The sequence below is a fragment of the Flavobacterium sp. NRK1 genome, assembly GCF_024054175.1.
Taxonomy (GTDB): domain Bacteria; phylum Bacteroidota; class Bacteroidia; order Flavobacteriales; family Flavobacteriaceae; genus Flavobacterium.
On sequence record NZ_JAMXLA010000001.1, the window covers coordinates 1,136,383 to 1,194,053 of the forward strand.

Annotated in this window: 62 protein-coding genes (2 of these 62 only partly in view); 38 read left to right on the forward strand and 24 right to left on the reverse strand. The window is 38.5% G+C overall.

Annotated features, from left to right (window positions below):
- Positions 1–576, forward strand: the 3' portion of a protein-coding gene (locus tag NHE85_RS05365; RefSeq protein ID WP_252810393.1) for a DsbA family protein. Its footprint begins 60 nt before the window's first position; only the last 576 of its 636 coding nucleotides appear in the window; the start codon falls outside the window, past its left edge; the stop codon is at positions 574–576.
- Between the two features lie 128 nt (positions 577–704).
- Here the strand turns inward: NHE85_RS05365 and NHE85_RS05370 are convergent, their stop codons facing one another.
- Positions 705–1,967 carry a hypothetical protein gene (locus NHE85_RS05370; protein WP_252810395.1) on the reverse strand — a complete coding sequence of 421 codons (1,263 nt, stop codon included), beginning with the start codon at positions 1,965–1,967 and terminating at the stop codon, positions 705–707.
- Positions 1,968–2,063: 96 nt separating this feature from the next.
- On the reverse strand, positions 2,064–2,798 hold the full coding sequence (locus tag NHE85_RS05375; RefSeq protein WP_252810397.1) for a helix-turn-helix transcriptional regulator: 735 nt from the start codon (positions 2,796–2,798) through the stop codon (positions 2,064–2,066).
- A gap of 126 nt (positions 2,799–2,924) precedes the next feature.
- On the opposite strand from NHE85_RS05375, the gene NHE85_RS05380 reads away from it, so the two are divergent.
- The 17 genes from NHE85_RS05380 to NHE85_RS05460 all read left to right on the forward strand — a co-directional run bounded on the left by NHE85_RS05380 (position 2,925) and on the right by NHE85_RS05460 (position 18,512).
- On the forward strand, positions 2,925–3,230 hold the full coding sequence (locus NHE85_RS05380) for a hypothetical protein (RefSeq protein ID WP_252810399.1): 306 nt from the start codon (positions 2,925–2,927) through the stop codon (positions 3,228–3,230).
- A 364-nt stretch (positions 3,231–3,594) separates the two neighbouring features.
- Positions 3,595–3,846 (forward strand): hypothetical protein, encoded by a 252-nt coding sequence (locus NHE85_RS05385; protein ID WP_252810400.1) that lies wholly within the window; start codon positions 3,595–3,597, stop codon positions 3,844–3,846.
- A gap of 92 nt (positions 3,847–3,938) precedes the next feature.
- On the forward strand, positions 3,939–4,199 hold the full coding sequence (locus NHE85_RS05390; RefSeq protein ID WP_252810401.1) for a hypothetical protein: 261 nt from the start codon (positions 3,939–3,941) through the stop codon (positions 4,197–4,199).
- Positions 4,200–4,300: 101 nt separating this feature from the next.
- Positions 4,301–4,549 (forward strand): hypothetical protein, encoded by a 249-nt coding sequence (locus NHE85_RS05395; protein WP_252810402.1) that lies wholly within the window; start codon positions 4,301–4,303, stop codon positions 4,547–4,549.
- Entirely contained in the window at positions 4,549–5,325 is a 777-nt protein-coding gene (locus NHE85_RS05400) for a DUF1376 domain-containing protein (protein WP_252810404.1), read from the forward strand. Before NHE85_RS05395 ends, NHE85_RS05400 begins: the two co-directional genes overlap by 1 nt.
- Entirely contained in the window at positions 5,300–5,785 is a 486-nt protein-coding gene (locus NHE85_RS05405) for a hypothetical protein (protein ID WP_252810407.1), read from the forward strand. The genes NHE85_RS05400 and NHE85_RS05405 overlap by 26 nt, the downstream gene beginning before the upstream one ends.
- Positions 5,786–6,174: 389 nt before the next feature.
- Entirely contained in the window at positions 6,175–6,555 is a 381-nt protein-coding gene (locus tag NHE85_RS05410; RefSeq protein ID WP_252810409.1) for a hypothetical protein, read from the forward strand.
- Positions 6,552–7,562, forward strand: coding sequence for a type II toxin-antitoxin system antitoxin SocA domain-containing protein (locus NHE85_RS05415; RefSeq protein WP_252810410.1), 1,011 nt, complete (start codon positions 6,552–6,554; stop codon positions 7,560–7,562). The genes NHE85_RS05410 and NHE85_RS05415 overlap by 4 nt, the downstream gene beginning before the upstream one ends.
- 265 nt (positions 7,563–7,827) lie before the next feature.
- Entirely contained in the window at positions 7,828–8,379 is a 552-nt protein-coding gene (locus NHE85_RS05420) for a hypothetical protein (protein ID WP_252810412.1), read from the forward strand.
- A complete protein-coding gene (locus tag NHE85_RS05425) occupies positions 8,363–9,691 on the forward strand; it encodes a phage terminase large subunit (RefSeq protein ID WP_252810413.1) in 1,329 nt (442 codons plus the stop codon). Before NHE85_RS05420 ends, NHE85_RS05425 begins: the two co-directional genes overlap by 17 nt.
- 290 nt (positions 9,692–9,981) lie before the next feature.
- Positions 9,982–10,521, forward strand: a complete 540-nt coding sequence (locus NHE85_RS05430; protein ID WP_252810414.1) for a hypothetical protein — start codon at positions 9,982–9,984, stop codon at positions 10,519–10,521.
- A gap of 419 nt (positions 10,522–10,940) precedes the next feature.
- Positions 10,941–11,390 carry a hypothetical protein gene (locus NHE85_RS05435; protein ID WP_252810416.1) on the forward strand — a complete coding sequence of 150 codons (450 nt, stop codon included), beginning with the start codon at positions 10,941–10,943 and terminating at the stop codon, positions 11,388–11,390.
- The gene (locus NHE85_RS05440) at positions 11,383–11,853 is read left to right on the forward strand and encodes a hypothetical protein (RefSeq protein WP_252810418.1); all 471 of its coding nucleotides are present in this window, start codon (positions 11,383–11,385) and stop codon (positions 11,851–11,853) included. Before NHE85_RS05435 ends, NHE85_RS05440 begins: the two co-directional genes overlap by 8 nt.
- The gene (locus tag NHE85_RS05445; RefSeq protein ID WP_252810421.1) at positions 11,850–13,028 is read left to right on the forward strand and encodes a hypothetical protein; all 1,179 of its coding nucleotides are present in this window, start codon (positions 11,850–11,852) and stop codon (positions 13,026–13,028) included. Before NHE85_RS05440 ends, NHE85_RS05445 begins: the two co-directional genes overlap by 4 nt.
- An 87-nt stretch (positions 13,029–13,115) precedes the next feature.
- Entirely contained in the window at positions 13,116–15,344 is a 2,229-nt protein-coding gene (locus tag NHE85_RS05450; RefSeq protein ID WP_252810423.1) for a hypothetical protein, read from the forward strand.
- A complete protein-coding gene (locus tag NHE85_RS05455) occupies positions 15,344–15,637 on the forward strand; it encodes a hypothetical protein (RefSeq protein WP_252810425.1) in 294 nt (97 codons plus the stop codon). The genes NHE85_RS05450 and NHE85_RS05455 overlap by 1 nt, the downstream gene beginning before the upstream one ends.
- 1 nt (position 15,638) lies before the next feature.
- Entirely contained in the window at positions 15,639–18,512 is a 2,874-nt protein-coding gene (locus NHE85_RS05460; protein WP_252810426.1) for a hypothetical protein, read from the forward strand.
- Positions 18,513–18,550: 38 nt separating this feature from the next.
- On the opposite strand, the gene NHE85_RS05465 is transcribed toward NHE85_RS05460, so the two are convergent.
- Positions 18,551–19,819, reverse strand: coding sequence for a hypothetical protein (locus NHE85_RS05465; RefSeq protein ID WP_252810428.1), 1,269 nt, complete (start codon positions 19,817–19,819; stop codon positions 18,551–18,553).
- Positions 19,820–19,919: 100 nt separating this feature from the next.
- On the opposite strand from NHE85_RS05465, the gene NHE85_RS05470 reads away from it, so the two are divergent.
- The 14 genes from NHE85_RS05470 to NHE85_RS05535 all read left to right on the forward strand — a co-directional run bounded on the left by NHE85_RS05470 (position 19,920) and on the right by NHE85_RS05535 (position 32,419).
- Positions 19,920–20,162 carry a hypothetical protein gene (locus NHE85_RS05470; RefSeq protein ID WP_252810430.1) on the forward strand — a complete coding sequence of 81 codons (243 nt, stop codon included), beginning with the start codon at positions 19,920–19,922 and terminating at the stop codon, positions 20,160–20,162.
- Complete coding sequence (locus NHE85_RS05475; protein WP_252810432.1) at positions 20,163–20,408, forward strand: hypothetical protein; 246 nt, start codon at positions 20,163–20,165, stop codon at positions 20,406–20,408.
- 176 nt (positions 20,409–20,584) lie between these two features.
- Positions 20,585–21,163: a Panacea domain-containing protein gene (locus NHE85_RS05480; protein WP_252810434.1), complete on the forward strand. Its 579-nt coding sequence runs from the start codon at positions 20,585–20,587 to the stop codon at positions 21,161–21,163.
- 8 nt (positions 21,164–21,171) lie between these two features.
- Complete coding sequence (locus NHE85_RS05485) at positions 21,172–21,609, forward strand: hypothetical protein (protein ID WP_252810436.1); 438 nt, start codon at positions 21,172–21,174, stop codon at positions 21,607–21,609.
- Positions 21,610–21,972: 363 nt separating this feature from the next.
- Complete coding sequence (locus NHE85_RS05490) at positions 21,973–23,004, forward strand: ATP-dependent Clp protease proteolytic subunit (protein ID WP_252810438.1); 1,032 nt, start codon at positions 21,973–21,975, stop codon at positions 23,002–23,004.
- Positions 23,004–24,062, forward strand: coding sequence for a hypothetical protein (locus tag NHE85_RS05495; RefSeq protein ID WP_252810441.1), 1,059 nt, complete (start codon positions 23,004–23,006; stop codon positions 24,060–24,062). Before NHE85_RS05490 ends, NHE85_RS05495 begins: the two co-directional genes overlap by 1 nt.
- A 198-nt stretch (positions 24,063–24,260) precedes the next feature.
- Complete coding sequence (locus NHE85_RS05500; RefSeq protein ID WP_252810442.1) at positions 24,261–24,860, forward strand: hypothetical protein; 600 nt, start codon at positions 24,261–24,263, stop codon at positions 24,858–24,860.
- A gap of 4 nt (positions 24,861–24,864) precedes the next feature.
- Entirely contained in the window at positions 24,865–25,299 is a 435-nt protein-coding gene (locus NHE85_RS05505; RefSeq protein WP_252810444.1) for a hypothetical protein, read from the forward strand.
- Positions 25,296–26,447, forward strand: a complete 1,152-nt coding sequence (locus NHE85_RS05510; protein ID WP_252810447.1) for a hypothetical protein — start codon at positions 25,296–25,298, stop codon at positions 26,445–26,447. Before NHE85_RS05505 ends, NHE85_RS05510 begins: the two co-directional genes overlap by 4 nt.
- Complete coding sequence (locus NHE85_RS05515; RefSeq protein ID WP_252810448.1) at positions 26,422–26,919, forward strand: hypothetical protein; 498 nt, start codon at positions 26,422–26,424, stop codon at positions 26,917–26,919. Before NHE85_RS05510 ends, NHE85_RS05515 begins: the two co-directional genes overlap by 26 nt.
- A gap of 1 nt (position 26,920) precedes the next feature.
- Positions 26,921–30,763 (forward strand): pyocin knob domain-containing protein, encoded by a 3,843-nt coding sequence (locus tag NHE85_RS05520; RefSeq protein ID WP_252810450.1) that lies wholly within the window; start codon positions 26,921–26,923, stop codon positions 30,761–30,763.
- Between the two features lie 28 nt (positions 30,764–30,791).
- Positions 30,792–31,349, forward strand: a complete 558-nt coding sequence (locus NHE85_RS05525; RefSeq protein ID WP_252810452.1) for a phage holin family protein — start codon at positions 30,792–30,794, stop codon at positions 31,347–31,349.
- On the forward strand, positions 31,321–31,785 hold the full coding sequence (locus NHE85_RS05530) for a M15 family metallopeptidase (protein WP_252810454.1): 465 nt from the start codon (positions 31,321–31,323) through the stop codon (positions 31,783–31,785). Before NHE85_RS05525 ends, NHE85_RS05530 begins: the two co-directional genes overlap by 29 nt.
- A 1-nt stretch (position 31,786) precedes the next feature.
- Entirely contained in the window at positions 31,787–32,419 is a 633-nt protein-coding gene (locus NHE85_RS05535; protein WP_252810456.1) for a DUF6549 family protein, read from the forward strand.
- Position 32,420: 1 nt separating this feature from the next.
- Here the strand turns inward: NHE85_RS05535 and recO are convergent, their stop codons facing one another.
- Both recO and NHE85_RS05545 read right to left on the reverse strand, forming a co-directional pair.
- Positions 32,421–33,134, reverse strand: coding sequence for a DNA repair protein RecO (recO, locus tag NHE85_RS05540; protein ID WP_252810458.1), 714 nt, complete (start codon positions 33,132–33,134; stop codon positions 32,421–32,423).
- A gap of 3 nt (positions 33,135–33,137) precedes the next feature.
- Positions 33,138–35,411 (reverse strand): two-component regulator propeller domain-containing protein, encoded by a 2,274-nt coding sequence (locus tag NHE85_RS05545; RefSeq protein WP_252810460.1) that lies wholly within the window; start codon positions 35,409–35,411, stop codon positions 33,138–33,140.
- A gap of 166 nt (positions 35,412–35,577) precedes the next feature.
- Here NHE85_RS05545 and NHE85_RS05550 point away from each other — a divergent pair, with 166 nt between their 5' ends.
- Genes NHE85_RS05550 through NHE85_RS05565 form a run of 4 tightly spaced genes read left to right on the forward strand, consistent with a single transcriptional unit; the run spans position 35,578 to position 38,087 of the window.
- Positions 35,578–36,189 (forward strand): DUF6705 family protein, encoded by a 612-nt coding sequence (locus NHE85_RS05550; protein ID WP_252810462.1) that lies wholly within the window; start codon positions 35,578–35,580, stop codon positions 36,187–36,189.
- A gap of 20 nt (positions 36,190–36,209) precedes the next feature.
- A complete protein-coding gene (locus tag NHE85_RS05555; RefSeq protein WP_252810464.1) occupies positions 36,210–36,821 on the forward strand; it encodes a DUF6705 family protein in 612 nt (203 codons plus the stop codon).
- Positions 36,822–36,842: 21 nt separating this feature from the next.
- Positions 36,843–37,454 carry a DUF6705 family protein gene (locus NHE85_RS05560; RefSeq protein WP_252810466.1) on the forward strand — a complete coding sequence of 204 codons (612 nt, stop codon included), beginning with the start codon at positions 36,843–36,845 and terminating at the stop codon, positions 37,452–37,454.
- Between the two features lie 21 nt (positions 37,455–37,475).
- Complete coding sequence (locus NHE85_RS05565) at positions 37,476–38,087, forward strand: DUF6705 family protein (protein ID WP_252810468.1); 612 nt, start codon at positions 37,476–37,478, stop codon at positions 38,085–38,087.
- A gap of 59 nt (positions 38,088–38,146) precedes the next feature.
- Here NHE85_RS05565 and gdhA read toward each other — a convergent pair whose 3' ends face one another.
- Both gdhA and NHE85_RS05575 read right to left on the reverse strand, forming a co-directional pair.
- Positions 38,147–39,487 carry an NADP-specific glutamate dehydrogenase gene (gene gdhA / locus NHE85_RS05570; protein ID WP_252810470.1) on the reverse strand — a complete coding sequence of 447 codons (1,341 nt, stop codon included), beginning with the start codon at positions 39,485–39,487 and terminating at the stop codon, positions 38,147–38,149.
- A gap of 318 nt (positions 39,488–39,805) precedes the next feature.
- Positions 39,806–40,213 (reverse strand): hypothetical protein, encoded by a 408-nt coding sequence (locus NHE85_RS05575; protein WP_252810471.1) that lies wholly within the window; start codon positions 40,211–40,213, stop codon positions 39,806–39,808.
- Positions 40,214–40,349: 136 nt separating this feature from the next.
- On the opposite strand from NHE85_RS05575, the gene NHE85_RS05580 reads away from it, so the two are divergent.
- Entirely contained in the window at positions 40,350–40,817 is a 468-nt protein-coding gene (locus NHE85_RS05580; RefSeq protein WP_252810474.1) for a copper resistance protein NlpE, read from the forward strand.
- Positions 40,818–40,848: 31 nt separating this feature from the next.
- On the opposite strand, the gene pheS is transcribed toward NHE85_RS05580, so the two are convergent.
- The 3 genes from pheS to NHE85_RS05595 form a co-directional block, all read right to left on the reverse strand.
- Positions 40,849–41,868, reverse strand: a complete 1,020-nt coding sequence (pheS, locus tag NHE85_RS05585; RefSeq protein ID WP_252810476.1) for a phenylalanine--tRNA ligase subunit alpha — start codon at positions 41,866–41,868, stop codon at positions 40,849–40,851.
- A 132-nt stretch (positions 41,869–42,000) separates the two neighbouring features.
- A complete protein-coding gene (locus NHE85_RS05590; RefSeq protein ID WP_252810478.1) occupies positions 42,001–42,516 on the reverse strand; it encodes a hypothetical protein in 516 nt (171 codons plus the stop codon).
- A gap of 141 nt (positions 42,517–42,657) precedes the next feature.
- Complete coding sequence (locus NHE85_RS05595) at positions 42,658–43,014, reverse strand: hypothetical protein (protein WP_252810480.1); 357 nt, start codon at positions 43,012–43,014, stop codon at positions 42,658–42,660.
- 91 nt (positions 43,015–43,105) lie between these two features.
- Between NHE85_RS05595 and NHE85_RS05600 the strand changes: the two genes are divergently transcribed.
- Positions 43,106–43,618 carry a CvpA family protein gene (locus NHE85_RS05600; RefSeq protein WP_252810482.1) on the forward strand — a complete coding sequence of 171 codons (513 nt, stop codon included), beginning with the start codon at positions 43,106–43,108 and terminating at the stop codon, positions 43,616–43,618.
- A 4-nt stretch (positions 43,619–43,622) separates the two neighbouring features.
- Here NHE85_RS05600 and NHE85_RS05605 read toward each other — a convergent pair whose 3' ends face one another.
- The 14 genes from NHE85_RS05605 to NHE85_RS05670 all read right to left on the reverse strand — a co-directional run.
- Positions 43,623–44,612: a TerC/Alx family metal homeostasis membrane protein gene (locus tag NHE85_RS05605; RefSeq protein WP_252810492.1), complete on the reverse strand. Its 990-nt coding sequence runs from the start codon at positions 44,610–44,612 to the stop codon at positions 43,623–43,625.
- 14 nt (positions 44,613–44,626) lie between these two features.
- Positions 44,627–45,622 carry an NAD(P)H-dependent glycerol-3-phosphate dehydrogenase gene (locus NHE85_RS05610; protein ID WP_252813278.1) on the reverse strand — a complete coding sequence of 332 codons (996 nt, stop codon included), beginning with the start codon at positions 45,620–45,622 and terminating at the stop codon, positions 44,627–44,629.
- Positions 45,623–45,901: 279 nt separating this feature from the next.
- Positions 45,902–47,062 (reverse strand): iron-containing alcohol dehydrogenase, encoded by a 1,161-nt coding sequence (locus NHE85_RS05615; RefSeq protein WP_252810494.1) that lies wholly within the window; start codon positions 47,060–47,062, stop codon positions 45,902–45,904.
- A gap of 137 nt (positions 47,063–47,199) precedes the next feature.
- Positions 47,200–47,781 carry a nicotinate (nicotinamide) nucleotide adenylyltransferase gene (nadD, locus tag NHE85_RS05620; protein WP_252810496.1) on the reverse strand — a complete coding sequence of 194 codons (582 nt, stop codon included), beginning with the start codon at positions 47,779–47,781 and terminating at the stop codon, positions 47,200–47,202.
- A gap of 3 nt (positions 47,782–47,784) precedes the next feature.
- Positions 47,785–48,354, reverse strand: a complete 570-nt coding sequence (locus NHE85_RS05625) for a DapH/DapD/GlmU-related protein (RefSeq protein WP_252810498.1) — start codon at positions 48,352–48,354, stop codon at positions 47,785–47,787.
- Positions 48,355–48,364: 10 nt separating this feature from the next.
- Positions 48,365–48,937 carry a guanylate kinase gene (gene gmk, locus NHE85_RS05630; protein ID WP_252810500.1) on the reverse strand — a complete coding sequence of 191 codons (573 nt, stop codon included), beginning with the start codon at positions 48,935–48,937 and terminating at the stop codon, positions 48,365–48,367.
- 73 nt (positions 48,938–49,010) lie between these two features.
- A complete protein-coding gene (locus tag NHE85_RS05635; protein WP_252810502.1) occupies positions 49,011–49,871 on the reverse strand; it encodes a YicC/YloC family endoribonuclease in 861 nt (286 codons plus the stop codon).
- A gap of 152 nt (positions 49,872–50,023) precedes the next feature.
- Positions 50,024–50,773 (reverse strand): SH3 domain-containing protein, encoded by a 750-nt coding sequence (locus NHE85_RS05640; protein ID WP_252810504.1) that lies wholly within the window; start codon positions 50,771–50,773, stop codon positions 50,024–50,026.
- A gap of 22 nt (positions 50,774–50,795) precedes the next feature.
- A complete protein-coding gene (locus NHE85_RS05645; protein WP_252810507.1) occupies positions 50,796–51,290 on the reverse strand; it encodes a hypothetical protein in 495 nt (164 codons plus the stop codon).
- A 30-nt stretch (positions 51,291–51,320) separates the two neighbouring features.
- Entirely contained in the window at positions 51,321–53,090 is a 1,770-nt protein-coding gene (locus NHE85_RS05650; RefSeq protein WP_252810509.1) for a BatD family protein, read from the reverse strand.
- A 183-nt stretch (positions 53,091–53,273) separates the two neighbouring features.
- Positions 53,274–54,083 (reverse strand): tetratricopeptide repeat protein, encoded by an 810-nt coding sequence (locus NHE85_RS05655; RefSeq protein WP_252810511.1) that lies wholly within the window; start codon positions 54,081–54,083, stop codon positions 53,274–53,276.
- Positions 54,083–55,120 carry a VWA domain-containing protein gene (locus tag NHE85_RS05660; RefSeq protein WP_252810513.1) on the reverse strand — a complete coding sequence of 346 codons (1,038 nt, stop codon included), beginning with the start codon at positions 55,118–55,120 and terminating at the stop codon, positions 54,083–54,085. Before NHE85_RS05660 ends, NHE85_RS05655 begins: the two co-directional genes overlap by 1 nt.
- A 1-nt stretch (position 55,121) precedes the next feature.
- Positions 55,122–56,126 carry a VWA domain-containing protein gene (locus NHE85_RS05665; protein WP_252810515.1) on the reverse strand — a complete coding sequence of 335 codons (1,005 nt, stop codon included), beginning with the start codon at positions 56,124–56,126 and terminating at the stop codon, positions 55,122–55,124.
- 2 nt (positions 56,127–56,128) lie between these two features.
- Positions 56,129–57,671 carry the 3' portion of a hypothetical protein gene (locus tag NHE85_RS05670; protein ID WP_374676572.1) on the reverse strand. 74 nt of this gene lie beyond the right edge of the window, so only the last 1,543 of its 1,617 coding nucleotides appear in the window; the start codon falls outside the window, past its right edge — the gene reads right to left on this strand; the stop codon is at positions 56,129–56,131.

A 57,671-nucleotide genomic window follows, 5' to 3' on the forward strand; every position in this document is an offset into this window, starting at 1 on the left:
TTTGATGCCGCATTAGAACAGTTTGAACATAAAGATAAGGTACAGGTAGAATGGAAGAGTTTTATGCTCTCACCGGAACTTAAAACAGACCCGTCTAAAAACATAAACCAGATGCTTGCCGAGCATAAAGGCATATCGCTGGAAGAAGCCACCGGAATGAACGACTACGTAACCAATATGGCAGCACAGGCAGGGCTGACCTATAATTTCAATAAAACCGTAGTTGCCAATAGTTTTAACGCACATCGTTTCAGTCATTTTGCATCGCAGTACGGCAAACAAAATGAAGCCGAAGAAAAATTATTCGCAGCCTATTTTACCGAAGGCCGTAATATAGATGATGCACAAACTCTTATTGAAATTGCAATAGAACTTGGGCTTGACACCGAAAAATTAGCCAAAGCCATGAGCAGCGGCGATTTTGCCGACGAAGTGGTTGCCGATATTCATGAAGCACAGGAATTGGGTATAAGAGGTGTTCCGTTTTTTGTACTGAACCGCAAATATGCTATAAGCGGTGCGCAGGAAACAGCCGCCTTTTTAGAAACACTTGAAAAAGCATACGCAGAGAAATAGCTGTAAGCAGAAAAGCTGCAAAGTAGCAAAGCTTCAAAGTTTGCCACAGTAATCTCTAGTAATAAATTAAAAAAGTCGTAAAGTCTATTAATACAGGCTTTACGACTTTTAATTTATAATTCTAAGTTTTACTGGCTACAGTTACCTGCTGTAAAATCTTCTAAAGTTGGGCTATAGGCATTCCCTTCAAAACTGGCAACATCTGCACTATCAACAATTCCGCTAACGGCGCAAAGATCTGAGAGGTTTGGATTACTACCAATAAGCATTTTCCCGTTAAATGTAGTAATATTTTCTAATCCCGCAAGTGACGATATATCAAGCCCTATTAGCCTAATCCCTTCAAAGTCACTTGAAAATTCCTCCGGTTGTGGCACAATTTCTGTAATCCCACTAAGCGGAGCTAATGAACTTAAATTTATATATTTAATGTCTAACCCCGATACAGATTTTAAATTTTCAAAACCGTGTAATGATGTTAAAGAACTATTACTATGTAAATCTATATTTTGCACTTCTTTAATATTGCTAAAAGCCTCTAAAGAATTTAAATTCTGGCAGTCAAATATTTGTAATTTATCCATTGTTGCTATATTTGATAATGCTGGCAATTCAGTAACAAGATCATTATCATCAAAAAATAAATTAGAAAGAACATTTAGGTTTTCAATCTGCTGTACTGAAATTAGTTTTGTATTGTATATTATACGAAGATTATCAATATGAGTAATCGAATTCAGATTTTCAAAATTCAGCAATTCATCATTCGCACTTACGTAGAATTGATCTACTTTTTTTAAAGCATTCAGACCTTCAAGATTCGTAATATTAGTAGCCTGTATTTCCAATTTATTTAACTCCTGAATATTATCAAGCCCTTTTAGTGTATGTAAAGAATGATTATTATAGATTGAAATTCCACTTTCCGTATCTTCATACGAACCAATTTCTTTAAGAGAATGTAAATGCTCCAATGTCAATAAGTTAGTGTTATTAAATATAAAAACATCTTTCACTTTTTCTAAATTTTCCAGTCCATGTAAATTTGACAAGCGAGTACTATATAGATGTAGCTGACCATCCAATTCTGTTAATTCCTGTAATCCCGATATATCACTTATATCACTATAACCACCGAAATTACCTAAATATAATCCGCCAATAATAGAACAATAATGATTTGCCACGAAAGCATCTACATCTTCCTGTGAATAGAGTTTTGCAAAACCAACATAGACATTATCACAATTCCCGCCCTCAGGATTTTCAGGCGTTGGATTCTCGGGTGTTGGATTTTCAGGATTCTCACCAGTAGGATCAGCCGTTGTGGTATCATCACTACTACACGCAAACAAGATCATTGCCAAGCAGGCAAGTAAAAGTTTTTTCATTGGTTTGATTATAATTGGTTGTGGTAAAAATATAATTTATAGTCTAAAGACCAAAGTTTTAAAGCTATAAAGCTATTTTACAAGACACTTTACAACCTAATAAAAACTCTTCTTACCTACTGTCCTGTTTACATCAATAACATAAAACAATGCCTGAATATCATTCATGTGCAAGTTAAAGTCGGTAAATTCCGGGCTATCGTTAAGGGAGTGGCATGTAATAGTCCCCTCTTCAACATTATGGTCTATAATTTCTTTAAGCAGCGGCATTTTGCTTTGGGTAGTATAAATAACCCAGTACGGAAAATCGCGGTAACGCAGTTTGCCTTTCCAGTGATGGCGTTGCAGCTCGCGGGTAGAAACAATACTGTTTCGGGTAATGGCGTTGCTGCTGGCATCGTCCATGCTGTCGCCGTTTACGCGAAATGCCACATAACGCCCCTGCACAGGCTTATCTACAAGAATACCATGCTGACTAAGATCCATTAAAAAGTCGGCATCCTGATAAGCACTTAAAAACCCCGCCTGAACATTAAATTCGGCAAGCGGCATAAGCATATAATATTGCCCGTTAGGCAGTTCTATAAATTTATTGCCGTTTTTATTTTCAAAATCTTCGGTAAGCCTTACCACCTCCTGCTGCTTTACGGTTTTATGATACACAGCACCCGGTTCAAGCACTTTGTTTAATATTTCACTTTTAGATTTTGGTATGGGCCTCCCTTTTTCATAATTAATAATCGTTTCTCTGCTGGCACCTATTAAGTCTGCCAGCTCTTTCTGCGTAAGCCCAAGCTCTTCACGCTTTTGTTTAATTTCTAATCCGTCCATAATCAAAACTTTAGCTATAGCAAATTATAAACCTACACCAAAAGTGTAAAATTTAACATTGATTAATTTTGAAATGTGGAATATTCCACATAAATTTGCACTGTATTCAACAAAGGTAAATAAAATATGCGAAACTTAGACATCATATTAAAAGAAATTGTGGAACTAAGTGAAATAAAATCAGCATATAAACATTACTTAGCTTCAAACAGAAGTTTAACCGAAGTGGAAAATACCACACAGGTTCAGGCAAATAGGCGAATTATCACCAAAAGCATAGAGGCTTTATATATGGAGCTTTTAACCGAAAAAACGAAGTATAAAACACTGGTAAAAAGCAAAATAACAACCAAAACCATTACACATACAGCAGATGAAAAAAATGCAATACTCCACTTTAACCACGACAAGAGATTCACCATTACAGAGTAAAAAACCTAAAAAGCTCTTAAAACGCATCCGCGAATGCGAAAAACAAATTGAGAACTTTAAAACCCTGCCCTATTATACCATTTTTAAACAAAAGGCAGAACAACAGCATGACATACAAGCCGCAACCAAAAAACTGGAAAAGCTAAAACAAAAATATTATACCATCAGCCGGAATGTAAGATTATCGGCGTAAAAGCACAAGAATAGCATTCCCTCCTTTGGAGGGGTGGCTGAAAGCCGGGGTGGTTTACCCCCCCATTGCAACCACCCCACCCTGCGGGCACCCCTCCAAGGGAGGGAATGCTACCCAAAAACAAACCACCAACATCAAGATTTCATCTTTCAATTATTAAACAAAAAGATCATGACAATTAAAGGAACAATCGAAAACATTGAGTACCGCAACACAGCAGGCCACGAAAAAAAAGTAGTAACACTGGTGCCCGACCACAGACAAAAAGCCTTTGTAGAATTTAGAGGCAGAAGAATGGAAGACCTTGCCCCTTACAAAGAAAACGATGAAATTCAGGTAGCCGTAACCCTTGAAGGCAAAATATCTAAAAACAGCGGCATACAATACAACAATCTTGTAGTACAGGAAGTAGTAAGCATGTAATTTGGTTATTTGAGAATTTGGTTATCTGAAACTCAGCTAAATTACCACATCTCTTTTCAATTTTTGAATTATTCAATTTTAAACTTAAGATCATGGAAATCAACAGATCCAGACAGGAAGAATATACCCTTAAAATATTAGACCAGTTACAGCAGCTTTTTGAAGAAAGCAACGAAAACCGCATTAACATAGCCGATATGGAAGACAGCCAAAGCGCAGCCGACTTTTTTCACGCACTGGCAAACCTTGCGCCAACGGTTGTGTTTAGCAAACTCACCCAAAAGGAAATTGGCACTTTAGACTTTAACCATATAGCCAACAGGCTCTGCTTTGAGAATGCCTATATGAAGTAATCCGCTAATACGCGCATTTGGTTATTCGAAGCTCCATTGCAGGCAATAGTGACGTTTCGAATAACCATATCAACAAATCAATCAATTAAAATTTAGAAATCATGACTTACAAAATAAAAGGCATTATTACTGCCATAGGCGATATAAAAACAACAAAACTGGGCACAGCCGTACAGCAATTGCATTTTGAGCAGGAAACCGGCACTATATTTTACCCATCGGCATTAGGAACCAAAATTGAAATATTAAACGACTTTCTGCCCGGCGATGTTGCCGAATTAGAATTTCACATTTCCGGATCAAAAGGGACATACAACAACGTGATAATTGACAGCTTAGTAAGAGTATAATGAAAGATCCTGCTTTTCCGTTTTACGCCCAGGATTTTCTGGTGGGCACCATGCACATGACCTTTGAGGAAACGGGAGCTTACATAAAATTATTAGCCTATCAATGGACAAATAAAGGTATTTCTAAAAAAAGGCTTGGGTTTATTCTGGGTTCAGGATGGGAAACGGTCTGGTTATCCATTTCAGATAAATTTATCGAGAAAGACGGTATTATTTACAATCAGCGCCTTGAGGAAGAACGCGAAAAGAGGGCTGCCTTTAAACAAAAACAAAGTGAAAACGGACAAAAAGGCGGCAGGCCTAAAAAGAGTGCACCTTCTGATTATAAACAGGATAAAATACCAAAAGCACAATTAAAAAACCCTTCTAAAAGCCAAAAAAAGCCTTTAGAAGATGAAAATGAGAATGAATATGAAAGTGAATATGTAATTGATAATGGAAAAGAGGGTATGGGAGAAAAACCAAAAATCGTTTATCCGTTTGAAAGCGATGAATTCATCCGCCAATGGGAAGTATGGAAAAACTACCGTGCTAACGAAGACGGTTTTAAATACCGGTCTGTAACCAGCGAACAGGCGGCATTAACCAAACTGGGGAACCTGTCGCAATACAATCAGACCGAAGCCATAGCGATTATGCATCAGAGCATGGCCAACGGCTGGAAAGGATTTTTTGAAGTAAAGCAGCATGAAGCAAAACAATCTTCCGGAAAAAGCAAAACTATCTATAGCAGCAGTTTCAAAGGAAAAATTGCTGAGCGTTTACAGTCCGGTTAACTGTATGCAGCATGCCGGTAAGCTCACCTCTATCGAAGTTGCCATGAATGCCCCTGCCCCCACACTGGGCACCATACAGCGCGAAAAGAGCCGTGATTTTACAATAGGGCTTGTAATGGGGTGGCTGGTTTATCTAAACGATATACTCAACCTGAACAAGCCCATGACCGAAGACCAGATAGAACTGTGTGCCATAGAAGTAACCGATGAGTATTACAGCCTGAAGATGAGCGACCTCGCTTTTTTGTTCAGAAAGATAATTGCAGGGCATTACGGTGAGTTTTACGAAAGCCTTACCATATCTAAAATGCTAACGTTCTTTCGGGATTATTTTGACGAACGCTGCCAGTATGCTGAACAACAGGCCATGAGGCAGCACGCCGATTTTTCGGGACAGGACGAGTTTAACTACTCCCGTAACTTCCAGCGTATCTGGACAGCGAAGAGCAGGAAAAGTTAATTTGATTATTGTGGATTTGGTTATTTGTTCCTCTTCTGTCATTATGGGGAGGAACGACGAAGTAATCTATTACTCATCCCGATTTGTCATTTCGACCGGAATGCAATGGAGCGGAGAAATCTCTCTAACCCCGAGTGAAGCTCATTCCCCTCTTGAGAGGGGGTGCCGAAGGCGGGGTGGTTATACTCACATCGTCATTACGAGGAGGAACGACGAAGTAATCTTTTACTCATCTTGATTGTCGTCCTGACGATAGGAAGGATTTCTTTTATTTCAATACTTGATATGTAATTTAATCATTAAAAACAACTATAAAGTTGTTTATAGTATTGAAAACATCGTTAAAAACAACTAAAAAATTGTTTATAACTTAAAATTATTTAATATATTTGTGGCATGAAACAATATTAATATCCCCCATGCTCATATCGCAAGACAAAGGTGTCAAGATTTTCTTAGATGAGTTTAAGCAAAAACTAATAACTTTTGGCGTCTTTTTTGTTAGTCGACCAAAAAATTTACAAGCACTTGCGGATTTAGAAATCACTCCAAAATATCGAGAGCAAATACTGAAAGAACTCACTAATGAGGACTACTGCGAAGGCCCTCTAAATAATGATCAGTATGGTAATAATCCAATGTGGGTATTTGGAAAAATTATCAAAGGACAAGAACTTTATATTAAAATAACAACAGCAAATACTGCTATCTGCATATCATTTCATATTGCAGAATGGCAATTGACTTATCCATTAAAAAAAATGTCATGAAAAGTCCCATCACAGGTAAAGAAATGCAGTTGGTAATAACAAAAGAATCTTTAGATTTTAGAAAAGAAAGTTTTGAATATTACCATCATGGTTATCGTTGTGAAGACAGTGAAGAAATTTTCACAACAACTGAGTTAGATAATTTAAATATTGGTCAGGTATATAACCAGTATTTAGTAAAGTATAATATTCCATTCCCAGAAGACATAAAGGCAATCAGAAAAAAGTATGAGTTGCCTGCAAACAGAATGTCACTCGTTTTGGGTTTTGGAGTTAATACTTATCGTAATTATGAAAATGGAGAAGTTCCAAGTTTAGCAAATGCTAAGTTGATTCATTTGGCACAAAAACCTGAACAATTTAAAGATTTAGTAAATGAAAGTACAGATGTGTTCAATCCTCAAGAGAAAGATGACCTGATTAGTCGTATAGACTCTTTAATTCAAAAAGAAGCTAAAAATTATTTTTCATATGTTGAAAAATATATGTTAGGTAATCATACGAGAGATATATATTCTGGCTACAAAACACCTAATTTAGAAAAGTTAGGTGAAATGGTAGTTTTTTTTACAGAAAGGTTAAAACCATTCAAAACAGCTATGAATAAACTATTGTTTTATGCAGACTTTTTAAACTTTAGAAAATCATCGTTCTCAATAAGCGGTTTAAGATATGCAGCCATAGATAAAGGGCCTGTGCCAGATAATTTTCAAACTCTTTTTGATCACTTTGATAGAAATTCGATTATTACCGTGAAACATGAAGAGGTTGCCCCAGGATATTGGGGAGAAATATTTACACCCATTCCAAATCGAGTATTTAATAGCGAATTATTTAGTGAAGCTGAATTAGAAACCTTGGAACAAGTTTGTGAAAGATTCAAAAATGTTACGAGGGCTATAGATATAGTTAATTTGAGTCATGAAGAAGATGGTTGGATTATAAACTACAATGATGGTAAAAGATTAATCGAGTATGATTATGCTTTTAAATTAAAAAATATATAAATACCCATCCTGCCAGATGGGTATTTCAAAAATTATCACTCTTTCTTTTTCGCTTTTCCAACCTTAAAACAAAACTCTATAATTTTTAGGAGAAGTGTCAACACACTTATACCTAAGCTTAAAGTTTCTATTTCCATTTTGGCTATTTTTACCAAATCTCTATTGATTAACAACTACTTTAATCAGATGCTAAATTAATAATTTTCAGTATATTAAAATTATTTTTAGACATAGTGTTAATAAATATTTCCCCAAACCCGCCTCAATGAACGAAGCACAATCCCAAAAGGACGCTTCTTTGCATTTAGCCCCAACTAAAACCACCACCACCAAACGCGGTATAAAAAACCTGTATAACGAAGTTTACCCCGAGCAGGCATACAAACTATGCTTACTCGGTATGGAAGACCGCGACCTTGCCTCTTTTTTCGGCGTATGCCGTAAAACCATACATAACTGGAAGACCACCTACCCTGCCTTTGCCAATGCGGTTATGCAGGGCAAACGGGCTGCCGATATGGAAGTAGCCGCAAGTTTATACCAGGCAACGCTGGACAGGGTTATTACCACCAAACAGGCTATTAAATGCAAAGAGATTTATTATGACGACAACGGCAAACGCGTAGAGAAGGAACGCATAGAAATTGTGGACGTAGAAAAACACATTCCTGCCGATTTCCGCAGTCAGCAGTTCTGGCTCAAGAACCGCAACCCCAAATTGTGGAGCGACAAATACAGTGACGATGAGGATGCCGACCTCAAAGCCGTTACCTTAAACCTGGGCTCCGGCCTCGACCCCTATGCAACTGCTGATTAAGCAGGAACACGCCATTTATTTCCTAAAAGACAACGTAACCGAAGAGGTACTTTACGGCGGTGCTGCCGGTGGTGGCAAGAGTGCCCTGGGCTGCCTTTGGCTTATGGAAATGTGCCAGAAATACCCCGGCACACGCTGGCTTATGGGCAGGAGCAAGCTCAAAACCCTTAAGGAAACCACGCTCAACACCTTCTTTGAGCTGGCAACACTGCTAAAACTGGGCGGTCAGTTCAGTTACAGGTCGGCAGAGCATATTATATACTGGAAAAATGGCAGTGAAATCATTCTTAAAGACCTGTTTTTATATCCGTCAGATCCTAATTTTGACAGTTTAGGATCGCTCGAAATCACGGGGGCTTTTATTGACGAATGCAGTCAGGTAGCGTATCCGGCATGGCAAATCGTGAAATCGAGGATACGCTACAAACTCAATGAGTATAGCCTCATCCCTAAAATGCTGGGCAGTTGCAACCCCGCCAAAAACTGGACGTACAAAGAATTTTATAAAACCACCCGCGAAGGCAGGCTTGCCCCCTACCGCAGGTTTATACAGTCGTTACCAACAGACAATCCGCACCTGCATCCCAGTTATTTGCAATCGTTGTTACGACTGGATAAGAATAGCCGCGAACGCCTCTACTTCGGCAATTGGGAGTATGACGACGACCCCGCCACGCTGATAGACCACGACAGTATTGCCGACTACTTCTCTCCTACCCATCTTTCGCCGACAGGCGTAAAATACATGACTATAGATGTGGCACGTAAGGGTAAGGATAAAACGGTTTTCCGTATCTGGCACGGGTGGCTTTGCATAAAGCGCGAATCGATTGCCAAAAGCGGACTCGATGTTGTGGTTGGGAGGGCTAAAATATTACAGGCAAAATATGGCATTGCCCTATCTAACATTATTGCCGATGAAGACGGTGTGGGTGGTGGTGTAGTCGATTTCCTGAAATGCAAAGGCTTTGTAAACAATTCGTCTCCCCTTGATATGAAAGAGGGCGGTGTATATGTAAAACCCAATTTTGACAATTTAAAAAGCCAGTGTTCTATAAAAATGGCAGAAATGATAACCAATAGGCTTACCGGCGAATTGTGTGACGACGACCTTGTGCGCCAGACCACAGCCGAAGAAATGGAACAGGTAAAACTAAAAGATATTGATAAAGACAGCCGGAAAGGTATTATTGCCAAAGAACGCATTAAAGAACTCATCGGTCGCTCTCCCGACGAATGGGACAGCATTATGATGCGCTACTGGTTTGCCTTACGAAAAGATTATAGTGCGAGGGTGAGAGTAGCCCCCTAACCCCAAAGGGGGAATTCATACTCAAACCTTTAGTATTTACTAATGGTATCCCTCCCTCATTATATTCATGATTGGCAATTCCCCTCCTTTGGATGGGTGGCTAAAAGCCGGGGTGGTTTACACTTTATAGAACCACCCCACCCTACGGGCACCTCTCCAAAGGAAGGGAATTTGGAACTCGCGGAGCAAAGAAGGGAAACAGAGATTTCTCCACTATGTTTCATTACGGTCGAAATGACAAAGACGTGAAACAAATAACCAGATAAACATATAAAACAAATCCACGTTAGATGAAAAACATAACCCTTAAACAATATACCCGCTTGCGGGATACACTGGTATATGACAGTATTCTGGAGCACCTGAACCCCAAAAACAGCTTCGCAGGGCATAGTATGAATATCTATGCTATGCCCTATGCCAACGTAAAATACTGCATTAGGCTGCTGCCTAAAATAAACAGCTGGCAAAACGTACAGCAATTGTTTGAAATTTGCTTTGATATTACAGAGCAAGCTTTCTGGAAAGCATCTATAATTGATTTTTTCGCCGCTAAAAGATTCATGATCGCAGCGTTTGAAAACATTATAGCTACCGAAAACAAACTACTCGCCAGTATGAGTACCGATGGCCATTTATGGGAAATGGCAGGTGCCGATAAGCTGAAACCCTATAGCGACACGCTTCCGTTACTGCAACTGGGCAGGCTGTTTGGGCAATATCCTTTTGACCTTGGCCGTAAACCCTACAGCGAAATATTCAGCCTGCTGGCACAAACCAAAGCCCAGAATGAAGTGGAAACGGAGTATCAGAAGATAAGCAGGCAGTGATTAGCTTACTTCAGGTGAATTTGGCCTCTGTGAATTTGGTTATTTCAAGCTTCACTCAAACAAATAATCTAATCCCAACCAGATACTATAGATTTTATCGCTGCTGTCATTCTGAGCGAAGTGCAGCGTAGTCGAAGAATCTCTTATAATCCCATTAAAATCGACTTAGATTTTTCGGTTTCATTTCATTCCGCTCAAAATGACAAACAATACAGATATAGCCACAGTGGCTTCCCCTACTTTGGAGGGGTGGCTGAAAGCCGGGGTGGTTTACACTCTATACAACCACCCCACCCTACGGGCATTTCTTCTAAGGAGGATAAACAGAGATTTCTCCACTACGTTTCACTACGGTCGAAATGATAACCGGTACAAAACAAATAACCAAACCAACATATTAAACAAATAGACAACAAAAAATGAAAGACATAGTACGCATACTCGAAAACATTGCCCTGAGTAATAACCTAAACTACCATTACGGCAAAAAGGCAGCTCTTAACCTGCTGGACGGTTCTGCAGATGCCAACATTACCTATTTACTGCACGAATTTACCAACCGTAAAAGCGAGTATAACGACAGCGGCACCCTGATTGTTGCTGCCAATTATGAAGGTAAATTCTTTTTGGTAAAACAAAGCGATCTCGACCAGAACTATTTCTCCGAAACAGGTGAACAGGAAACATCTAAATATACTCAAAACATAGAACCGCTATTGCAGGTATTTAAAACCATAGGCAACAGCCTCGCCTGCCAGGGCATTGAAGTAAACCAATGGGACAATATAGATGTTACCGATGCACTCGATGCCAACATGGATGGTTTGCTGTGCAGTTATAAACTTCGCATACCGGCAAATTATGAGTAACACTACGGCTATACTCGCAAAAGAATTTGCCAGCCTTAAAAACGAGCTTATCGCGAAATACGATGAGCTAGGCATGCGGGCATCGGGACAGTGGGCGGACAGCCTTTCTGTAGCTATAGAAGGTAACAATGCAGAACTTTTGCATGCTGAATACGGCGAACAGCTTGAATATGGACGAAAACCCGGCAAACAACCCCCAAGTGAAGCTATTGAGCAATGGATAAAAGACAAAGGCATAGCTGCTCGTATAGAGGGCAATATATCTGTGAGTAGTCTTGCCTACCTTATTGCCCGAAAAATAGGCCGTGAGGGCTGGAACAGGCAGCAATACGGCGGCACAAAGCTAATTAGCAGTGTGGTAACGCCCGAGCGTATTCAGAAGATAATTGACAAAGTAGGCGAAAGCGAACTTAAAAATTTTACAGATAAGATTTCGGAATACCTAAACTCCCTGCAGGCATGATAAAATTTGTGAACGACATAGATAAAGATAAGCTTCGTATGGCTTACAACAACGATATATTGCGTTTTTACAGCGATAGCACCGTTACTGCATCCTATGCCGATGTGGTATTAAAAGAAAGCGGACTTTTTGCTACACTAAACCCGCCCATATTATTTTCGGTACGTTTGTACCCCAATCCGCAGGGGCATTTTTACATAAACCTGCAGCCTTATGTAGCAGCGGTTATAAACACTCATAATTTTGAAGACACACTGCAAACCGAACTGGAAAGTGCCAGCCCCGATTCGTTTTTATATGGCTATACCAGCGGCACCTATCTTAATGGTTCTCTTAGCATAACCATAACCCATACCGACACCACTACAACAGCCTCTAATTATGGACTGGCATGGCTGGCAGCAGCTCAGCAATGGGGTAATTATAACCGTATTGCAAAAACCGATCTGCTGCTGCTTACCCCTCCTAAGAAAGATTCGCTTAATGATAGTTACAGTAAATATTGGCAGGGTTATCCGTTTGATGTATCTTTTATGGTTCCGTCAGGCATTTTCAGGTCCGGAATAGCACTGAAAAATGAAACTAACGGGTTAAGCTATACTTTCCCGTTTTCAGCAGGAACAATTAATCGTTTGGTGTTTTCAGACGGGCGCACCGATGAAACGCTTGAAACCGTGCTGCCACTTACCGAAGGACAAAACAGGATTAGCATTACCAACAGCAGTAAGCAAAAATGGTTGTGGTTAGAAAAAATACCCTACCGTTGCGGTGTATATTTAAAGTGGCTTAATGCCTGGGGCGGATACAGCTATTGGCTATTTGAAGACACGTATGCTATAGACAGGGCTGTTAAATATATGGGCGAAATAGATAGTGATAATGCCAATTTAGAGAACAGCTTTGGGCGAACCCGCCAAATAGGCAAAGAAAGCCAGGATACCTTTAAAATTATTGCCGAACTGCTTACCGAAGAAGAAAGCAGCATTGTAGAAGGAATATTAGACAGTCCGAAAATTTACCTTTTTACCGGACAGCCTTTTGCAAAAAGCAGTTACCGCGACTGGATAGAAGTTACCCTGAAAACAAGCGGGGCACGTATTAAAAATCCTAAACAGCCATTAACCAACTTTAGCTTTGATATAGAGCTGCCTATGAGGTTTACACAAATGCTTTAGCCATAAAAACTAATATTACATTATAAACCAGTTTTTTACGATGATTTAATATTATACTCCCTCAAGACTTCTGCTAACCTCATCTTAATGCCACTCTTACTATATATAAACGGACAGCTTGCCGATCTGGAAGCCGGGCAGGTTATTGCCCAGACAAAACAGGTTAACGACCTGAACAGCCTTGACAACAGGCAGGCGAATTATACTAATAAATTCAAGCTGCCAAAAACGGCAACCAATATCCGTATCATGAATTTTTTAACCTTGGCGGGAAACGGATCGAACATACCTTATCAAAAGAATGAATGCAGCCTTTACAGCGATACAGGCGAATGCTTTGTATATAATGGCTGGGCAGTAGTTACCGATGGCGGCGACAGTTACGATGCCGTTGTGTATGATGGTATTATAGACCTGTATAAAGAAATAGAGAATAAAAATATTTCTACAATAGACCTTACTGCACTTAAGCACACTAAAAATCTGAGTTCGGTAATACAGTCATGGAATGAAGGTTTAGATTTAAAATACAGGTACATACTTGCCGATTATAACGGTAAAACGGGATATACGGTGATTAACGGTCAGCCGCGCATAAACGTAGATTACCTTGTACCATCTGTAAATGTAGCCTGGTTATGGCACCAGATAATTACTAAAACCTATGGCATAACCTATACCGGATCTGTTTTTAATACACAGGAATTTAAAAACCTATGGATGACCTACCCAAAAGGTGTAACAACTCAGGATGAAGGCACAGAGGTTTTTACAAGTTCTGAATTTACAAACTCTAATGCCCCATTTATTGATTCTGATGATAGTTACTGGCGAACCCTGCTTTTAAAATATACCACAGAAAATGACGACTATTTACAGTACTTTGAAGCCGACCCTCTTAATTTTAAATTAAGAGCTAAGGAATCAGGTAATTACAGACTCAACATTTCCTGCAACATCAATACTAAAGATAGCGTACGGTTATTTATTAGTAAAAACGTAAACAGCAATAATAACAACGATCTTGCTTTGGTTACCGAGTTTAAAGTACTGGCAACCAACCTTGCTAAAAATACCGATTTTGAAACCGAAATAGTTTTTCCTCTTACTGCCGGAGAAAGTATTAGCCTTTTAATGAGGCATCCTAATGGTACACAGCATGCTGTTAGAAGAAATGGCGATTCTTCCATCGAATTGACCATCAATAAAATAAACTATGCAGACATTAGCTTTAATGATGCCTTTGCCGATTTTTCTGTAAAAGATTTCCTTTCTGAAGTGATACACCGTTTTGGTCTCACCCTGTTTAAAAACAAGTACAACAATAACTATGAGTTTTTAACCCTTCAGGAAATTTTGCAATCTCCCAATCCGGTAGACCTTAGCCGCAGGTTTGTAAAGAAGATATCCGAAAATTACATTTATGGCAGCTATGCCCAAAATAACTGGTTCAGGTACAATTACAATGATAAAGAAAACAATCACTATGATAGTGCAATACAAATAGACAACGTTAATCTACCCGAATCAAAAGACATTATAAAATCTAAAATATACAGTCCTGAAAAACAAAAATCAGGTTTTATGCAGCGAAGCGGCAATGTATATAAATTATGGGAAAAAGAAATTGATGATGACCCCGAAGAAGGTGAAGACCCGATAAAATACAAAGCACTTGATAAACGCTTTTATTTTTTAAGGGCAGAATATGTACACCAGAACATTAACCTGTTTTTTGATGAAACGCAGGAAACCGGTATAAGTAATAAGTATTATGCTGAAAGCTACTGGAAGCTGCCCTTTTATGATATTATAGCAGGTTACTATAACCCTGTTAACCAAATTTTAAGCAAGGCACAGGTGGTTACCGCAGAGTTGTATTTAACCGATGCCGATGTAGCCGGTTTCGATTTTAGGAAACTATATTACCTGGAGCAGTTTGGAGCTTACTTTATTATGAATAAAATAAGCAATTACATATCAGGCAAACCCGTAAAATGCGAAATGATACGCATAATGCCCGATGCTGCTGATTTAGAACAGCAACTGCCGGTTACCATAAACAAGGTAACAACTGCCAATTATGCTGCCGATGTATTTTTCACTGTAGCCGAAGGTGTTACAAACCTTACCGTTACCGCAGAAAATGATAATGGTACTTTAGTAATAAACCAGTCTGTAAATGTAACCATGACCCCTGTGCGGTTAAGTTTCAGCATTGCTTCAGGTTACAAAATAAAAATGCAGGCAGGTGGTTACACTACCTCGGCGGTTACCATTTATATTCCGTCCTATCAAACCATAATTGTATCCTGATGAGAAACATACAGCACATAAAGCCCAGCATAGACTTTGGTTTTGGGGCAACTCAAAAAAGAGAAGAAACCTATACACCGGTTACCCTTTGGCTTTCTACCCTTTACAACACCTCTGCCTATACTTTTGAGGTACTGTTTCCGCCATCGGGTGGCAGCCTTCAGAAAATATCCGATTACGAATATCGCATAACATATGTTGATTCGGGCACCTATGAAATTAGTATGGCAGTAACCCAAAAAGCCACAGGCATACGCCTGGTGAGCAATCCTGTAACCCTAACAATTTACTAAAATGGCAAAGAAAAAAATAACCCTTGCAAAACTTGACATAGATACAGATAAGCTGATTAAAGCGGCAAAAAAAAGTAAAGAGGTAATAGAAGAACTAAAAGAAGAGCTTATAAACCTTCAATATGCCGGACAAGGAGCTTCCCAACAATTTCAAAGTAACTATGAAGATTTAAAAGAACTTACCAAAGCATTTGAAGAGCAGATTAAAACCATTAAACAACAAATTGAGAAGAATGAAGACTTAGCAGATTCACAAAAAACCATAAAAAAGGAGCTTCAAAATACCATAGAGGCCAACAAAAATTTAGCGAATAGCTATACCAGCGTTGCAACTTCATCGGCTTCAGCATTACAGGAGCTTGACAATGCTGCTATAGATGCCCTGCATACTATTGCAACACTCAATTCAGGCTTAACAGAAAACAAAAACCTGATGGCGCAAAGCGGTGAGAGTACTAAAACCAACGCAAAAACCTTTGATGAATATAAAACTCAGGTAGCCGACTCGTTTAACCAGATCAATCTTTTTAACGGGGGCATTGGTGGCCTTATAAGCCGGGCGGAAGAAGCAGGCGGTGCAGGACCCTTATTAAAAACGGCTTTTAGTGGTATTGCACAGGGTATTGGCGGAATGACAAAAGCCGCAATTACTTTTGCAGCAAACCCAATGGGGCTTATACTTACGGCAATAAGCGCAGCACTTAGCGGAGTAATAAGTTACTTTAAAGATACTCAGGAAGGTATAGATGCCGTAACTGCCGTAACACGTCCGCTGCAATCGGTATTTAGTGCATTAATGGGTGTTGCACAAAACGTAGGCAAATTTTTGATAAATGCGTTTTCAAGTCCTAAAAAAGCAATGGGAGACCTTTATGAGTTTGTAAAACAAAACCTTATAAACAGGTTTACAGCCTTCGGAACCATACTGGAAGGAATTATGGAGCTTGATTTTAAAAAAATCAGCAATGGTGTATTGCAGGCGGGCACAGGTGTAGAAGATGTAATTGGCAAAACCCAGAAGGCGGCACAAAATACAGGCGCCTTTTTTGACGAAGCCATAAAACGCGGACAGGAAATAGATAAACTGCAAAAAGAACTGGACAAAAGCCAGGCAGATTATACAAAAAAAATGAGTGAGCTTAGTACACAGCTTGATGCCCAGAAAAGTATTGCAGATGATACTAACCTTAGCAATGCCGAAAGAGAAAAGGCCGCCATTAAAGCTCTTGAACTGGCAAAGGAGCAGAATACACTGGCTATAGCCCGAATGGATACAGAAATTAAAATTAAAAAATTAAAATTAGAACAAAATGGCCTGACAGATGAGGAAAATAAGGAAATTGCCGAGATGGAGGCAAAACGCAATGAAGCCTATGCGGCAAATGTAACTGCAGAAAAAGGATTTCAGGATAAAATAGACAGCATTCGTGAAGACGCACATAAAAAAGAATTGGCCAGAAGGCAAAAATTGCTGGACGATGCACTGGCTAAACAAAAACAGATGCTGGATCTGTACGTTTCAGAAAATAATAGTAAAGCAAAAAATCTTAAAGAGGCTCTTGATTATGAAAATAACGTTGCCTCACAATCTTTAGCTATAGCTAAAACACAGCTTGAGCAAAAAAAAATAAACGAAACTGAGTACAAAACTATTTCTAATAATATTGAGCAGACGCGCCTTAACAATATACTGCAGCACAATCTTGAGCATGGCAGAGCAATGATTAACGCCGAAATTGCAAAATCAAAAAGTTTATTTAATACCTCAGAAAAACTAACTCAGGATATTGTTGATAAGCAAAAGCAAAGCCTTGACAAGATTCATAACATGAAGCTTGAACAGCTTGCCAAAGAAAAAGGGCTGCAGGGTGAAGAACTCAATATAACAGCAGAAAATTTAGCCACAGCTACTACTCAGCAATTAGAATATTATACCGAAAAACTGAAGCTTGATGAAGAATATGGCAACCAGAAAAAAGAGGTTGAAGATACTTTTAAAAATCAGGAGGAAACTGAAAAACAAAGAATTGAACAGGAAAAAGCAGAAAAAGCGGCTGAAGATCTTGAAAATAACCAAACCGAATATGAAAAGAAAGTAGCCTTAGAAGATGAAAGAGCAAATGCTGAAAAAGCTAAATACGACCAATGGGAAAAAGATGGTGTAATAACGCACGCAGAAGCAGAACTGCGTAAACAGGAAACTGATGAAGAAAGTGCCCGGATAAAAAGAAAACTGCTGCTTGAAAATGCGCAGACACAGCTTGGTACTATGCAAAGCGTTGCTGACGCCTTAACCCAGGCATTCGGACAGTCTAAAGAGCTGGCTATAGCACAGGCAACCATGAATGCCGGACAGGCCATACTTTCAATCTGGTCCGGTACCATTACCTCAAATCCATTGATTGATGCTGCTTTAAAAGCTGCACTTACTGCTTCTACCGCTGTAAAAACAGCCAAACAGATAAAGGAAATAAAAAGCGCTAAAAAACCTAAAAGCCCAAAATTTGCGCAGGGAGGTTTAATGCCTGTAGGCGGCAACAGGCACAGTGCAGGCGGAACCCTTTTTACCGGAGCCGACGGAACACAGTTTGAAGCCGAACAAGGTGAGCTTATTGGTGTTATGAACCGCAATGCCGCACGGCATTTTATGGCATTTAACAATGCATTCCCTGCCGGAGGGGCATCTGCACCAAATTACTTTGCAGGCGGTGGAATTGTATCGCGCGAAATAGCCCCGCAAAGCCTTAACACCGATGAGCTTGCCATGAAAATAGCCAACGCCAACAGGCTGATTCCTGCTCCAGTTGTAGCAGTACAGGATATAGTTACGCAGGGCAACAGTTATGTACAGGTAAGGGAAGCTGCCAATTTTTAAAAAAAAATGCTCAGCAATTGCTGAGCATTTTTTAAAGATTATTTGTTTATAAGGCAGTCTGCCAGTTGCTGTATTGTTTTGGCTTCAAGTGCAACCCTGGTTACATCTCTCACCTGCCATCCTTTAAGAGGACTGTTTTTAAAATATTCCATTTTATCCTCTTCTATTAAGAAAAGGGCAACATATTTATGTTTACCATTCACCATTCCTCCGTCAAATACCTTTGCATCCGGCTTACTTAAAAAATCACCATTTTCAAAGAGCAGCGATATACCAAGACCTTTTTTTTCTGTTTCAGATAGAACTTCAGCAGTACCAATATAAGTAGTATGATCCTTACTAACCATTTTTTCAATAGATAAACCATCTACAAAAGGGGTGTCGTACATTATTTTACCCTTTGCTTCATCACTTTTAACTGTGATCTGACTGCATAAAGCCGATGTGTTTTTTGTAGTTGCAGGAGCACTAGCGGCAGCAGCGGGTGCTTCCATACGGCCAATTAAACATTTAAAATATTGCTGCAAACTAAATCCTTCTTTTATTTCACTTTCATATTTGTTTAATTTAACCGATACAATAACTTTTTCCTGTATAAGCTCAAGGTATTTAGGCTTGTTAAGTCCAAGAGTTACGCTTAGTAAGAGGCTTCCGAAAGGGTTTGCTTGTGATTTTAGCTCTTCATCGGGCATTGACAGACTTGTACCGTCAGCAAAGATCAGTTCTGCACCTCTTCTTATAACACCTGAAGCATATTTTTCGGAAGTAGGAACATTAATATGAAGAAACAAAAAATTACCTTTTTCTGATTTAGACAAAGAAGCTTCCATACCATCTTGGGCCGGCGCAGCATACCATGTAGATTTTGAAACACTTTTCATATCCTTTTCGTAGATCTTATTACAAAAGAAATCTTTAGGATAATCAAGCCCGCCCACAACTTTAAACGGAAAAGACGAGCTGTATCTTGGGTCATAATCATAATACACCTGTCCTGTTTCAGGATTTTCAATAAGCAGCTTAAATTTCTTGTCGCGAATTGAGTTTGTATAAGGTTCGTAAGAAACCACCTTAAACTCTTTGTCTGCCAATTCAGCATAGGCAGTAGTAGTACCTTCTTTTTTATAAATCTTTTTAAGGCTTACGTCTTTATAAAAACCGCGATATCCGTATTTCTGTAAAGACTCTTTTACAGGCAATACAATAAGGCTTTTTCCTGCAAGAAGTTCAACTTGTTCCCCCGGAAAGTTTTGTGCTTCGGTTAGTAAGCTAAATAATAAGGCAAATACCAAAATAATTTTTTTCATGGCGTATAAAATTTAATTAATAATTATTAGGCGCCAAATTTATATAAAAAATTAATACAGAAAATTCTTAATTATAAAATTTCTTTAAAAAATAATATGCTTGAAAATAAACCACATTTTAAACGGCTGGAAAAACTACCTCGACAAAAGTGAGGTGTCCGAAAACATTGCAAAACAGCGTGCAGCAGTATGCGCTGCCTGCCCCCATGCTAAAAACGGAAAACTGCTGGCCTTTATAAAAGACAGCCTTACACAAGTACAGGGTGCTTATTGTACCCTGTGCAGCTGTCCGTTATCTGCAAAGGTGCGTTCTACAGATATTTGTCCTGAAAATAAATGGTAAATGACACGTTATGAAACAATAACAAGCCTTGGAGACGATTTTATTAAATTAATGGGAAAAAGTATAATCCCCGTGCATATACTGGACTGGAAAGTATATTATGAAGCCTACCTGAAACAAACCGAACTGCTTTTAAAAGAATATGGCAAGGCAAAAAAAACCTGGGCTGCCGGCATGGTAGCCGAAGAATATAAAGTTAGCGAACGTACAATGTTTAACGTAATTGCTTTTATGGAGGGCAGTTAATTTTAGTGAGTAAGAATCCTCGAACAATAACCCCCTTATTATTAATTCAATACAAATGGATTTTTTTGATAAAAAGTGGAATATTACATTCGAATTTAATACCTTTATGTATATTTGCATAATTTATACGCCAAGATTTATTTTTTTAAAGCCATAACAACTCCTAACTTCTAAATATGTATTCAAAAGAAGATATAGAAAAATTAGCTAATACTATTATCTTTCTCGCAGAGAGAATTGAAGATCTGTCTAAAACAAAGCTTTTAAAGATTCTTTATATTTTAGATGAATTCTCAATTAAACAAACTGGGATACCATTTCTTAATCTAAAATATGAAGTTTGGCAATACGGCCCTGTTGCGCAGGACATTTTTATTGATTTATCAGACGATCCTGTAATTTTAAAAGATTTTATATCATTAGAAAGATATGAAAATAAGACATATATTAAACCAAAAAAAGGATTTAATGATGATGAATTTTCTTCTAATGAGATAACTTTCTTAGAAAGAATAACTGAGGCATTAAAAAAACATCCTGCTTATGTCTTGGTTGATTTCACACATAAAAAGGATTCTCTTTGGTATAATACAGCATTAAAGCACAATCTTTTAGAAGCCTTTAATGAAGGATTTACAAATAGTTCTAACATTCAGTTAGACTTTACTGAACTTGTAAAGGATGAGCCTACAAAACTATCCAAGTATTTACATCATATGAGTCTTGAAAATAGTTTAAAGCAATTTAAAACTTAACTAGATGTATGGGTGAGGGTACTTTATTGCACATTCCTAATTATGAATTTGAAAATGGGGAAAGAAAAAATAAATTTTTTCTTATCATACGAGAAATTGAACATGTCCAGTTGATTGTTTCATTGCCATCAAGTATTGAATATTTACCTTCAGATATTGAGATCGTGCATGGGTGTATAGAACTCGAAAAAGCACAGCAAACAACATATTGTTTTAAAGCTGAAAGAGTAATCGCATCTAATACAGCTTTCTCGTTTAAAAAAGACACTTATTTACATGGATGCTGGCTTCATGGCATCGACAAGACAGCTTTTTTTCAAAAATATTCAGTCGAAAATCTTCATTATGAGATTAAAGGAGTCATTGATCAACATGAATTAAATGCTATTAAGAAATGTTTCAAGAATTCATGTGTTGTAAAGAATAAATATAAAAGATTATTATAAATTATCCTTTCAATTAGTTCCACTGCAAAACCCATTGCAGTAAACACTCAAAAACCCACCGTACCTTTGTACTGTTGAAAATCATTAATCATTTAATGATTTAAAAATTGAACTATTCAGTAGTAAACTCAACCACAATTCTTCAATTATTGATTTCCGGAAAATCAATCATCCAATTTTTCTTCCAGGTGTTTTGTCATCCTGACGAAGGAAGGATCTCAAAAAAGTTCAGGAATAACAAGAGATTCTTCACTTCATTATATTTCGTTCAGAATGACAAAGTGCCCCAAGATTTGCCTTAAGATTTTATTCGGACAGCGCTATCAAATAACCAGATAACCAAGTCCGAAAATCCACAGCCAAATGACAGGAAACATTTATATCTCCGGCCAGATAGGCACTTTTGACGGTGTTACGGGCGTAGAGCTTATTGATGTGATAGGACAGGTAAAAAAGCAGCCCAAAGCAACCGCCTATAACGTGCACATTAATAGCGAAGGCGGTCTGGTAGATGTGGGTTTTGACATTTACCATTACCTCAAATCGCTTGGCAAACCCGTTACCACTATAGGCAGCGGCATTGTAGCCAGCATAGCAACCGTAATTTTTATGGCGGGTACCAAAAGGCAGATACGTGAAAACACCCCTTTTATGATTCACCTTCCCTGGGGAGGTTCAATGGGCACTGCGGATGAGCTTGAGCACTTTGCCGACCAGCTTCGCGCCATAGAAAAGAAAATGGTAGGTTTTTATACCAAAGCCCTGAGCATAGAAGAGCAGGCTATTATGCCCCTGCTAAAAAACGAAACCTGGCTTACGGGCAAACAACTCTCCGCCCTGGGCTTTACCACTACCCCGCAGCAGGTTAAGGCTGTAGCAAAAGCTTTCATAAAACCCAAAACTATCCCTATGAACGGAACGTTTACCGAGAAAGACAGGCACTGGATGGAAAGCCTGTTTGAGCGAGTGCTTGGCAAGTTCAAACACCACAACATGTTTAACAAAGTAATTCAGGATGCCACCGGTGCCGAAATCGACTTTACCGACCTGCCGGACGATGCAGCAATTGAAATTGGAGCCACCGCTACTGTAGATGGACAGCCTGCCGAAGGCGAATACCTTTTACCGGATGGATCTACTTATGTATTTACAGCAGGCGAGCTTACTGAAATTATTGAACCCGAACAGGATGCCGAAGAAGCTGCTGCATTGCGTACAGAGAACAAAGCCCTTAAAAGACAGCTTACCGCTATTAAAAGTGAGGTGCTTGCCCTTAAACGCCAGGTAACATCGAACTTTAGTGTAGATGGCAAAAAAGCAGCATACCGCAAAGCAGGCGATGCCGATAAGCTGGCAGGAATGAAACAATATTTAAGATCTAAAAACAGAAAATAATGGCTCTTATAAACGCAGATGCTTTAACACTTAATGCCCGTGAGGCCGAAACGGTAAGCGAGGTAATTTTCAACAGGGTTTATAATGACTCAGACCTTGCCGAATATCATGAAATTGAAACAGGCATAGATGTAAAAACACAAATTGCCTTTGCCGGAAGACTGGGCCTTTTAGGTAAAAAAGCAACAGGCTGTACACCAAATGAAGCAGGAGGATTTGAACTGACTGAAAAATTCTGGACTCCCGTACTGGAAGATTTCCGTATCAAGCACTGCCAGGCAGATATGCCTGCCCTGCTTAAACTGTTTAGAAAATCGCAACGCATTAACCCCGACTTTTTTGATGCTGTAGGTACTCAGGAATTTGGTGTAATTATATCGGCTGTAGAAACTGCAATGCTGGAAAACATGCACCGCAAAATATGGTTTAACGATACTGCGGCACAAACCGTTGCCGATGGCGGTGTATTTAAAAACGGAACAGACCTTGATTACTTCAACTCGTTTGATGGCCTTTTTAAACAGGTATTTACCGAAGTGCCAAGCAATGCCGCTAACCGCATAGACGTTTCGGCAAATGCCGGAACATCATACGCAGGCCAGGCACTTGCAGAAGATGCTGCCCTTGCCATTTTTGAAAAAATGGTTACTGCTGCCGATGAACGCCTTGTTTCTGCTGAAGATAGCTTTATTCTTGCAACACGTTCTTTAGCCGATAACTATCGTGCTACACTTCGTAATAAAAACCTTGGCTCAGGTTTCCTTGAAGTGGTTGAAGAAGGACGCCCTAAACTTTACTTTGATGGTATTGAAGTTAAAGTGCGTTACGATTGGGATCGTTACATAAAAACATACCAGGACAACGGCACAAAATGGAACCTGCCTCACAGGGCTGTTTTTACAACAAAAAGCAACATTCCGGTAGGTACGCTAAGCGAGGAAGACCTTACCAAACTTGATGTGTTTTTTGACAAAACACTTAAAACAAACATTATGGATGCTGCTTATACTATAGACGCCAAACATCTTGAAAGCTACATGACAGTAGCGGCGTATTAAAAGTTGCTGTTTCAGGTTTAAAGTTTCAGGCTACTCACTCAACCTTGATGAGTATGAATAAGTTTTTCCCTCCTTTGGAGGGGTGGCTGAAAGCCGGGGTGGTATATAAATATTAAAACCACCCCACCCTACGGGTAACCCCTCCAAAGGAGGGGAGGTCCGAATCAATAATACTTCTCACAAAAAAACAAAAACAACATGCCAGTAGATTGCACAGGAAACCTAACCGCAGATATTTTATTTGACTGCGCTAATGCGCCAGTAGGCGGTATAGAACAAAACGTAATACTTATTGCTAAAGATGATATAGATACCGTAAACACCACAACCGATGCTACAAATCGTGTGCTGGTTAGTAACCTTCAGCTTAAAGCAGGAAAAACAGGTTATTTGCTTAGCGGTGTTAAACAAAGTAACGGCAAAGCGTGGGAGCTTGTAAAAAAAGAAAATGCTCCCGACAAATTTAAACACACCTTTAGTGGCGTGATTTTCAACCCAAGCGCAGCCAATAAATTACAGGCAGACAGCCTGGCAAAAGGCACTAAATATGTTGCGGTTATAGAGCAGGTTTGGAAAGGTGCAGACAGCAAAGATGCTTTTGAGGTACTTGGCTTAACAAGCGGCCTTGAGCTTATGACCATGACCAACAACTCTAAAGAAAACGACAACATGATTGTGTTTGAGCTTTCTTCTGCCGATGGTTATGAAGAAACTACAATGCCTCGTACCCTGCTTGATGTTGATTATGCTGCTACTAAAACAGCCTTTAACAACAAGTTCTTACAGGCTGCAGGATAATACTATGGATTTTACCACTATGGATATTGCCACCGTTACCCGTAATGTTACGGGTAGCGGTGAGCGCTATCTGGAGCTGTTCTTAAAAGAGTACACCTCTGTTTTTAACGAAAAGGTAAACCCCGCCTGCCCTAAATGTTTAACCCAATACCTGACAAGGTATAAAAACCATTACAAAGCCATGGCAAATACATGTAATTACAGGCTTCATGCCAAATACGAAAACATTCCGCTGGAGTTTGGTTCACCAATATTGGTAAACAACAGCAATATAACTACCGAGTATGCTCTAAAGCTTTTAGCACATAATAACGGGCAGCGTTATTTCTCGCAAATACCAAAGGACGCAAAGCCAAAAAGCATCAGCAAAAAAACGAAAACGCGAAAAAACACCTCAACTACTATACAAGATATTTCTGCAAATGAAACTGCCGAATGAAAACGCTGCTGATAGATGTTTGGAAAAGGCTTACACCCTGGAGCAAATCGGCAGATGTGTATGCCAATGATACCGACAATGCCTACCCCGAACGTATGGACAGGCTTATAAACAATAGTGTAACGGCAAAATCGGCAGCCAGTATTATGGTGCAGTATCTCATCGGTAAAGGTTACGGACCCGAAAATGACAGTATTATTATCAATAAAGAAAAAAACCTTAAGCTCATTGATATAGCCGATGATATAGCCGACGACCTGGTAAAACAACGGGGGGTATTTATACACGTAAACTGGAACGCTCTTTACCAGATAAGCGACTTTAGCGTAATTCCGTTTGAATGGTGTCGCATTGGCCGTACAGACAGTAATGATTATGCCGGAAAAATTGCCATTTGCAAAGAGTGGCTTAAACCCAAAAAAGCTGACATACAACTTATAGATGTTTTTAATCCGCGTAAAAAAGTAATTGATGCCCAGGTAGAAAAAGCCGGCGGATGGGAACATTACAAAGGGCAGGTGCTTTTTGTAAATATGGATACTAAACTGCTTTATCCATTATCGCGAATAGATTCAGTAGCCGAAGATTGCGATAGCGAAGCACAGGCATCGGTTTATAAAAACAGATTACTGCGCAAAGGTTTTTTTGGCAATACGCTTGTAGTAACACGTCCGCTTGTTGGCGAAGGGCTGGATAGCAAAGCCCTGATGGATGCCGAAAGTGAAAGAGAACAATTTCAAAAAGCTATTAAAGACAGTCTGGGCGCCGAAAACACAGGCGGGGTTTTATGCCTTGAGATGGATTTTGCAGGTGAAAAACTGGAAGATGCAATTCTGATAAAACAAATTGAAAGCAAAATTGACGACAAGCTTTTTAATTACACCGAAACCAGCGTACGCGAAAATATACTGGTAGCCTTTAACAATCTTCCGGCAGGACTTATAAAAACAAACGAATCGGCATTATTTGGCAATTCGGGTGAAGCCATTCGTGAAATGAAGCGTACGTATTGGGAAAACACCACCAAAGAGCGCAGTTTGCTTACATCGGTCATTAATCAGTTACTGTCACGATCGCAGGATTTTTCAAGCCTTATAGTAGAACCTCTTAAACTAATTGAAGATGCAGCAATTAATAACACGGAGTGATATAGCAAAATACAGGCAGATATCTAAATCATCTAATGATGCCAAGCTCAACGAAATGATTCTTGATGCACAAATTCTGGACCTTCAGCCGCTCATTGGCGAAAGCTTGTATAATAAATTAATTGCCGCCCCTGCTGATTATGATGATTTAATGAATGGCGGGCTTTATGAAACTGATGGTATTGGTTACACTAACTACGGACTTAAAATGGTACTTGTTTATTTTGCTTACGCCAGGCATATTATGTTTTCATCGGTAACCGATACAGCTTATTCGGTAGTAGAAAAACTGAATGATACAAGCCGCCCGGCAGAAACATCTTCCAAAAAAACAATTTACTGCCTTAACCGCGATGCTGCCTTTCAGATTTGGGAGAACGTAAAAAAATACCTCATAAGAACACGTCAAGCCGATTTTAATTCTTGCCAAAACATTGCCGCTACAGGCTTAAGATTCAAAAAAATAGTATAGCATGACTTCTATATTTTCCCTCAACGACAAACACTTTACATTAAACGGCATACAATATTTCAGAAATTACATTTCGGCAGTACATGGTAATAAGGTAGAACTTTATAATTGCTACGAACGCAAAGATGTGCTTGTTCCGTTAACTCATTTTTCAGATTTTACAGTAGATGGTTCCACATTTAGCTCTGCAGCAGAACTACAGGCAGCATTGTTAGATATAACATATTCCAGATTAACTACCGGCGACAGCTCGGGTATAGATCAGAACAATGTAGGTAAAGTAATAAGCGCAGGAAATATAGGTCCGCTTGCCTCAGGTTCTGAAATGGTAAATGCCATAGCCGATGCACTGAATACAAAAATAATTACCATAACTGCCAAAGACACTCCGGTTATTGTAACAGCATCACTATTAAGTACATCAGGAACATCTACTTATATTGCAAAGAGATACAGGTATTTATTTAAACCCGGTAAAGGCAATTGGGGGCTTAATGGAACATCTGTTACCGCTTCACATCTGGAATTAATGAATATTGAAAATTATCTTATAGATGATTTATTAAGAGAGCCAAACGCCATTATAGAAAATCTAGGCGATCTGCCCGATGGTAATTTTATAGCTGCTGCCAATGCATCGCAATGGGATTTTTCAGATTCCGGTACAGAAGATGAAACAGGAATAAAAACCTTTTACTTTAACTACTCCAGCGATAATGTGCTGTATTTTGTTCAGTTTACAGGTACTCCCGGCCTTTATGGGCAAGGAGAAACCCAATTTACCGCTGCCGATTTTGTAGCAACCACAAATAATGAAGTTACTGAAACTCCAACTCTTGAAGATGTATTAGCGCAGGGAGGTAACATAAATGTATCTCAGCTTACTAATAATGGCGACGGAACATCGCCATATACAACTGTTGCAAAATTAAATGGCCTGTCAGTATCTATTAATCAGGCTGCTGCCGAATTATATCTTAAAAATAGTGAAGGCAGCACACTTGCAACGGTAAGCCTGGGCTTTTTGAATAATGAAGGAACAACTTTCTTTTTTAATGAAGCCACGAAAAAACTGGAGTTGAAAAATGATGCAGGAATTGTTCTGAGCCAGATTCCTGTAAGTGCATTTGTATCAAATCTAATGCAATCGGTAGATTTTAATGGATCAACTCCCCAAAAGCTGGAATTTAAAGATGCAACAGGCACTGTTGTTGATTATATAACTATTACCCTTAATAATGTCGGAGGATTAAACGCAGCGTTGGCTTTAAAAGCAAATTTAGATTCGCCTGCTTTGGCTGGAGTTCCTACAGCACCAACCGCACCAGTAGGCACTAATACAACGCAAATAGCAACAACAGCATTTGTAAAAGCTGCATCAGATGCTAAAGTATCTCAAACAATTACAGATGGGGTTACCACTTCATCTCCAAGTGAAAATGCTGTTTATGACAACTTTAAAAGATATATTGTAACTACAGAAATTGACCTAAATAATTACAGGGAGAGCGGCCAATACATTGTTCCGAATACCGGTTTAATTAATTTCCCATCAGGTTGGGCACAAGGAAGAAAAATTTTATATGTTTCAGGAGATATAAATGGTACTTATTGCTCACAAATTATACATGATCTTGTTACCGGTTTAATGGCATGCAGGAAACTATATAACAATATATGGTCAGGTTGGGAAGAGATTGCCACCAATTCAAACGTGGTGCATACTACAGGCACAGAGTTAATTAACGGGGCTAAAACATTTAATACAATAAGTGCTTTCAATGAGGGTATTTATAATGGTAGTTCCGGTGGTATTCATTTATTAAAAAATGCTTATTACAATTATACCAACGGTTATTTTATTCAAACTGATATACCTGCATATAGTAATACAATGTTTGAATTATATATAAGAGGTAATGGTTATAATGCTAATTTAACTACACCTACACCATCTATTGATACTATCATACATGGATATACTTATGGAACAAGTAATTCTATTGTTTCAACAAATGGTTTAGCCAAAGGTAAAAAGTTTAATGTTGATGTATTTCACTATGGTGGTTTTGTTTGTTTTTGGTTTAATATTGCTGATGCCTATCAAACAGTTAGATTTGAACTAGGTACTCAGCTTAATCTTAGAAAAATAACAAGTGTGACTAACGCTGTAAAGCCTATAACTGGAGTAACAGATAGTTTGACAATTATCCCAATAAATACTTGGAACAGTCAGGATATGGCTATTAATATTGCAAATGATGATTGGAACAATATAAGTAAAACAGGGTTTTACTTAAATACATCTTCAGCCTCTCCCAATTTACCTGTTGCTGAAAGCAATTTATCATTAATACATATATCTTCAGGGGGCTCCCAGGCTACACAGATAGTCACTTCAAGTAATAACTCATTTAGAAGATACAGAAATTCTTCTGGAGTTTGGAGTGCCTGGATAAAACTTTGGAGTAATTCAGATTTTACAACAGTCGATATAACCAATTGGAATACAGCTTACAATAGAGGTGATTTCAAAAATTATGGTATTGGAATAGGGGCCAGTGGCGATGGTAAAGTATTTCCGGGTACAGATGCAAATGATACAAATGTTTTAAATGGTATTTATTCTGTTGGTACTGGGATTGTGGCAAACTTACCAGGAAGTAACTCAGGTACGCTTATAGTAGAAAGATATACTAACTATATTACACAAAAGTTTCAGGCTATTAATTCGGGCGATGTCGTTAAAATGTATATTAGACACTATAAACCCGCAAGTACCTCCTGGACGCCATGGAGAGAAATATGGACTAATGAAAATCTTACGCCCACGGATTTGACCAATTGGAATCAGGCATATAATAACTATGTTCCTAATACCTATTTAAGCCCAAGGAGTTCTGTAACCTTTAATGGCGATGTGAATGAGTTACCTAAAGGTACTTATACAGCAGGAATGTCATCTTTATCGACTAATAAACCTTTTAGCGCCGTTGGGGGGTTACTTTCTGTTGGGTCAACAGGACAATTAGGTTTCCAATTATTGGGGGCTAGGGCTGGAAATGATCTTTGGTTTAGACCTTGGGCAACGGCTTATGAAAATTGGTATAAATTGTGGAATACTGGTGATTTTACATCAACTGATATTAGTAATTGGAATTCAAAACAAGCAGCGCTTATAAGCGGCACAAATATTAAAACAATTGAGGGTCAGTCATTATTAGGCAGTGGTAATATTGATTTGAGTAAAGCGGATGTCGGCTTATCCAATGTTGATAATACCAGCGATGTAAATAAGCCCATAAGTACCGCTACACAAACAGTATTAAATACAAAACAGACTACACTTGTATCTGGTACAAATATCAAAACAGTAGGAGGTCAATCGCTATTAGGTAGTGGTAATCTGACTGAAGTCCAAAATAACTTAAATGCAAGTACAATACTTGCGCCTAGTGTAAATGCTGTCAACACAGCGTTAACTACTAAAGCTAACGAAGCAGATGTACTACATAAAACCGGTGATGAAACAAAAAATGGCAACCTTACTGTAACAGGTAATGTTAGCGGCGCTGGGGCTACACAACTTAATCATCTTGTAACATTAGGCCAAATTAATGGAAAAATAAATGAAGCCTTCAATTCCAGAATAATTTTTGATTCCACATATTCCGGTTCTTCAAGTTGGTTTTCAAGTTTAAATACACTATACCCTGACGCTTCTCCGGGTTTGATTGTTTATGCCTATAGCATGCCCGGATCAGCAGGTGCCTTTGCTATGTGTGTAAAATTACCCGAAGAAAATGTATGGGGAATATGCGCTGGATCCGGAACTGTAGTATAAAAACAAGAATTGCATAAATAGTATAGTTATGAATTTAAGCATCTTTTTTAATCATTTAATAAAACCATTTATAACCGCAAAAATCGTTTTAAATAAACCTGATTCCTTTACCTATTTTTTACCGGCAATAGTTATTCCGGTTCTCACAACACCTCAAAAGGCTATTATTTTGCTGGGTTTATTTTTTACCCTTGATTTTATAACAGGCATTTGTGCAAGTTATATCGAATTCAAAAAAAACATCTTGCCGTTACCCGGTTCTGAAAAGCAATATGTGCTGCAATCGGCTAAGCTGAGATTATCGGTTATAAAGTTTATAACCTACGGACTGGCCATAATTATTGCCTATGCCATAGAATGGACTTTTATTATTGGCGAATTTGAACCTCATTCTAAACTGCAAAAGATGACCCTCACAACTTTTGTAATTGCCTTTTGCTGTACAATAGAGATCTATTCTATTTTTTTTGAAAACATAAAAAGAATGGGATTTGATATTATTCAGAAAGTAAAAAACATCAGCAAGGAAGGATGGAAGCTTTATAAAACAATAACAAATGATAACAACAACACAAGCAATAACTAAATATGGACAACCCAATGAAAAAGGCACATACCTAGTTAACATAGCGTTGCCTTATCCTATGCGCTTAGCATGGGATAAAAACATTACTGTAAAAACAATGCGGTGCCATAAACTGGTTGCTGAAAAATTTAAAGCGGTATTTACCGACCTGTTGGCATATTACGGTTATGAAAAAATAAAAGAGCTTGGCATTGACCTTTTTGGGGGCTGTTTTAACTACAGGGTAATGCGGGGCGGAACAGAATGGTCGCGTCACTCATGGGGTATTGCTATAGACTTAGACCCCGAACGCAATACACTGCATGAAAGTAAAAATACTGCACGGTTTGCACGCCTAGAATATAAACCTATGGTTGATATTTTTTATAAACATGGCTTTGTAAGCCTTGGCAGGGAAAAAGACTATGACTGGATGCATTTTGAAATTGCAGAATAATATGAAATACATTTGGCAAACAATAACAGTAGTACTGTTGGTACTACTGTTTGCTTCTATGCACACCTGCAGCCAATATAAAAACACTTCTGCGGTAAATGCAGTGGCGTTGAAGGACACCATAAAGCATTATAAAAATGCATTAGGAACGCAGACAGCAAGCATCGGGGCGTTACAGGTAAGTAATAAGCAGTTAAAGAACCTATTAATAAACAAAGATGCCGATCTTAAAAAACTGGCATCGGAATTTAGCGAAGTCAAATCATTAATTACATATAAAACTGTAACGGTTATAGATAGCATCCCGATTATATATAAAGACAGCGTGCCTTTTAATTTTAAGCGATCTGGCGAAATAAAAAACAACTGGTATAGCCTTGCTTATAAATCGACAGAAAAAGGCGTACAAATAGACTCTTTGCGTTTAATGACTACATCAGCTATAATTACAGGATACAAACGCAAATGGTTTTTGGGTGCAGAAACCTTAACTACCGATATTACAAATAGTAATCCTTTTATATCGGTTACTGCAATTACATCGGCAGAGGTTATTGTGCCCGTTCCGTGGTATAAAAAATGGTATGTCTGGCTAACAGCAGGTATAATTGCAGGAAGTTTTGCTGCTCAGTAAATCAGCTAAATACCTCTTTGAGTACGTCAAGAGATTTCGGCCTTTTAAAACCATCCAGATGAAAGGCATAATAATCAAGCAGTATTTTTAAGAGCTGCTGTCTTTCGCTTACATGAAATGCTTTTACAGCGTTGTCAAACTTTAAAGGCATTAGCCTTCTTAAAAGGTTAGTGTCTTCAGGAGCAAGGCAGCTTATTGAGGCATACGGAACAAAAATACCCTCGGTCATCTCAAAAAAAGAATGTTCATTATTTGATGTATCGGGATAAAACCCAAGAAACTTGGTTATTTCAAGCAACAATATCAAATGGAAATTTGCTGCTTCATCATGACTGTCAAGCCATAATAATGCGGTTTCCAGAAATGAATACAGGCTTTGGTTCTTTTCTTCTTCTTTAATGCAGTGATGAAGGATTTCGGAAATAAAAAGCGCAATAGTGGTTTTAGTGATATCTGTACTAATTGTAAAATAAGGATATGCAAGCCTTATCTCCTTAAAATATTCAAGAGTACCTTTGTTTTTATGAGAGGCTTCTATCTCAAGAATAGTAAGCGGCCGGAAATATACTGTTTTCTGGCTGCTTTTTTTTGATGAAAAGGCATCCCGCACATAATATGATTTAAGGCCGTTTGACTCTGTAAAACATTTTACTATAAGGCTTTTTTCCTGATAGCGCAATGCACTTAATACTATAGCCTTTGTTTTTACAAGCATTTCTTACCTTACTATCATAAGTTTTTTAACCTTGGTCTGCGTACCATCTTCAGATGATATAAATATCATATAAACACCCGATGCCACTTTGTATTTACCAAAGGCGCGGGTATCCCAAAGCACGGTTCCTCCCTCAGATGTGGTTTCATATACAAGGTTGCCTTCAATATCTGTAATTTTAATATTGGCCTCATCTACCAAACCACTTATTTTAACATCATCTTCAAATCCGGGACGCACAGGATTTGGAAAAACATATACTTTACTAAGGTCGTCAGATGCTTCGGTAGAAGTTCCTCTGTAAGAAACCATACCCTTATCAGTAGCGAAGAAAACCTCTCCGGTAACATTATCTATCTCAATATCATTAATGTTATCGCTTGGTAACGGCGAATTCTGTTTGGTAAAATGAAATAGTGTCTGCTGTCCGTCCGGTGATACAAGAAATGCACCTGCACCGGTAGTGCCTAACCACTTATTGTTACTCCCGTCTACGGCAATGTCTGCTATGCCCTGTTCATACATAAGCTCCTGAGCAACCCCATCTTCCAGTATTATTATTGGATTTGTAGTAAGGGAATTTTCGGTGGTAAAACGGTCTATCCCCGCTAAAACCCTCAAGCCTTTATTAGTCCCTATCCATAAGCGGTTATTATTATCAATCGCAACACTTCGTACATCAAAAGATGGTAAATTACCATTGTCACCCTGTGTAATAATTATTTTTTTATTAAGCGTTTCATTAAATGCCAAAACACCAAAATAACTTGTAGCTATCCATTTTGTACCATTCCTGTCTATAACCATTCTGCCGTAATCGTTATTCGGCGGATCTATAACATCTTTTATACTGTAAGAAGTCCATGAGCCTGATGGCTTAAGCATTTTTAAAGCTTTTTCAATTCTTGTATTTGTGAGCCACAAATTACTGTCTTTGTCAAAGGCGAGGCTGTTTATTCTTACACCTGTGCCGGGAGTTTGTATGCTTTGAAGATTATTATTAGTATTCAGGTCATTATACAGCATAACAGGCTCATCGTTTTCTATTTTTATAAGTCCATTATGAAATGAAGAAACATAAACCTGCTTTTCATTAACAGGGTTAATTGCAATATCTGATATAGATGCCGCATTAAACAGCGCTTCATTAGTGATGGTTGACCATCCTTTATCGGTAAATTTGCTTACTCCCAAATATTCTAAAGGATAAGGATTGTAATAAAAGCTATAGTCGCCATATACCGCCCAAAGCGCTGATGGTGATTTTTTAATTCTGAAAATATTGCTTCGCTGGGGACCGTTGGGTGTTATACTTTCAAAACTAAGATTGTTAAACCCTGCCGAAAACATTCCGTTTGCCACTGTGCCTATAAATAATGTTTCTGCTACAACAGTTGCACATGAAAAAGATGCATTTTGTGCTTCAGGCAATGGTATTACATTAATTTGTGAAGCCTGAATAAGATCCTGATTATATACTGTAACCCTATTGGCACAGGTAACTACCATGTACCCATTTGCCTCTCTTAAATCTGTAATAGCCGAAGGGAATGTGGTAAAAACAGCCGTTCCGGCATCTGTAACCCTAAAAAGAAATCCCGCATCATCATTAGCGAACAACTGCCCTTCATAATCTACTATTCCGGAAAAATTTCCGGTAACATACTCTGTCCACTGGTTAAAATCATTAAGATTGGGATTTGAAAGACTAGCTGCCCTGATACCATTGGTAGACGACGCAGCAAAAATACGCCCGCCTAAAATAGCACATTGCTGTACCGATATTTCCGCTCCGTTTGGACCCAGATAATAAGTATCGCCAAATTCAAGCGTGGCTATATTAAATACTGCAATACCAAAGTCGCACGATATATAGGCTTTACCCTGATATTCATAAATATGGTTAATGCGTTTTTTTGTAGCTGCAACAGTAGTTTCCTGCACTATGCCTATTTTGTTTACAATAGTATTATCACCGTTTATAACAATAAGCAAACCGTTGCTGTTGCCCACAAGTGTTCTGTTAAATTCAGCGCTGTGGTGCACTGCCGTAATGGTTTCTGCCTTAAGCCCGTCTACAGATGTTATTGTTTTAAGCTCGTTTGTGCCGAGGTTTTTTTCAAACATGGCACTGCTTGCCGCACCAAATACCCTGCTTGGTGACTGCGTAACATCTACAATATCGTTATACGAGAAAAAACTCCTCCAGGGCTGATTGGCCTGCCCGAAAAAAGTAAATGAAAGCAATAGAAAATATAGTGATAAAAATTTTTTCATTAAAGCAATTATTTGCGCAAATATAAGGTAAAACGCGGTTATTGTATTTTTTGTATAGACAGAGGTTAAAATCTAATAAATCAAAATATACATTTACTATTTATGTTACCTGTTTTATTTTCTTACTTTATAATTACTTAACTTTATCAAATAGCTTTTACTACTTATGAAACAGTTATTTTTAACACTATTATTTATCAGCTGTATTAGCAAAGCCCAAACCATAAAATCTTTATATGATGATGAATATACTACTGTTGAAGGAGTGTATTATAAAGACACGCATAACGATTTTGATAATTTTACAGGTACATGGAAATATACCAGTGGCACTACTTCATTAACCATAACACTTCAGAAAAAAACAATGATCCCTTCAAAATATGGTAGTGCTGATATTTTTCAAGATATGCTTGTTGGTGAATATAAGTATATAGAAAACGGCATAGTAAAAATTAATACACTGCCACAGCTTTCTTTAGATCTCGATCCTTTTGATTACAATATCGCAGGGAGCATTATAGTAGGCCCCCTTTCACAATACTGTCTCAACTGCAGCTCTAATGACAGAAAAGTGCTTTTATTTTTTAACGACCCTGACCGTTATATATTAGGAATGTCAGGAGAGATGTTTTTTGAACGTGCTGATAGCGGAAATGTGCAAAAACTAAAACTGAAATTTAGGGCAACCGGCAATAGGTTGGTGGAAGTAGGTACGACACCGCCTTATACCAGTTTTACAGTGCCGTTTGGTGAATATATTTTGGTTAAACAATAAATTACATTACTACGGTATTTATGAAAAAAGTACTATTCATCATCATATTACTATGGTTTGGCACCAAAGCCCAGACCATAAAATCTTTATATGATGATGAATATGCTGCCGTGGACGGTGCTTATTATAAAGATACACACAACGATTTTGATAATTTTACCGGCACCTGGAAATATACCAGTGGTACTACTTCTTTAACCATAACACTTCAGAAAAAAACAATGGTATCTCATGAATTCGGTAGCGATACTATTTTTCAGGATATGCTTGTTGGCGAATATAAATATATAGAAAATGGCATAATGAAAATTAATACGCTGCCACAGCTTTCATTAGATCTCGATCCGTTGGAATATAATATAACCGCAATTACTATAGTAGGTCCTAACTCTCAATACTGCCTTAATTGCGGACCAAATGACAGAAAAATACTTTCATTTTTTACCGACCCTGACCGTGATATATTAGGGATGTTAGGACAGATGTTTTTTCAACGTGCAGACAGCGGAGGTGTGCAAAAACTAAAATTGGAATTTAGGGCAGCGGGCAATAGGATGGTTGAAGTGGGTACTACACCGCCTTATACAAGTTATACAGTGCCGTTTGGTGAATATATATTGGTTAAACAATAAAATTACATTACGACGGTATTTATGAAAAAAGTACTATTTATCATCATATTACTATCGTTTGGCAGCAAAGCCCAAACCATAAAATCTTTATATGATGATGAATATGCTGCCGTGGACGGTGCTTATTATAAAGATACACACAACGATTTTGACAATTTTACCGGCACCTGGAAATATACCAGTGGTACTACTTCTTTAACCATAACACTTCAGAAAAAAACAATGACACCTACCAAGTTTGGATCAAATAATATTTTTGAAGATGTGCTTGTAGGGGGATATAAGTATATAGAAAACGGCATAGTAAAAATTAATACCGTCCCTCAGCTCTATTTAGATCTAGATTCCATAGAATATTATATAACAGGAAATGCTATAATTGGCCCTAACTCTCAATATTGCCTTGATTGTGGGCCGAATGATAGAAAAGTGCTTTTAATTTTTAACGATCCTGACCGTTATATATTAGGCTACGACGCACAAATGATATTTCAACGTGCTGACAGCGGTGGTGTGCAAAAACTTAAATTGCTATTCAGAACAATTGGCAACATGATAGTAGAAGAAGGCGTTACACCGCTATATACCAGTTACACCGTGCCTTTTGGTGAATATATTTTGGTTAAACAATAAAATTACATTACTACGGTATTTATGAAAAAAGTACTATTCATCATCATATTACTATCATTTGGCAGCAAAGCCCAAACCATAAAATCGTTATATGATGATAAATATGCTGCCGTTGACGGAGCTTATTATAAAGATACGCACAACGATTTTGATAATTTTACAGGTACATGGAAATATACCAGTGGTACTACCTCTTTAACCATAACACTTCAGAAAAAAGCAATGGTGCCTAACGATTTTGGATCAAAAAATATTTTTGAAGATGTAATTATTGGAGAATATAAGTATATTGAAAATGGCATAGTAAAAATTAATACACTGCCACAGCTTTCCTTAGATCTTGATCCACTTGACTACAATATATTTGGAAGTACTATAGTCGGTCCTAACTCTCAATACTGCCTTAATTGCGGACCAAATGACAGAAAAATACTTTTGTATTTTACCGACCCTGACCGCGATATATTAGGGATGTTAGGACAGATGTTTTTTGAACGTGCAGACAGCGGAGGTGTGCAAAAACTAAAACTGAAATTTAGGGCAACCGGCAATATGATGGTTGAAGTGGGTACTACACCGCCTTATACCAGTTTTACCGTGCCTTTTGGTGAATATATTTTGGTTAAACAATAAAAACAAAAAGGGCTGTCTCAAAAGTGAGACAGCCCTTTTATTTTATCTGTAAAGCAGTATTAAACTACTCCCTGAGCCAGCATGGCATCGGCTACTTTTACAAAGCCTGCAATGTTAGCGCCTTTTACATAATCTATATAATCACCTTCGGTACCGTAAGTAAGGCAAGACTGGTGTATAGCATTCATAATGCCCTGCAGCCTTTCGTCAACCTCTTCTCTTGTCCAGCTAAGGCGAAGTGAATTCTGAGACATTTCAAGACCCGATGTTGCAACACCACCAGCATTGGACGCTTTACCCGGAGCAAACAATATTTTTGCCTCCTGGAAAGCTATAACAGCCTCCGGCGTACTTGGCATGTTAGCACCTTCTGCAACACAAATACATCCGTTAGCAAGAAGTTGTTTTGCTTCCTCGCCATTAAGTTCGTTTTGGGTAGCACATGGCAGTGCAATATCACATTTTACTTCCCACGGCTTACCACCCGCAACATATTTAGCGTTAGGATATTTTTTTACATAGTCGCTTATTCTTCCGTAGTTTACGTTTTTAATTTCCATAACGTAAGCCAGTTTTTCTTCGTTAATACCTTCGGCATCATAAATATAGCCGGCAGAATCAGAAAAAGTAACCACTTTACCGCCTAACTGCATTGCTTTTTCGGCAGCATATTGCGCTACGTTACCCGAACCCGATACTACAACTGTTTTACCAATAAAGCTTTCATCTTTAGTACCCAGCATGCTTTGTGCAAAATACACACAGCCATAACCTGTAGCTTCAGGGCGTATAAGCGATCCTCCAAAGCTGATGCCTTTTCCTGTAAGTACGCCTGTAAACTCGTTTCTTATTCTTTTGTACTGACCAAACATAAAGCCTACCTCACGGCCGCCTACACCTATATCTCCTGCCGGAACATCGGTATCGGCACCTATGTGTTTGCAAAGCTCTGTCATAAAGCTCTGGCAAAAACGCATGATCTCATTGTCTGATTTTCCTTTAGGGTCAAAGTCAGATCCGCCTTTACCACCGCCCATAGGCAACGTAGTTAAGCTGTTTTTAAAAGTCTGCTCGAAGGCAAGGAATTTAAGGATGCTTAAGTTTACTGAAGGGTGAAAACGAAGACCGCCTTTGTATGGACCGATAGCCGAGTTCATTTGTATTCTGTATCCTCTGTTTACCTGTGTATTGCCCTGATCATCTAACCATGTAACACGGAACATAATAATTCTTTCTGCTTCTACCATTCTTTCAAGAAGCATTTTACCCTGGTATTTCGGGTTATTTTCAATAAAAGGAAGTACAGTTTCGGCAACCTCGTGAACTGCCTGAAGAAACTCCGGTTCGTTTGCGTTTCTTTTAGAAACGGTATCCATAAAAGACTGTAAGCTATTACTCATGTTATGAAGGTTTTAGTATTTAAGAAAACGTTTTCGTAAATTTGGGCAAATATACAGTTTTATCAAAATTATGTATATAAACCTCACAAAATTGTTTTCTCCTCTAGTTTTACAGCTAATTTATTCAATATGTTTAACCTGAAGATTATCTAACAACTATTTATACCGCATTTTAACAAAATTTTCGCAGTCATAAATCACTCAATCGTTGTATACTATTATAAAAAAGAAAAACATTTAAGCCCATGATATCTTTAAATGAAGTCAGAGCTTAAATGTTTATTACGACTAAAGGATTTTATAAAATCAATTCAGCAATTATCCTATCATAATTCCATCTTTAAATAAGATAGGTACTTCAGACACAAAATCTTCGTGTATAGAATGCGCTTTAAACGTATAGGTTTTATCATAAAGCACATTATTTATAAAATACGTAACCATAAACTGGTTATCCAGCACAAGCACACTGTCTTCTATAAGTTCTATTTTAACTACAGATACCGGGGGAATCTCTACAAAAGCATGTCGCAGCATTGAGGTTTTGCGTGGTTCGCCATTTATAATTCCCGATGCGCTCGATACTACCATAGCACCCTCAAGGGTATAATCGCTGTCGTTTATAAGGTAGGCATACCAGGTTTTTTGCATAAAATCGTCGTTCCATTCCTGTACTGCTGCTATATATACATTTTCTACCTTCGGAATTATTATATCTTTTTTCATTTTTATAAGGCTTAGAGGTACAAAGATAGCTTAAATACCCAATTTGTAAAAGGCATATAAGTAACTGTACTTTGTGTTTTCTTTAGGAAAAATCAGTGTTTAATTTCTATAACTTTAAGTTACTAAAAATCATTGTATGAAACTAATGCAAATTACCTGTCTTTCGCTTATTATGGCTCTCATAATTGGCTGCAAAGACGACAGCAAAAAACCACAGGGGCCTCAGGATCGTGAAACCGTGCCGGAAGCCATTACAGATACTCTTGCCGATACCGCACATAACAGCCAGAATTCACTGGACTGGGCAGGTACTTACAGCGGTGTAACACCTTGTGCCGACTGCCCCGGAATGAAAACCGACATTACATTAAACAGCGATAATACCTACAGCCTGCAGGAGCAATATCTTGAAAAAGAGAAAACACCCCGAAGCTTTAAAGGGTCTTTTACCTGGGATAATGACAAAAGTGTAATTACGCTTGATGCGGAAGGCGACCACCATAAATTTAAAGTGATGGAAGGCAGCCTGAGGATACTCGACAAATTTGGCGATGAAAAACAGGGTGGAAAACCCGAAGATTTTGTACTGCCGAAAGTGAAGTAAAAAGAAACCCACCTAATGGTGGGTTTATATATTATATACTGGCTTTAAACTGCTCTAGAAAACGAACATCGTTTTCATAGAACATTCTTATATCGCCAATCTGGTATTGCAGCATCGCTATACGCTCTACACCCATACCAAAGGCAAAACCATTATATTTTGTTGCATCTATACCGCAGTTGGTTAAAACATGCGGGTCTACCATACCACAGCCGCCAATTTCAAGCCATCCTGTGCCTTTAGTGATCCTGTAATCAGTCTCAGTTTTAAGTCCCCAGTAAATGTCTATTTCGGCACTTGGCTCGGTAAAAGGAAAGTATGACGGGCGGAGGCGTATCTTGCTCTTGCCAAACATTTCTTTTGTAAAATATAATAATGTCTGCTTAAGGTCGGCAAACGAAACATCTTTATCTATATAAAGCCCTTCTATCTGGTGAAAGATACAGTGTGAACGCGATGATATGGCTTCATTCCTGAAAACCCTTCCCGGAGATATAGTACGGATAGGCGGCTTGTTGTTCTCCATATAGCGCACCTGTACCGATGAGGTATGTGTTCTTAAAAGCACATCAGGGTTTGTTTGTATAAAAAAGGTATCCTGCATGTCGCGGGCAGGGTGATATTCCGGCAGGTTAAGTGCTGTAAAGTTATGCCAGTCATCTTCAATTTCGGGGCCTTCACTAACATTAAAGCCTATGTTGGAGAATATATCAATTATCTGGTTTTTAACTATAGATATAGGGTGGCGTGAACCTACTGCAAAAGGTTCACCCGGACGAGTAAGGTCGCCATATACTCCTTTAGCTTCTTCTTTGCTTTCAAGAGCTTCCTGAATAGATGCTACTTTATCTTCGGCAGTCTTTTTCAGGTTGTTAACTACCTGTCCAAATTCTTTTTTCTGCTCGTTAGGAACCGCTTTAAACTCGGCAAAAAAGTCATTTAAAATACCTTTTTTACCTAAAAACTTAATCCTGAATGCTTCCAGCTCTTCTTTATTTTGCGTACTAAACGCTTCTGCCTCTGCAATATATCCTTTAATCTTATCTATCATTGTTATTCAGTAAAGTGGCGCAAATTTAGGCATTTTTAATTTGTTGTGCTACCAAACCCAAAGTATAATTTTATGGTTTAACGCATATTAGCTTATAAATAAAAACCCGATGAGAATTCATCGGGCTTGCTATTATTCCTCATAAGGCTCTATATATGTCTTCGCACTAGAGCATTCCATTTTAACTCCTTCTACATAGCATGCTATTATTTTAGAACAACCCCATAGTCTATTCTCTTTGTCTATATACACTTCAGGACCGCAATCTCCTCCGCCCTCACATATCAGGTATGACTGCTCAAAAAGAGGGCCCTCTTCTATTTCATCATTCACATAAAAGTTATCTCCTTTTTTATTCAGCCAACGGGCTACCTTAATTTTTTTGTCTTTGGTTGCCAGATAGACATAATAAAATGTTTCGCCGGAACTTAAAGTCTTCTGTTCCTTTATCTGAATAGTATTTAGCACTACCTTCCTATCTGCAAACAAATTGTCCTCAAGAAACTTTTTATAGGCAGTTGTATCTATATTTATTACAACACTGCCTTCTTTAGCAACCGCAAAAGGCTTGTTTTTGGTTTTAATTGACTGACAACAGCAAAAGGTTAAAGAAAACAATATCAAAGAAAAACTTTTAATGATACTCATAATTATACGTGTTAAGAATGCGAGAAAATTAAGATTTTTTAGTTTATCACATTCTAAAAAATAAATATTTTTCTACATTCTATTCCAAACAAAAAAGCCTGTGAAGTAAAACACAGGCTTTTTATCTTATAAAACGGCTTACTATTGTATAAGCCCTTTTTCCAGGAAATAATCTACTATGGCACCCTTCATAAGTATCGCCTGCTCTCCGGCTTTAAGCGGAGGCAGTTCCTCTTTAACGGTATAATGCGGCCAGCCGTCTTCATCAAAAAATTCAAATTCATAGTAACCAAAAGGTTCCAAAAGCCTGCAAATAGCTATGTGCATAAGGTTTACTTTTTCGTCTTTCTTGAATTTTTTATTAAACTTTCCAAGTTCCTGCACGCCTATAAGGTAAATTATAGCATCCAGATCCAGCATTTCGCCATCGGCAAAGCGGTTACTTAATATAGTGACAAGCTGATCCCAGCGTTGTTTTAGTTGTTCGTCTCTTGACATTTGTATGTTTTAAAAAACGCAAAGATAGTGAGTTGAAATTTAATGCTCTCCTGCCTTTTGGTTTCTGTACCGTGAAGCCTATATTTGTAGCATGACGGGTTTAGATATTATTTTATTCTGCTTTTTGGCATACGGAATTATAAACGGGCTTCGCAAAGGGCTATTTGTAGAGCTTGCGTCGCTGGTATCGCTGGTAATTGGTATTTATGTTGCCATTAAATTTTCCGGACTTGCAGGCAGCTATCTTGACGGGCATCTGCCCGATGATCCCAAAACAGCCGCCATTACTGCTTTTGTTATTACCTTTATTGCTTTAGTAGTGGGTATTACCCTGCTGGCTAAATTTCTTACCAAAATAGCAGACTTTTCGGGGCTTGGGCTTTTAAACAGAATACTGGGTGGATTTTTCGGACTGATACGAATGATATTAGTGCTTAGCGTATTGCTTAATTTTTTTACAAAAATTAATGTCAACAACACTTTTGCCAATAAAGAAACTCTGGAAGAATCTACTTTTTTTAGCCCTATACTTGAAGTTTCAAACACACTTTTCCCGATACTGGAAGAATGGTTTGCCAATGCAAATAAAGAAATACAGGAATAATAAATTAAGCTGCTTTTTCTTCTTTTGAGGGAAATATAAGTGATATTATAACTGAAACCACCAATATACCGCCAACTACAATTAACGAAGCCGGTGATGAAATGTGGAAGAAAGGACTAATAAGCATTTTTACACCTATAAATGCCAGTATTACTGCAAGACCGTAATGCAGCTTACTAAACATATACATAAAGTTAGCCAGTAAAAAATAAAGGGCTCTTAACCCCAGAATGGCAAATATATTACTGGTATATAATATAAACGGATCGTTGGGTGCTATGGCAAATATTGCAGGAATAGAATCTACAGCAAAAATAAGGTCGGTAAACTCTATAACAGCAACAACTACCAATAGCGGAGTAGCAAGATTTTTACCATTTAGCTTTACAAAAAACTTATCGCCTTCATAGTTTTTAGTAACATTAAAAAAGCGGTAGATAATACGTGCACCAGGACTTTTGGAGAAATCTTTGTTTTCGTCATCATCGCTATGTGCAAACCACGACTTAATACCCGCAAACACTAAAAAGAAGCCAAATACAGAAAGAACTACATTAATGCGAACACTTTCACCGAAAATCTGCATTTCGGGCAAATAGGTAAGATTTATAAGCTCTACGCCTGTAAAAATAAATATGGCCCTGAATATAAGTGCGCCAATAATACCCCAGAATAATACTTTATGATGCAGGTGCTTGGGTACATTAAAAAACCCAAATACCATTATAAACACAAAAAGATTATCTACAGAAAGGGCTTTTTCTATCCAGTAAGCTCCCTGAAACTGAGTAAACTGCTCAAAGCCCAGATAATAGTATATAACCCCACTAAACAGCATAGATAAAGATATCCATACCACAGACCAGGCAAGGGCTTCTTTGTTGGAAACCACATGGCTTTTTTTGTTAAACACACCCAAATCCAGCAGCAGCATGATAAGAACGGTTACAGAAAATACTGCCAGCACTCCGGGGTGGTTTATCAGGTGGTCCATACAGATGGTTTTATTTAGTCAAGTTTATCGGTTAATCGGGTAAATACAGCTTTAGCATCTTTGCCTTCATATAAAATACTGTAAACAGCATCAACAATTGGCGTTTTTGCACCATATTCCTTATTCAGGTTATAGGCACTTTTTACAGCATAATATCCTTCGGCAACCATACTCATTTCCATCATGGCCGATTTTACAGTGTACCCCTTGCCTATCATGTTACCAAACATCCTGTTTCGTGAAAATACAGAATAGCCGGTAACCAGCAGGTCGCCCAGGTATGCCGAATTGTTTATGTTACGCTTCATTTTATGCACCTTGCGGATGAACTTTTTCATTTCGCGTATAGCATTACTCATAAGCAATGCCTGAAAGTTATCGCCATATCCAAGTCCGTGCGCAATACCCGCAGCAATAGCATAAATATTTTTAAGCATTGCAGCATATTCTGTGCCAACAATATCGTCGCTGGTTTTTGTTTTTATATAGTGGCTGTTAAGGTTTTTACCCATAACCTTTGCCTTTTTTTCGTTACCACAGGCAATGGTAAGGTAAGACAGTCTTTCAAGAGCAACCTCTTCGGCGTGGCATGGCCCTGTAATGACGCCTATATTATCATAGGATATATCATATTTTTCGTGAAAGTGCTCGCCTACAATAAGGCTGGTTTCGGGCACTATACCCTTAATAGCCGAAAAAATCACCTTATCCTCAAGGCTTACGGTAAGCTTTTCAAGCTCACTGCTTAAAAAAGCCGATGGTATGGCAAATATTACATAGTCGGCATAGGCAACGGCCTCATTAATATCGCTGGTAAGCAATAATTTATTAGTGTCAAACTCAACAGAACTCAAATAGTTAGGGTTATGCTTCTGCAGCTTTATATGTTCTATAGCATCGTTATTACGCATGTACCATGCAATTTGAGGCACATTAGAACATAGCATTTTTGCAATTGCAGTTGCCCAGCTTCCGCCACCTATAACAGCGAACTTTGGAGTATCACTCATGTTTATTTTATTGTTTGAAAGGCCAAAAATACTTAAAAATAAACAAACCTGTCCGGCTTTTTGTTTAAGCATTGCCTGCCTGGTGTTAAAAACGGTTTTAAGAAAAGATTAACATTTTATTATGATGCCGCCGTGCAATGTAAAAGCTTATACCTCCGTTATCCTTTTGAACTTATGATTACAATGGGGGTGTAAGCAAAGGTTAATTAAAAATTTTTTGTTTTTGGTGTTTAAAAGGCATTCTGGATAAACCCGGAATGCCTTTTATTTTTTACAGCTTTAATAACTCATTTCTACTATAGCCCTCACTTTATCCGGGGTAACGTTTTGTCTTTCCCCAAGTCCTTTCCATCCGCGCTCTTCAAAGCGTTTTACTATAAAATCGGCTGTGTTGGCATACTCTTCTGTATAATTAGATATTTTAGTTTCCATTCCCATTTCATGAAAAAACTGAACTGTTTTTTCTATAGCTTCAAGTGCAGCTTTATCGGTCTCTGTTTCGGTAATACTCCATACCCTGCGCCCGTATTGCGCCAGCTTGTCTTTTTTAGTTTCAAACAGCACCCTGTAAAGATTTGGCCCTATAATAGCAAGCGTTCGTGCATGGTCTATTTCATATAATGCCGTTAACTCATGCCCTATCATGTGGGTAGCCCAGTCTGTAGGCACCCCTTTTTGTATAAGTCCGTTAAGTGCCATAGTAGCACACCACATAAAATTAGAAGCCAGCTTATAGTCGCTTGGGTTCTCTGCAACAGCAGGGCCAATTTCAATAAGGGTTTGTAGTATGCCTTCGGCAATCCTGTCCTGAAGCATAGCATCATGAGGATAGGTTAAATACTGCTCTAAAACATGGGTATAAGCATCTACAATGCCGTTTTGTATTTGCCTTTTTGGTAATGATGCCACTGTTTCAGGGTCGCACACCGAAAACTGAGGGAACACAGCCGGCCCGCCAAAGCTAAGCTTTTCCTGCGTTTTGTTTATGGTAACAACCGAACCGGAGTTCATTTCGCTGCCCGTTGCCGGAAGCGTCAGTACTGTACCGAAAGGCACTGTATTGTCCAGTATTCGTATTCTTTTTACAAGAATATCTACCGGATCGCCTTCAAACTTAGCTGCTGCCGATATAAACTTAACCCCGTCTATTACTGATCCGCCGCCTACAGCAAGTAAAAAGTCAATATTTTTTTCGCTTACAATTTCTACGGCTTTCATAAGCGTTTCATAGCGCGGATTGGGTTCTATACCACCAAACTCGGTAATATCATAACCTGCAAGGGCATCGGTAACCTGTTTGTGTACCCCGTTCTTAAAAATGCTCCCGCCGCCATAGGCTAAAAGAACTTTTGCATTTTTAGGTATTAAAGAAGATAGTTTTGCAATCTGGCCCCTGCCAAATACAAGATTCACAGGGTTATAGTATTCAAAATTAAGCATATTTATAAAATTTACCCAAAGGTACAAAATACCATAATGAGGTGTTATAAAGTAATGTTAACCATTTGTGTTGCTATATGTTTTAAACAAGTAAGCAAAAATAAATGAATTATAAAAACTCAAAGTATTTAATATAATTACTTGGTATAAAACAGGTTATGCTCTACATATTCCCATACTTTATTAGGCAGAAGCGGTTTTACATTTTTGCCCTCATGTATGCTTTTACGAATAAAAGTGCTCGAAATTTCTATAACCGGAGCATCTATAGCATGAATATGCGGATGATTTTCAAGTTCCGGGTTTAAAGGCTGGGGGTTTATTCGCGGATAAACATAAATATCATGGTTTTGAAGTAGTACCTCATAATTTTTCCATTTATGAAGGGAGTTGAGATTGTCTTCGCCCATGATAAGCGAAAACTCATGTGTTGGAAATTTTTCCTGCAGGTGCGCCAGCGTATGCACGGTATAATTAGGCTGAGGCAGCCTGAATTCTATATCGCTGGGCTTTAGCTTAGGATAATCTTCGGTAGCCAGAAAAACCATTTGCAAACGATGATGGTCTTCCAGCAGGGTATTTTTCTTTTTATGCGGATTATGAGGCGTTACTACAAGCCATATCTGGTCAAGCCCGCTATATTCTGCCATGTGGTTAGCAATAATAAGATGCCCTGTATGTATGGGGTTAAACGTCCCGAAATATAATCCTACTTTCATGTCTTATTTTAAAAAAGCGGCTCCGTATTTAGCGGCCATTTTTTTTAAATGTTCTTTTTTTTCTGTCGATACATTTTGCGATTCAGAATATGATTCGTCAAAAGTATTTTCTGCATTCATTTTAGCCCTTTCGCGATCTATGTATTCGTTGGTATGCATAAGGAATTTTGCAGGGTTGCCCGCATAAACACAATTATCGGGCACATTTTTAGTAACTACAGATCCTGCACCTATTATAACCTCATTACCTATAGTAACACCCGGCATAATAATACTGCCTGCACCAATAAAAACTTTATTGCCTATTGTAGTATTCATTATCCTAGTATGCTCTAAAAACCACCAGGTACTGGCATCATGGGCAAGTATGTGCACGTTTGGTGCCAGGCTTACATCGTTACCAATTACAATATGATTGCTATGTGCCCCGTCAATAATACAGCCTTCCTGCATATGAAAATTATTGCCTACTGTTAAGCCTTTTTTCTTTAAATGCTCAATAACATGCTTTTGATCCATGTTTAAAAGGCGTTTAAGTACTGACTGACTCCATTTAACCAGTTGCTTTTTCATAACGAGTTTATTAATCTGCCAGAAATTCTTTTACAAGCTCATAAGCTTCTCCTTTTGCAACATCAAGATCATAGTTTTTAATAATAGTATCAAACTGCGGTGCCGTTGCCAGCTCTACAGATGCTTTTGCGATACGCATATTAATTTTGTCTTCACTTTCGGTACTGCGCTTTTTAAGGCGTATCTTCAGTTCGTCTATACTTGGCGGTTTAACAAAAACAGCCAGTGTTTCTTCAGGAAATTTCTTTTTAATACGAAGTCCGCCTGCAACATCTATATCAAATATCACATTTTTACCTTCTGCCCAAATGCGTTCTATTTCAGTTTTCAGCGTACCGTAAAAATTATCGCGATATACCTCTTCCCACTCTACAAAATCATCTGCCTTAATGTGCTTTTTAAATTCTTCAAGCGAAATAAAATGGTAATCTTTGCCATCTACTTCACCTTCGCGTGCATTGCGGGTAGCTGCCGAAACTGAAAATGCCAGATTAAGATCAGGCTGTTCCAGCAAATGTTTTACTATGGTTGTTTTGCCCGACCCGGAAGGCGCCGAGAATACTAATAATTTTCCTTTCTTCATTAAATTTTGTTTAGGGTTCAGGATTTGGCATTACGCAATAGCCGTAAAGAAATCCCAAAATCACTACGTTAACCTATAAAACGTTAAGTACCTGTTCTTTAATTTTTTCAAGTTCATCTTTCATCTGTACCACAAGCTTTTGCATTTTAGCGTGGTTAGATTTAGAACCCATTGTATTTATCTCACGACCCATTTCCTGAGTAATAAAGCCCAGTTTACGGCCATTAGCCTCGGTACCTGCAAGTGTTTCTATAAAATAATTAAGGTGGTTTTCAAGACGTACTTTTTCTTCTGTAATATCCATTTTTTCAAGGTAGTATATAAGTTCCTGCTCAAAGCGGTTCTCATCTACATTTACAGTAAGTTCGTCTATAGCAGTACGAAGTCTTGCTTTTACATTGGCAATACGTTCTCCGTCAAGCGCAACGGCATCATTCATAAAGGTCATGATGTTGGCAATACGGGAAAGAAACTCTTTTTCCAGTGCCACACCTTCACTTATCCTGAAACTCTGAATATTTTCTAAAGCCTGATTAATAACTCCCTGAATATTTTCCCATTCGTTAGGGTCTATTTCCTCACGTTCTGTTTTAAGGGCATCCGGCATTCTCACTGCCATTTTCATCAGTTCGGTAGCGTCTGCATCAGGTATTACCTCCCTCATCTGGGCAATATAAGCCTTAACAATAGGCGCATTTATTTTAGATGAGGTTTCTTCTCCTGTTACCTCAACAAATAATGAAAAATCTACTTTGCCACGCTCCAGCTTTTGAGATATCTTATTGCGCAGCCCCAGTTCCATTTCGCGAAATGCTGATGGCATTCTTACGCTGAGGTCAAGCCCCTTGCTGTTAAGCGATTTAATTTCTACGGTAATCTTTTTTGTAGGTAATTGCAAAGAAGCTTTACCAAAACCCGTCATCGATTGTATCATGTAAAAAATTTAGTGCAACAAAGTTAAGAAAAATAAATGAGGCAGGCTGAGGTGATAAATTTTGAGGCAAACAGCTATAAAGCGCCCGATGGTATAAAACAAAAGCGGATAACAAAATTGCTATCCGCTTTAATATACTCTTTATAGTTTTACTATTTAAGTTCTTTAATAGCGCTGCTGTCTATCCAGCCAATGCTGTCATCTTCCAACTCTATTTTTTTCCAGTTATCTACGGTTTCAAGTACATTTACCTTTGTACCCTCATGCAGTACAAAAGCATCTTCAGCACGGTTATTAGGCTCGGCTTTAACCGATACCACCTCTGCAAACACTATGGCAGGACGCTGCCTTTCGCCTACCGATTTTACAAATACTGCCGATAGTATGCTTATAATTATAATTAATAATGCCACAAACATACCTACAAAAAATATACGTTTAACGGTGGTTGTGCCGGCAAAATAATAGCCTATAAAAAATAACAGAAAGCCTACCGAAAAGCCTATGGCTACCCAGGCCCAGGTGTTGTAATGATAGGTGCCAGTTATATTATAAAGCATTTTGGTAAAGCCTACTTTTGGTACTTCTTTAATATTATCTATGGTCATTTTTCTTGCATAACCCAGATTTATTTCGGCATCCCTGTAATGCGGGCGAAGCAATAATGCTTTTTCAAGATTATATACAGCCGGCGCTATTTTACCCATTTTATAATAAGCACTGCCAAGGTTAAAATATAACTCAGCCGATTCCTTCTTTTGTTTTAATATACTCTCATACCCCTGTGCTGCCTCAGCATATTTATGCTTACGGTACAGTTCATTGGCTTTGTCAAAGTCATTTTGGGCAACTACTGCCTGTGCAAAGAATATAGTGATAAATATGTATGCTAACTTTTTCATTTTTTTTGTACTGCTTAAATATTTAATCATAAAGCTGCTGATCTATCTTTATAAAACGACTGTTCCTGAAGTTTATAAGGCTTCCTTTTTTAGATTTGGCTGTAATAGTGCTAACTTCAGATGTTTTAAGATTTATAATTCTCAAACCTGTATCTGTTTTCCCTGTCATAGCACTGTACGTATCGTAAATTATATATTTATACCCTTTATTTTCAAAAGCAAGATAGTTTAAGTCCATACCATCATTTGCCTTACCCCCGCCCCTGAAATAATAGGAATATTTAAAATTCTTCCAACTGTCCCTTGACTTATCAGGATATTCAAACTCAACCCTGGCCCTTGTACCAAAACGGTATATTAAATACTTATCATTTACATCTTTAGACAGCGATAGTATTTTACCACTGTTGGTTTCAAAAGAAAAAATAAGCACCTCCGTTTTTAAAGTATAAACAGCCTGGGCAAACATAGCCTGCGTTAAAAATAATATCAACAGCGTTACTGCAAACTTTCTCATGGTTATATCCAGCTTACAACTGCTCAACTACTACATTTGTTTTTCAAGCGATGTTATTACAGCCACGGCATTATCATAATCCTGCTGCATTGCTGTGCCCGATGATGGCGCATAGCGTGCAAATTCACAGTTATCCATTATTTTACTAAATGCAAGTACAGTATCTTCTTTAGCATTACGCGACAACAGCAGTTCTTTAATATTATCCCTGCTCATTTCGCTGGTTTCTATATTCAGTTTTGCTTTAAGGAAATTATGCAGTGCTTTTTCCAGTGCCATATAAAACGGCTCTTTACTGCCCAGTTGTTTTTGGGCTTCGCCAAGGTATTTTTTAGCCAGCTTATTGTTCTGCCTTATCCTGCTTCCGGTAACATCACTGTCATAAGCCTCTTTCTTCTTTTTACCGAATATAATAAACGGTATAAGCAGGAACGGTGCAAGCAATAGTCCCCAAAATAACCCAGATCCATAAAAATCATCACGCCCAACAGCCTTAAGCGAAGTTTTAAGTGCTATGAAACGGAATGGCTCTGCCGATTCTACTGTCTGTTTATTGGTATTACCTTTTGATGCTGTACTCTGATTGGCAGGCACGTTAAGCACATCGATCATTATCTCATCATGTGTTACCGTTTTATAAGATCCTGTTGACGGGTCAAACCATGAGAATGAAAGCGCCTTTATAGGATATTTGCCTTTGTTTTGAGGCACTATAGTATAATTATCGGATATTTTACCCTGCATGCCCGATAAAGGTATTGTAACATCTTCTTTATGCTCAGGGTCATACATTTCAAGTGCAGAAGGCACTTGTGGTTTAGGCAGTGTAAACAGTTTAAGGTTTCCTTTGCCAGAAACCGCTATATCAAGCTGCAATGCCTCTCCATTGCTTATGGTAGTTTTAGATGGTTTTACTGTAAATGTAAAATTACCCACGGCGCCCGAAAAATCAGCCGGCCTGCCCTTTTCAGGCAATGGCTTCACGGTAATATATTTTTTACCTGCCGATACTACTTTGCTGGTAGGCACCATTAACTGACGGCCAAAAAAGTCCCTTCTTCCGTTAGGCACCTCCATAGAAACGTCAAGCGTTAGAGGTTCAATTTCAAGCCTGCCGTCTTTTTGCGGATACAATACGGTTTTTCGCAGCACGACCATTCGGTAAACCTGCCCTTCATATTTCTCTTCCTGCAATACAAGATTCTGAATATCTATATTCTGACTCCAAAAGTCATTGTACTGCGGGCTCGCAACTTCTTTCCAGCCGCTTACAGATGTAGTAGGGCTAACATAAATTTTATAAACAACCGTTACCGGCTCGTTAACATAGGGATTTGTTTTGCTAACCTCAGCAACCAAATGAACGCCCTGCTCGGCATTTTGCTGCATTTCCTCCTGATGCCTTTGGTTGTTGGCATAAGGGTTAGGATCTGCCCCTGCAATAGCATCGCCAACGGTAATTTTTAATGGATTGGTTTTATACTCTTTACCCTCAACTGTAATTGTGGCCTGCCCAATTGTAAATGTACCTTTAGAAGTGGGTATGAGCAGGTATTTATAGCCTTTGCTAAAACTGGTTTTACCGTTTATCCAGGAGTTGCTTACTGTTTGATACGGCCCCGATACTTTAAAACCCGAAATTTTAGGAGGCACAAAATCATCACCATCTGCATTTACAGCAAACTCAACAATAAGGCGTTCGTTTATGCCCAGCGATGTTTTGCTGGCCGTAGCCTTAAACTCTACCTGGGCATACATGCCCTGTACAAAAAGCAATAATAGTAAGATGTATCTTTTCATTGTTTTTTTAGTCCTTAACCTGAAATACTGCGTTTTTTCAAATTATAAATATCATTCCGGAGATCTTTTAATCTCTAACTTTTTGTTCTTTAACCGGTAGTATATCTAACAAAAGACATTCCGGCTGCTTTGTTATTTTAACTGCAATGACGATACCAAAACAACAGCGGTAATTACAAAATGTTACCAGTCTTTTTCCTGTCGCTGTCCCGGCCTAACCCTTACTCTTTTACCCTGAATTTTATCCTGAACTTTTTTCTCTTCATTGTTCATGGCATCCAGCAGGTTTTCCATTCGCTGTTTAGACGGATTTTGTCCTGCTTCAGGCTTAGGCTCACCATGATTCTGTTTATCCTCAGGTTCACCCTTATCGCCTTTATCTTTTTGGTCGCCTTTTTTATCCTTGCTATCGTCCTTACCTTTATCTTTATTATCTTTATCGCCATTGCCTTTTTTATCATCCGGCTTATTAGGCTGCTGGCTCTTGTTATCTTTCTTCTGGTCTTTATTGTCTTTGTTGTCCTTTTTATCTTTTTTATCGTCAGGTTTTGGCGGTGGCGGCGGATTATTTTTAAGCATCTCTTTAGCCAGTGCCAGGTTATATCTTGTCTTATCGTCAGTAGGATCGTTTCGTAAAGCATTTTTATAGGCTTCAACCGCACCCTGATAATCTTTCTCTTTCATCATCACGTTACCAAGATTATGGTAGGCCATATGTTTTTGCTGTTTTGTAGTAGCGTTTTTTATTGCCTTACCGTAGGCATAGGCTGCTTCTGCATTTTGATTTTGCCTGTAAATAGCATTACCCAGATTATACGCTGAAGATGATTTTGTAGGCGAGTTAGAACCCGATATCCTGTAACTCGCTTCTGCATCTACATAATCATTATCTATAAACTGATCGTTGCCTGTGCTTAAAGCCTTATCTTTTTTAGCCTGCGCAAATGAAAGCACGGTAAATAAAAGCAGGCTGTATGTAAATAGTCTCCTCATTATTCTTTTTCATTAAACAGGTTAAGTCTTCTTATCCATGCTGTTTTTCTTTCCAGCATAAACACTTCAAGAAACAGTAAAATAAACGCCGCTCCTAAAAACCACTGGTACTGCGAATCATAAACCGCCATTTGTTTCGATTCAAATTCGGTTTTCTGCATGTTTTCCAAAGCATGCTTAACATAGTCAGACACCTCACGGGTGCTGTTACCATAAACATAACCGCCTCCTTTTGTTACGGCAGCAATACTCTGCAGGTCTTTAGGATACATTTTTGTAATTACCACATTACCTTCATTGTCATGTTTAAAAGTTTCGGTTCTGCCGTTTGCTTTTATAGGAATCGGACCTCCTTTTTCGGTACCAACTCCAACAGTTATAAGCTTAATGCCTTTATCTTTTAAGCCAAGTGCAGCTTCGCGGCTGCCTTCGCCATGGTCTTCCCCGTCAGATATAAGTATTACAAGTTTGCTGGTTTGAGGGTCATCAAAATAAGATGTTGCCAGCTCAAGTGCATCACTTATAGCGGTACCCTGCGATGATACCATGTCGGTATTCATGTTTTGCAGGAACATTTTTGCCACACTGTAATCTCCGGTAATAGGCAGTACCGGGTAAGCACTTCCGGCATAGGCCACAATACCTATCCTGTCAGTACCCAGCTGATTAATAACCTGCGATACTATTTGTTTGGCTTTTTCAAGCCTGTTTGGTGCCATGTCTTCGGCAAGCATACTTTTAGATACGTCTACAGCAAAAACAATATCTACACCTTCGCGTTTAACGGTTTCTACTTTAGTACCTATTTTTGGGTTTACCAGTGCAATTACTATGCCCGATAGTGCCAAAAGCACAATTACCACTTTAAGGGCTGCCTTAAAAACAGATCTTTCGGGCGTTAATTTTTTTACCAGCTCGGGGTCGCCAAACTCACGCTGCTTTTTGTTTTGCCAATACAAATTAAGCAGGAACAGCAGCAGTATTACCGGCACTATGCCCAGCAGGTATAAATATTTTGGTTCGTCTAATTCGTACATACTAAATAAAGCTTCTGTAAAGGGTTTTTCTTGCTATGATCTCGGCAAGCAGCAATCCTAAAGCCGCCCATGCAAACGGACGGTATTGTTCGTCGTAATTATAATATTTCATCTCCTGTATCTCGGTAGTTTCGAGTTTGTTTATCTCGTCATAAATAGCCTTAAGCTTAGTGTTAGACGTTGCCCTGAAGTATTTACCTTCGGTTTTTTTGGCAATTTCTTTCATCAGCTCCTGGTCTATTTCTACCTTCATCATTTTGTACAGAAAAGTACCATCAGGCCTTTTAGCGTAAGGAAACTCGGCATTGCCGTTGGTTCCTATACCAATGGTATATACTTTAATGCCATATTCTTTGGCAATATCTGCCGCCATACGCGGGTCTATAACTCCCGAGTTGTTTACACCATCTGTAAGCAATATAATAATGCGGCTTTTTGCCTTACTGTCTTTAAGTCTGTTAATTGCCGTTGCAAGCCCTGTACCAATACCTGTACCGTCTTTAAGCACACTTTCATCATACTTAACCGATTTAATAGCATCTATAACCAATGCTTTATCGCTGGTAACAGGTGTTTTTGTGTATGCTTCTCCTGCATACAGCACAAGGCCTATACGGTCGTTAGGGCGGCCGTCAACAAAATCTTCAGCCACATCTTTAAGGGCTTCCATGCGGTTTGGCTTCAGGTCGCGCGCCAGCATACTGCCCGAAACGTCCATCGCAATAACAATGTCTATACCACGGGTTGTTTTGGTCCTGTTATTAACATCAACCGTTCTGGGCCTTGCCATTGCCACAATTATAGCGCTTAATGCCAGCAGCCTTAATGCAAACAATACAGGTTTAAGCCTGCCCAGTAATGATGGCTTTGCCTTAAACGCATTTAGCGAACTTATTTTTAATGTTGCCGTTTGTTGTTTTCTTTTCCAGATGTACCAGCCTATAGCCAGTGGAAGCACTGCAAATAGCCAAAAGAAATCCGGATGTAAAAAAGTAACGTCTTTCATAATTAATTTACTCTTAGTTCAACGGAATTTTTTACTCTTTCCAGTATCTGCATAGCATATTCGTCACCTTCCTGATGCACTATCATAACCTGCTGCAAACCATGAGCCTGTTTAAACAGCAATACCTCATAATAGGCTCTTATAGGTTTTGCTGTAAGCGGGTCTTTAAGTGTCATGTTGCCATATGCCCTCATACCGGTTATACCTTTATCGGTGTTAAACTCTTCGTTTTTAACCAGTATGTTGGTAGCTCCCTGCGCTTCGAGCGATTTTATGCCTCCTTCAAGTGCTACGTTTAGATCTATATCTGTTTCCTCCTTAAAGGTTGTTGTAGAAACAGCAATATAGAATTTTTCAAACATGGCGCCATATTCAAACATAGCCATGTTTTTGATTTTGGCTTTGGCGTCAGGCGGAATCATGCCCGACACATCACGGCGTTTAAGTACTTTAGGGGTTTCTATAAATACAGACGGATTGCCGTATTCACTCTTAACCCATTCGCCTTCCAGCAATTCTTTTGTAGGGTGCCCAAGGAAATTATCCCTCAGGTAATCCATACCAAAAGTTGTAATAGAAAACACAATAACAAACGATACAACAAATGCTATACCGGCAATAATAAGGTTTCTTTTCTTTTTTGCTTTCTTTTTGCGCTGCGCCTCAAGCCAAAGCTGTGTATGTATATCGTCTTCCTCTTTTTCTTCCGGAATACTGCGGTCTATTACTACAATGGTTTTTTCTATTCTGTTGCGGTCTTCGGCAATTTCAAAATCAAGCGGACGTGACTTGGCAAATTTTACCATATCTGCCGTGCGCAATATCTTTTCAAGTTCTTCAAAAGTTTCCTGTGTAAGGCTCATTCTCTTTTTAAGCACTGCCGCACGCATAGCCTCAATAAGCTCACTTGTAGTGCTTTCCATAGCGGGTACATGAATGGCTTCTTCTATGTACACACGGGCAATATCTGTAAGCTGGCTGTAATAGTCTTTAACCTGCCCTTTTGCAAGAAGCTCTTTCTTTTCAAGATTTTGCAGCTCGCGGGTAGCTTTTTCTATTGGCGTGATAAGTTCTTCTTTAGCTGCTTTTGGTTCACGCGGCTTTCTGCGTTTAAGATAATATCTTAACCCAAAAGCCGTACTGCCCACAAATGCCAGTATAAACAACAGCCAAAACCAGAAAGTATTATTAGCTTTAGCTTTAAGCACCGGCTTAATATCAAACATTTTCTGTTTAAGGGTATCTACTTTTATAGTGCGTACCTCAACAAGCAGAGAATCGGTTTTTACACCTTTGTTGTTTATAAATACAGGCAGTGACGGAATTACATACCGTCCGGAGTCAAACTGTGTAAGTCCGTATTTTTTAACCAGTTCATACCTGCCTCCATCTCTAATGGTATCTACAGGATAAGATTCTAATACTTCAAGCCGCCCGAAGTTTTTCCCCTCAGGAAAATTTACACTGGCCGAGGTATCTACCTTTGTTTTAAGCGTAAGGTTAAACTGGGAGCCTATCCTTATTTTAGTTGAATCTATACTTGCC

Coding starts and splice junctions, on each gene's coding strand:
- NHE85_RS05610 (WP_252813278.1), bottom strand. CDS start 45,622: ATGAGTGATACTCCAAAGTTCGCTGTTATAGGTGGCGGAAGCTGGGCA.
- NHE85_RS05575 (WP_252810471.1), bottom strand. CDS start 40,213: ATGAAAAAAGATATAATAATTCCGAAGGTAGAAAATGTATATATAGCA.
- NHE85_RS05490 (WP_252810438.1), top strand. CDS start 21,973: ATGACAGGAAACATTTATATCTCCGGCCAGATAGGCACTTTTGACGGT.
- NHE85_RS05530 (WP_252810454.1), top strand. CDS start 31,321: ATGATAACAACAACACAAGCAATAACTAAATATGGACAACCCAATGAA.
- NHE85_RS05430 (WP_252810414.1), top strand. CDS start 9,982: ATGAAAAACATAACCCTTAAACAATATACCCGCTTGCGGGATACACTG.
- NHE85_RS05435 (WP_252810416.1), top strand. CDS start 10,941: ATGAAAGACATAGTACGCATACTCGAAAACATTGCCCTGAGTAATAAC.
- NHE85_RS05555 (WP_252810464.1), top strand. CDS start 36,210: ATGAAAAAAGTACTATTCATCATCATATTACTATGGTTTGGCACCAAA.
- NHE85_RS05590 (WP_252810478.1), bottom strand. CDS start 42,516: ATGAGTATCATTAAAAGTTTTTCTTTGATATTGTTTTCTTTAACCTTT.
- NHE85_RS05415 (WP_252810410.1), top strand. CDS start 6,552: ATGAAAAGTCCCATCACAGGTAAAGAAATGCAGTTGGTAATAACAAAA.
- NHE85_RS05370 (WP_252810395.1), bottom strand. CDS start 1,967: ATGAAAAAACTTTTACTTGCCTGCTTGGCAATGATCTTGTTTGCGTGT.
- NHE85_RS05535 (WP_252810456.1), top strand. CDS start 31,787: ATGAAATACATTTGGCAAACAATAACAGTAGTACTGTTGGTACTACTG.
- recO (WP_252810458.1), bottom strand. CDS start 33,134: ATGCTTGTAAAAACAAAGGCTATAGTATTAAGTGCATTGCGCTATCAG.
- gmk (WP_252810500.1), bottom strand. CDS start 48,937: ATGAAGAAAGGAAAATTATTAGTATTCTCGGCGCCTTCCGGGTCGGGC.
- NHE85_RS05460 (WP_252810426.1), top strand. CDS start 15,639: ATGGCAAAGAAAAAAATAACCCTTGCAAAACTTGACATAGATACAGAT.
- NHE85_RS05420 (WP_252810412.1), top strand. CDS start 7,828: ATGAACGAAGCACAATCCCAAAAGGACGCTTCTTTGCATTTAGCCCCA.
- NHE85_RS05645 (WP_252810507.1), bottom strand. CDS start 51,290: ATGAGAAAGTTTGCAGTAACGCTGTTGATATTATTTTTAACGCAGGCT.
- NHE85_RS05625 (WP_252810498.1), bottom strand. CDS start 48,354: ATGAAAAAGCAACTGGTTAAATGGAGTCAGTCAGTACTTAAACGCCTT.
- NHE85_RS05580 (WP_252810474.1), top strand. CDS start 40,350: ATGAAACTAATGCAAATTACCTGTCTTTCGCTTATTATGGCTCTCATA.
- NHE85_RS05515 (WP_252810448.1), top strand. CDS start 26,422: ATGCAGCAATTAATAACACGGAGTGATATAGCAAAATACAGGCAGATA.
- NHE85_RS05455 (WP_252810425.1), top strand. CDS start 15,344: ATGAGAAACATACAGCACATAAAGCCCAGCATAGACTTTGGTTTTGGG.
- NHE85_RS05605 (WP_252810492.1), bottom strand. CDS start 44,612: ATGGACCACCTGATAAACCACCCCGGAGTGCTGGCAGTATTTTCTGTA.
- NHE85_RS05505 (WP_252810444.1), top strand. CDS start 24,865: ATGGATTTTACCACTATGGATATTGCCACCGTTACCCGTAATGTTACG.
- NHE85_RS05465 (WP_252810428.1), bottom strand. CDS start 19,819: ATGAAAAAAATTATTTTGGTATTTGCCTTATTATTTAGCTTACTAACC.
- NHE85_RS05650 (WP_252810509.1), bottom strand. CDS start 53,090: ATGAAAAGATACATCTTACTATTATTGCTTTTTGTACAGGGCATGTAT.
- NHE85_RS05440 (WP_252810418.1), top strand. CDS start 11,383: ATGAGTAACACTACGGCTATACTCGCAAAAGAATTTGCCAGCCTTAAA.
- gdhA (WP_252810470.1), bottom strand. CDS start 39,487: ATGAGTAATAGCTTACAGTCTTTTATGGATACCGTTTCTAAAAGAAAC.
- NHE85_RS05500 (WP_252810442.1), top strand. CDS start 24,261: ATGCCAGTAGATTGCACAGGAAACCTAACCGCAGATATTTTATTTGAC.
- NHE85_RS05400 (WP_252810404.1), top strand. CDS start 4,549: ATGAAAGATCCTGCTTTTCCGTTTTACGCCCAGGATTTTCTGGTGGGC.
- NHE85_RS05495 (WP_252810441.1), top strand. CDS start 23,004: ATGGCTCTTATAAACGCAGATGCTTTAACACTTAATGCCCGTGAGGCC.
- NHE85_RS05560 (WP_252810466.1), top strand. CDS start 36,843: ATGAAAAAAGTACTATTTATCATCATATTACTATCGTTTGGCAGCAAA.
- NHE85_RS05600 (WP_252810482.1), top strand. CDS start 43,106: ATGACGGGTTTAGATATTATTTTATTCTGCTTTTTGGCATACGGAATT.
- nadD (WP_252810496.1), bottom strand. CDS start 47,781: ATGAAAGTAGGATTATATTTCGGGACGTTTAACCCCATACATACAGGG.
- NHE85_RS05485 (WP_252810436.1), top strand. CDS start 21,172: ATGGGTGAGGGTACTTTATTGCACATTCCTAATTATGAATTTGAAAAT.
- NHE85_RS05520 (WP_252810450.1), top strand. CDS start 26,921: ATGACTTCTATATTTTCCCTCAACGACAAACACTTTACATTAAACGGC.
- NHE85_RS05390 (WP_252810401.1), top strand. CDS start 3,939: ATGGAAATCAACAGATCCAGACAGGAAGAATATACCCTTAAAATATTA.
- NHE85_RS05550 (WP_252810462.1), top strand. CDS start 35,578: ATGAAACAGTTATTTTTAACACTATTATTTATCAGCTGTATTAGCAAA.
- NHE85_RS05380 (WP_252810399.1), top strand. CDS start 2,925: ATGCGAAACTTAGACATCATATTAAAAGAAATTGTGGAACTAAGTGAA.
- NHE85_RS05665 (WP_252810515.1), bottom strand. CDS start 56,126: ATGAAAGACGTTACTTTTTTACATCCGGATTTCTTTTGGCTATTTGCA.
- NHE85_RS05565 (WP_252810468.1), top strand. CDS start 37,476: ATGAAAAAAGTACTATTCATCATCATATTACTATCATTTGGCAGCAAA.
- NHE85_RS05595 (WP_252810480.1), bottom strand. CDS start 43,014: ATGTCAAGAGACGAACAACTAAAACAACGCTGGGATCAGCTTGTCACT.
- NHE85_RS05615 (WP_252810494.1), bottom strand. CDS start 47,062: ATGCTTAATTTTGAATACTATAACCCTGTGAATCTTGTATTTGGCAGG.
- NHE85_RS05635 (WP_252810502.1), bottom strand. CDS start 49,871: ATGATACAATCGATGACGGGTTTTGGTAAAGCTTCTTTGCAATTACCT.
- NHE85_RS05445 (WP_252810421.1), top strand. CDS start 11,850: ATGATAAAATTTGTGAACGACATAGATAAAGATAAGCTTCGTATGGCT.
- NHE85_RS05425 (WP_252810413.1), top strand. CDS start 8,363: ATGCAACTGCTGATTAAGCAGGAACACGCCATTTATTTCCTAAAAGAC.
- NHE85_RS05655 (WP_252810511.1), bottom strand. CDS start 54,083: ATGAGGAGACTATTTACATACAGCCTGCTTTTATTTACCGTGCTTTCA.
- NHE85_RS05510 (WP_252810447.1), top strand. CDS start 25,296: ATGAAAACGCTGCTGATAGATGTTTGGAAAAGGCTTACACCCTGGAGC.
- NHE85_RS05375 (WP_252810397.1), bottom strand. CDS start 2,798: ATGGACGGATTAGAAATTAAACAAAAGCGTGAAGAGCTTGGGCTTACG.
- NHE85_RS05480 (WP_252810434.1), top strand. CDS start 20,585: ATGTATTCAAAAGAAGATATAGAAAAATTAGCTAATACTATTATCTTT.
- pheS (WP_252810476.1), bottom strand. CDS start 41,868: ATGATAGATAAGATTAAAGGATATATTGCAGAGGCAGAAGCGTTTAGT.
- NHE85_RS05660 (WP_252810513.1), bottom strand. CDS start 55,120: ATGTACGAATTAGACGAACCAAAATATTTATACCTGCTGGGCATAGTG.
- NHE85_RS05475 (WP_252810432.1), top strand. CDS start 20,163: ATGACACGTTATGAAACAATAACAAGCCTTGGAGACGATTTTATTAAA.
- NHE85_RS05385 (WP_252810400.1), top strand. CDS start 3,595: ATGACAATTAAAGGAACAATCGAAAACATTGAGTACCGCAACACAGCA.
- NHE85_RS05545 (WP_252810460.1), bottom strand. CDS start 35,411: ATGAAAAAATTTTTATCACTATATTTTCTATTGCTTTCATTTACTTTT.
- NHE85_RS05640 (WP_252810504.1), bottom strand. CDS start 50,773: ATGAAAAAGTTAGCATACATATTTATCACTATATTCTTTGCACAGGCA.
- NHE85_RS05525 (WP_252810452.1), top strand. CDS start 30,792: ATGAATTTAAGCATCTTTTTTAATCATTTAATAAAACCATTTATAACC.
- NHE85_RS05450 (WP_252810423.1), top strand. CDS start 13,116: ATGCCACTCTTACTATATATAAACGGACAGCTTGCCGATCTGGAAGCC.
- NHE85_RS05395 (WP_252810402.1), top strand. CDS start 4,301: ATGACTTACAAAATAAAAGGCATTATTACTGCCATAGGCGATATAAAA.